Here is a 49,785-nt window from a genome sequence, read left to right as displayed (position 1 = left end):
GGGCGTGAATATCAAAGCGTGTTTGCATGAGGCGCTGGGGCACCCCATGCAACACGTAATTGGGACATAGCCTTTTTTATTGCCCAATAGGACGTGGGCCTTGCCCGGTCATCTGGCTTGCTGCCAGCACCGCGCGTTTCATGCGCAGCTTTGCTGCTCTCTCTTTCTTCTCCCTCTCGATATCCCGGATAGATCTGGCGACCGGTGCCGGGTGCCATACCTTGGTGTCACAGCCGCCGCGAAATTCGCTTTGGTACTCCAGTGCAATCACCGCAAGGCGGAGCACTTCGCGCTGTGCATGTGGCAATGCCGACAGCGTGGCGCTCATCAGTTCGCCCCGTGGCTGGCGGGCGATGGCACAGATGGCCGCTTTCTTGGCCTGGCCCAGTGCCAGCCAGTCGGTGTCGAGGCTCGAGCGCTTCTTGCCGAACATCTCGCGCAGCAACATGCAGCCGGCGGTGTTCATGGCCACCTGTTCCTCTGGCGTCAGGCCAGCCAAATTGCGTTGTTGATGGTCAATGCGTTGGGTTTGCATGGGTTCCCCCTTACATGGTCATGGTTTGCATCAGGATGTCTGACGCACAGGCCAGGGTCGGGACCGCTTGAAAGCGGGCCTCAATGTCGTGGATCAGGATGGCGAGTGACCCCATGGCCGAAGTGGCCACACTCACAAGGGTGTTGCGCTCAGAGCGGGTGATCCTGCCGCGGTCGGTCAGCTCCAGTGCTCGCAGGCCAATGCTGGCGATCTTGGCGTTCAGATCGATGGCCTGGTGGGGCAAGGAAGGGGCTCGATCAGCCTTGGGAATAGCCACTGCAGTGAGGCCGCACTCCAACAACAGACCATCGAACAGGGTCTCGTCCCCCTCGGTGGCGTGATAAATAGCTACCAGTTCCCGAGCGGTGAGTTGATGCGGTTGTGCCGGGTTCAGCTTGTTGCGCAATACCTGCTCACCGATACCTGCAGCGCGGGCCACTTCGGCCAAAGAATGGCTGGCGGCAAAGCGCGAGCATGCAGAGTCAAAGTGATGATGTTTGCTGCAAGTTTGCTCAAACATGGCTTTCATCCCTCTGCTTGCGCGACACTCTAGGGCGACGGACAGGTGCCGGTGCAGGTTCCAGACCCGGCTGATTCATGGCCTGTTGGGTGTAGAGCACCAGGTTGATCAGCACTTTTTCAGATCGGCCTTGCTTGGGCATGATGGGAATGCGGCCAGCTCGTACGTAGTTCTCGATCGTGCGCTGGGTCAGGCCGCTACGCTCGGAGAAGTTCTCGACGGTGCAAACCGGGGTATCAATATGGATGGGGGCGATAATCATGGATGCTTGCCTCCTGCGAGTTCAGTTACGCGCGACCTTGCGCGGTGTGATGCTGATCGGCTTTCAACTTGCCGCCGGTAAGCACTTCGATTTGGTAGGAGCGCAGCTCTGGGACTTTCTCTTTCCATTGAGAGATCGCCTGCGTCTTTACGCCCAATGCCTTTGCTAATGGGGCGATTCCCCCAAAGTGAGCTACTGCGTCTGCTGTTTTCATGGTCGATAGCACCTTGGTTAACTAACTTACGAAACTTACTTTACGATCATGAAAAGCTCGAGAGCAAGTTAATTTACCTAAAAAGTAAATCTAGTTACGTAACTTGGGGTGTAATCTCTCTTACATGAACGTAAGCGAACGCATTAAGACCCGGCGATCAGCCTGTGGGTTTACACAAGATCAGTTAGCTGCCCGAGTTGGCGTAACTCGGGTGGCTGTCAGTCATTGGGAGAGGGGAGGCGCAGAGCCAAAAGGGCGTTATCTCAATGATTTAGCCGAAGCCCTTGGCGTGACAGTGGATTGGTTGTTGACGGGAAATGGCACTGGTTCCGAAGTGTCACCCACTCAACCAATACCAGGGTTCCACAACGTCGAATCGGCGGTGATACCCCAAGGTAAGCGGATCCCTGTGATCAGCTATGTCCACGCGGGGAACTGGCGTGAGATGTGCGAGCAGGCCACTACCTTCGATGGCAATGTTGAGTATGTGACGGCCAGTGTCGACATTGGGACCTGTGGCTTTGGCCTCTGGCTACGTGGTGATTCCATGTTGCCGCAGTTCAAAGAAGGGGACTTGATCATCGTTGACCCCGACGAAGCGCCGCAACCTGGGGATTACGTCGTGGCCAAGAACGGCAGCAATGAGACCACTTTCAAAAAGTACCGGCCCCGTGGCATTGATGAGAACGGGCAAGAAGTGTTTGAACTGGTCCCCCTCAACGACGATTACCCCACCATGCACTCTGACCGGCAGCACATCCAGATCATCGGTGTGATGGTAGAACACAGAACATTTAGAAAAAGACAAACAGGGCGATAAACAGTTGGTGCAGAAATTTTTAACAATAAAAAATTTGTTATATTAAGTCAATTAAGATGACTTTAATTGTATTAATACAAAGTTGCAATCGACATGCTTGAAATTTGGGCGATAGAAAATACCAAGTGGTCTAATAATTAGAATGTTAGGTGTTTATATGGAAAATAAAAGGATTGTCCATTAAATGAAAAACCTCAATAATAAACAATCAAGAGAAGATAGTAGAATATATTTTCTTGATTATTTAAGGGTGTTTGCATTTCTTTCTGTTTTAATTGCGCACAGATATTATGAACAATTGGCTTTGTTTGCGAACAATATGGATGTTCATATAACATTGAGACTTATGGTGTCAATGTTATCTCCATTTATAGAATTTGGTGGTGCTGGTGTAATTGTTTTTTTCTTTATTTCTGGTTATATAATAACATGCGTGGCGATGAGAGAAGACTTTAATGTTTTCATTGTTAGGCGATTTTTTAGAATATATCCGCTTTACATAGTTGCAGTAATAATTGAGATGATGTTGAACCATATCTTCAAAGGGGAACCAATCCCATCATTATCAATAATATTGCCACGAATTGCTCTGCTCGGTGACTTTTGGGGGACACCTTACTCTTTAAATAATGTTGAATGGACATTAAGAATTGAGATATATTTTTATATCGTTATTGCTCTAATGCTGAAGCTAGGGCTTTTTGGATACACAAAAGTGTTGCCAATAGTATATGCAATAATCATATTATTAATCCAATACTTAGAGCCTTTCCCCCTAGCCTATGGTTGGAGTAATGGTTATGCGTCTATGTTTTTACCATTTTTATTCGTCGGTTCTTGTGTCTATTTGTGGGAAAAGGGGCTTTCAAATAAATATATTATTTTTGCGTTGAGTGTCTATGTATGGCTTTCATATCTCATAACAATGCCATCAATAAACAATAGACTGCAAAACACTCACTTTCTAACAGTCGCAATTATTCTTTTTCTAATTTGTTGGGCATTTAGAAAGAATTTCAAAAATATAACCTGGCTCGTATTTCTATCAGAGTTAACGTACTCCATTTATATATTCCATAATTGGATGATGCAATACTTTATGGATTTTGGTGGTTTTATGGGGCTTTCTATTCTTCAGTCCAATATTTTTTCTTTGTGCTCCTTGTTGGCGTTTTGCTCAATTTTCCATTTTTGTGTCGAAAAGAAATTTATAAACATCGGTGCTAGAATTACGATGAAAATCAAGGGTGATATTGAAAGATAGCAACATAAATAATGTGTTCTCTGATTTATTTACAGAGATAGTACGAGTCTTTAAATTAAAGAAATAGGTCTGTGATTGAAGCCTCATAGCCTTTGTTAAGGAGCTTATGGCTATAAGAAAACAAGTGTCTGGAAAGTGGTTGGTTGAAATATATCCAAATGGTCGTCCTGGTAAAACCAACCCCGACGCCCTTCGGATCCGCAAGCAGTTTGCTACCAAGGGGGAGGCGCTGGCATTTGAGCGCTTTGTGCTGGACCCGGACAAGGGCAAGCCTTGGCTGGAAGGACAGGGGGAACCAACCGATGGCCGGCGACTCTCCGATCTGGTCGAACTCTGGTTTGGCCGCCATGGCCAGAGTCTGCGTGATGGTGAGGCTCGTAAATCCAAGCTGCTGACAGTCTGCCACTCCCTCGGAGACCCGCTGGCGGTGAACTTCACCGCTCGCGCTTTTGCTGCCTACCGTGAAGCTCGCCTCTCGGGTGATATCACCGACCGACGCGCCATCAACCAGGAGAAGCAGGGCGTCACTCCCAATACCGTTAACCGTGAACATGCCTACCTGCGTGCTGTATTTAACGAGCTGAAAAGGCTAGGGGAGTGGCAGGGGGAAAACCCCCTCGATGGGCTACGGGCCTACAAGGTGGCTGAGGCCGAACTCGCCTTTCTCTATCCTGACGAACTCAAACGTTTGCTGGCCGCCTGCGCTGAGAGTCCAAACCCCGATCTGCTGTTGGTGGTGAAACTCTGCCTGGCCACCGGGGCACGTTGGTCTGAGGTGGAAGAGTTAACCCAGTCTCAGGTATCCCCCAACCGCATCACTTTCACCCGCACCAAGAGCAAGAAAAGCCGCAGCGTCCCCATCAGCCCCGAGCTCTATGCCCAGTTACCCAGAAAGCGCGGTCGCCTGTTCGGTGACTGTTATCGAGCCTTCGAAATGGTGGTCGAAAGGGCAGGGCTGGAACTGCCACCCGGGCAAAATACCCACGTTCTGCGCCACACCTTCGCCAGCCACTTTATGATGAATGGCGGTAACATCCTGGTGCTGCAGAAAATCCTGGGCCATTCCACCATCGCCATGACCATGCGCTATGCACACTTTGCTCCTGATCACTTGGAGGATGCTATTCGTCTAAATCCTCTTTCTGTTTGTGGTTTAGAATAATTCGGGTGGGGTTGAGGCTGAGGGTTCTGATGAAGGGAACTAGGTCTGATATCGAGTTGTGTGAAGCCCTCTCAGGGTTTTTCGTGGATAACGAAGTGGACTATCGCTACATCGCCAAAGTAGCAAAGGCATTTCCCATAGAGCATGTGGAAAAAGCGTTGTTCGAATGGGTTGCCCCTGTCTGTTACACCAACATGTTGACCCCTGTCCCTGAGATTTGGAGCGGCTTTGAAAGGGATCGGCTTTGGCTTGATATCCAGGCTCTGCTGAAAGAAGAATCCGAAGCGGGGCTTCTAAAGAAAACCACCATCAACTTGCGGCAGTTTTATCTGCGTCGGGAGTATGCCGAGGAGTGGGGAAAGCTGCAGAGAATGTTGTCAGGTGGGGGCTGAAAGTGGCGACAGAGTGGCGACAAAATTTTAAATGGGTGGTCATTTTTGGCCTTCATTGGTTTACTAACTCTTTGATTTTTATGTAAGTGCTTCTTTTCTCATAGGGCCAAATCAGATTTAAAATCCCTCGACGTTCGCGTCGTGCCGGTTCGATTCCGGCCTCGGCACCAGTTATTAAGTAAAGCAATCAAAGAGTTACGAAAGGCCACTAGAAATAGTGGCCTTTTTTTGTTTTTCCGAAATGCGGTGATTTCAAACCACAACTTCTTTCGCCAGCGTACTGGGCGCTTTGTCGGAAATAGATGCTGTTAAATAGATGTCAGAAAGAGAAAGCCCCGCGAGCGGGGCCTGGTCTGTGACGGGGTGATGCCCTCACTTCTTGAGGTGTTTTCTGATCGCCTTGCCAGAGGTGCCGACTGCTTTGACCGCCCGTTTCAGCTGGACTTCGGTGCACTCGAACATTTTGACCCACTGCTTCATCTCATAGGGATCGTTGACATTGATCTTCTTGGCATCGAACGGGTGAGCGACCGCATTGCTGTCAGGCATATAAACCTCAACTTGTTGAAATAGCTGGCGAGAAAGATGTTTCTGCCTGAGCGCCATCATCCTCTCAATTGGCAAGGGGCAAGGTGACGGGGTTCACACAACCCGGGGACTGAGGGAGGAGTGCAGGTTTGCTTTGCTGATCTGTGAGCGATCACCACTTATTCGTTCGCGCCTGATGCACAGTGAACCGGGTGGCGCGAACGACGGGGGCATGATGATGGGAGGCAGATCGCTTGGTGGGTCAACCAAACTGGCGGGCTATCAAGCCTCTGCCAGCGCCCGCATTTCCAGCCGCTGCTCGCCGGGGCGGCAGACCAGCACCGAGCCTTGCTCGAACCAGTCTCCCAGTACGATGCGGCGGGCGGGGTGGCCATCAAGGGTGAAGTCGTGGATGGCAGGTCTGTGGGTGTGGCCGTGGATCATCATCCGGCAGTCGTGGGCGCGCAGGGTGTCGTCCACCGCCGCTGGCGTCACATCCATGATGATCTGGCTCTTGTGGGCGTTCTCCATCTGGCTCTGGCCGCGCATCTTGCAGGCGATGGCCTGACGGCGGGCCAGCGGCAGCCGCAAAAAGAGCCAACGCAGCCACTTGAGCTGGGTGATGCGACGAAACTTCTGATACCCCTCATCCAGGGTGCAAAGCAGATCGCCGTGGCTGAGCAGCACCCGCTCGCCATAGAGTTCGATCACGCAGGGGTCGCCCAGCAGGGTCATCCCCGCGCGCTTGGCAAACTGCTGGCCCAGCAGAAAGTCGCGGTTGCCGTGAATAAAGTAGATGGGCACGTTCTGCTGGCTCAGGGCCAAGAAGGCGTCGGCCATCTGTTGATGGAGCGGATTGGGGTCATCGTCGCCAATCCAGAATTCGAAGAGATCCCCCAGCACATAGAGGGCATCGGCGCCGGGGGCGTCATGCTCGAGAAAGCGCACCAGTGCCGCGGTCATATCGGGCCGCTGGGCAGAGAGGTGAATGTCACTGATAAAGAGGGTGCTCATGATATGGGGGTCGGGCTCTCGGTCGAAACAGGGCAAACAGGAGTGGCAGAGATAGTGGAAAACACAGGGGACGAAGGTTGCACGACAGGCACCATCGCCGCCGCGCCAGTTGAGGTATGCATAGCGTCACGGGATGGGGGTTGCCATGACAGCTCGGCCAGATTGCGTCCCTCCAGCGTCAGCAGTGCAGCGTAAGGATCGCCCGCCAGCCCCAGCAAACGGCACATCGCCGCTTCCCCTTTCAAGCCTTGCTCAAGGCGCAGGCGTAAAACTTCGCGGTAGAAAGCATCACCAAAGCGTTCGAGCAGGGCGGCCATCAGGGTGAGGTGGCGCCAGCCGTTCAGCGTCTCGATGGGGGCGGGGGTGACGTAGAGCTCCAGCGGCCAGCTGACGATGCGGTTATTGCAACCGCTATCGGCGGCACAGGGAAAAACGCGCTCCAGCAGCCAGATATTGTCGCCCTTGGCGCTCGCCTGCCAACCTTGGTCTGCAAAAGTAGCGGCAAACGCAGCCGGATCTGGATGCTGGCAGAGAATATCGAGATCGCTGCCTGGCCGATCGAGGCCGATGGCGAGCGTGCTCACCAGCGCCAGATCGGCGCACTGCGCTGCCAGCGCATCCCACACACCGGCGGTGAGCAGGGCATGGGCCGAGCGCTGGCGTTCGTTGCCGTGGGCCAGATAGTCGAGGCGGCGCCAGTTCGCTCTGACGCTGGCGGACGCAGATGGAAAAACTGCGGCCGGGGCCGCAGTTTCATCCGTGCCGAGTTGGCAAAGATCAGTCAGCAAGGGTCACCTTGGTGATAACCACATCTTCGGTCGGCACGTCTTGATGCATGCGGCCGTAGTTACCGGTTTTGACGCCCTTGATCTTGTTGACCACGTCCATCCCGGCAGTCACTTCACCGAATACGCAGTAGCCGAAGCCCTGGGTGGTGGCGGATTTGAAGTCGAGGAAGTCGTTGTTGTTCACGTTGATGAAGAACTGGGCGCTGGCAGAGTGCGGCTCGCTGGTGCGGGCCATGGCGATGGTGCCGACCTTGTTGGACAGACCGTTGGCCGCTTCGTTCTTGATGGGAGCGCGGGTATCTTTCTCTTCAAAGCCGGGAGCATAGCCGCCGCCCTGGATCATGAAGCCGTCGATGACACGGTGGAAAATGGTGTTGTCGTAGTGACCGTCACGGCAGTATTGCAGGAAGTTGGCCACGGTTTCCGGGGCTTTTTCAGCGTTCAGGGTGAGGGTGATGTCGCCGTGATTGGTGTGCAGAGTGACCATGATATGTCCTTTCATACTTTTGAACGAAAAGTGAGCAAGCGACAGGGCGCTTGCGGGGTGTGGCATAAAGTGGTGGCAATTCTAGCCCATCAAGGGGCTGCGGCATAGTGTTGCAGAAAGTGCTGCAAAGGGCGCATCCAGTGCCAGAACATAGGCGGCAGGCGGGATTGGCCACATTTTCCGCCTCGTTTTCTGCCCTTGAACGGGGTATTATGACCAACCATTTTACTCACAGGCAGTGGTTATAAGATGCTGAAGATATACAACACACTCACTCGTCAAAAAGAAGAATTCAAACCTATCCACCCGGGCAAGGTGGGCATGTATGTGTGTGGTGTCACCATCTACGATCACTGTCATATCGGCCACGGCCGCACCTTCGTCGCCTTTGATGTGGTGGCTCGTTACCTGCGTTACGCCGGTTACGACCTCACCTACGTGCGCAACATCACCGACGTGGATGACAAGATCATCAAGCGCGCCGCTGAAACCCGCGTCACCTGTGACGACCTGACCGAGCGTCTGATTGGCGACATGCACGCCGACTTCGACGCCCTCGGCATGGTGCGCCCGGATATCGAACCGCGCGCCACCCAGCACATCAGCGAAATCATCGAACTGGTGGAAAGCCTGCTCGCCAAGGATCACGCCTACGTGGCCGATAACGGCGACGTGATGTTTATCGTCGAATCCTATGCCGACTACGGCAAGCTCTCCGGGCAGGATCTGGAGCAGCTGCAAGCCGGTGCCCGCGTTGACGTGGTCGATGCCAAGCGCAACCCGCTGGACTTCGTGCTGTGGAAGATGTCCAAGCCGGGCGAGCCGACCTGGGAAAGCCCCTGGGGCCCGGGCCGTCCTGGCTGGCACATCGAGTGCTCCGCCATGAACTCCAAGCACCTTGGCAACCACTTCGACATCCACGGCGGCGGCTCCGATCTGCAGTTCCCGCACCACGAGAACGAGATCGCCCAGTCCTGCTGCGCACACGGTGGCGACTACGTCAACACCTGGATGCACAGCGGCATGGTGATGGTGGATAAAGAGAAGATGTCCAAATCCCTTGGCAACTTCTTCACCATTCGTGACGTGCTGGCCCACTATGACGCCGAAACCGTCCGTTACTTCCTGATGTCTGGCCACTACCGCAGCCAGCTCAACTACTCGGAAGATAACCTCAAGCAAGCCCGCGCCGCGCTGGAGCGGATGTACACCGCCCTGCGCGATCTGCCGCTGGCCGCTGCTGCCGGTGGCGACGAGCAGGTGGCTCGCTTCAAAGAGGCGATGGACGACGACTTCAACACCCCGGAAGCCTACTCCGCCCTGTTCGATCTGGTGCGCGAGATCAACCGCCAGAAAGCGGAAGATATCACCGTAGCTGCCGCGCTGGGTGCCCGTCTGCGCGAGCTGGGCGCCGTGCTCGGCATCCTGCAGCAGGATCCGGACGCCTTCTTGAAGGGTGACGAAGCGGACGACGAAGTGGCCGAGATCGAGCGCCTGATCGCCGAGCGCAATCAGGCCCGTGCCGACAAGAACTGGGCTGCGGCGGATGCCGCCCGCAACCGTCTCACCGAGATGGGTATCGTACTGGAAGACAGCGCCGGCAAGACCAGCTGGCGCCGTGCGTAAGGCCGGTGGCCTGTTGTTGGCAACAGGTTGAGAAAATAAAAAAACCGCAGCCCTTGGGCTGCGGTTTTTGTTTGGGCGAGGGGGTACGAGGCTTTTTTTGATGCTTTCAGAGGTAGATCTGCATTATTACAAAGGGAATGCTGAAGTATTATCTTTATATATATATCTTGACGATTATTACCACTATCAGTTATTACTTAATAAAGTCCAGATAGGCATTATAGAGAAAGCGATAGTTAGTGCTGGGTGAATAAAAAGATGATTGTTCCATTTATACTTTAGTCATCAGCAAAAATATATCAAGTAGCTGCTGGTACGATTAATTGTTAATAGAGGTGAATGGCTTTACATAAAAAATTCCTATTTTTTCTCGGTATAATTTATTAGAGAAAATAAAGCTATCGATTTCCACAGACTACTATATGTTCAAAAATGGGGCATCCATTCATACAGTTATTTTTGTGGCTACATTCTCCACAGCGATTCGAACTAAAGTAATTACGAAAAGATTGCATGTTTTTAGATTTTGTCCATATGTCTATTAGTGATGTCTTGTCGTTAAATAGGTCACCTGATACAAGACCACTTTGAAATGAGCATGGGTACACTTTCATATCTTCAGCTATATACATTGAAAATCTTGCAGCATCACATGCATCAACCATGACCGGGCTAGATCCTGTTCTGGCAAATACTCCACTGACACAACAAGCATCAAAACCGACCTTTATTTTTCTCTCTTCTGAAGTAGCTAACTGAAAAAACTCATCGAGCTTTTTGCTATTTCTTAGCATTTTGTTTTCAAAGACTTTTCTTCCAGAAGGCTTATAATTAAGAAATATAATTGCATTGATGGTTTTCAAAAACACAGGCGGTTCTTTTAGCCAGTTTATGGCAGTGTCAATGCTGTGGGAATCTAAGATAAAGTGTAAGTTAACTTTGATACCGATATGAATCAGTTTTTTCAAACATTGTTCAGTTTCATCATATGGTGGGTATGCAGAAACAGCTACTGCTCCACAGTACTTTCTAGTTGCATTAAGAACTTCATTACTCAATCCACGGCCATTTGTTGTATAGTTTGGGACAATACCCTTTAGTCTCGTATATTCTAATATTTCTATGAAGTCCGGATGTTGATTTGGATTACCTCCACCAAGAGCGACTTGAAAAGTGCCCATATTGGCCGCTTGGTCTACAATGGTTTTATAATCACTAAGACGCATGTGAGTGCCACGATTTGTAGATGATTTGTAGCAAAATGCACATCCCTTGTCACACCAATTTGTTATAGATATATCCATTAGTTCTGGTCCATGCGGAGACCAGAATGGTTCTCTCTTGCCCTTATCTGGAATGCGAGCAAAGAAACCGGTAAGACTATTAAAAATCGTTGTATAGCCAAGATCTTTAAATCGATTCACCTTAATCATAAATCACCAGTAGTTATTATAGGCATTAATATAAAAATGTTCGGAATCGATTTCAAATATAGTCATGCAAAGCAATGATTCAGCAAAACTCCCATCGCTACTCAAGGATGACGTAACAACATTTCTCCCATTTATAATACCATCTTTAATTTTATCTATAACTTCTGGAGTAAATTCATAAGAGCCCAACAAAGCATTTGCCTCTTCTATCGTTTTTATTGAACTTCCATGATTTGTAATCGCGGAATTTAATTCGGCATACATATCACAAAAAAGTTCTCCAACAGGGCCATGTTTATCAACACCAACCGACTTAAGGAATTTATCAAGAGTAAACTCATTTTTTGATATATATACAAATGAGGTGGATGAACTGTTTGATATAAAGTCAAGCTTGATTTTCATGATGCCCCTTATTTAGTCTTGCAAGACTATCCATTACTAAATCTAATTTGTTTTCTTCATATACATCGTCAACTACTTGTGGTACCCAAGTGATGGCAAAAATGCTCTCTGCTTCTAAATCCTCATTGCTGAGAATTTTTCCATATCTAATTTCTACATAATCAGATAAACATCTATATTCAACAGAATAAAATCGCTCATATTCTTCCTTTATATTAATTGATGTTTCAAAAAATGCTTCATAAACCGAATGAAAAATTTGTTCGCCGAGTCCTCCTGTTGATACACCTAAAGATGACAAGAATTCTTCTATATTTGGCTTCCATGAAGAGGAAATAATAAACTTAACTTTATTTTTCACTGATACCCCATCCCTTATTTCATTTCACTTAAGAGTGCTTGAACTCTATCTGAATGAGATCTACGGCAAGAGTCTATAGCTGCAGTGACATTGTGACATTCTTTGTTTTTAATAAAGAAGTTGAGAGTATTCTCTCTTTGAATCCAAAATGCATGAGGCAGTAAATAAAAAACAAACGTCAATGCCAATGAGCTAATCGATAATTTGTCTTTATCACTAATTTTTTTCAAACTATCTACGAATTCACTGATATTTTCATCCCAGCTATTACGTTCATATCCTCTACTATCGCAAAACATAAATTTTAAAAAATGTTCTGACTCGGAATCACTCAGTCTACCTAAGTGCTCATTAAGAACTCCTAAGTTAAGTAACTCAGAGGTATCTCTTTTTCCAAAAAGAAACCAAGCGACAGATTGGATTGTTTTACTATTTGAACTGCTTTGTAATATTTTATTTACACGCTGAATATCATCATTAGACTGTATATCAGATGATAAGAGCGATAGATTATTTACATAATGACAAGTAAAATCATCAGATTTCTCACACATCAACAAAGCAGGTTGATTATTGTGTTTACGAGCTAGTATATAGGTATAACGGAATAGACCTTCATAGATTGGCCATTCTTTCATTCTATTAAGTATGCTAATATTTAGGCCACCTTGGGTTGTATCGACAACCACAAAATAAGCTAAAAGAAAATCTCTCATTTCATCATAGGTAAATGATATGCTTTCAATACCTATGGACATCAGTCCAGATGGTGGAACTTCTCTTCTTAATATAATATCCTCACCCACTAGTTTCTCAATTAATTCTCGCTCAACAGTTTCAAAATCAGCATTAGATACTAGAGTGAAATTTTCACTCTCATACATTTTTTGACATATTTTTCTTAGAGAACATATGGCGATTGATTTTTGCTCAATGGGGAAATTGTCAATTTTCATCTTTAGGTAATTTTCGAATAGCTCTCCCTTATATATATCTGAGACATAACCTATGTTCTTGTTTTCATATATTTCACAAAACAACCGTAGTAAAATCAAATCATTCTCTAAAAATGCCTTTGATGATTTTGATAGGTTGGCATTTATATTAAAATGTGAAAAATAATCCGTAAGCAGCTTGGACTTATTGTAATCTGACATCTCATTCCTAAGATCTTGTACTCGATAAGTGTAATCAGAGAATTGAGGAGAAAATACCCGAGTAAACTTATGATCGAAAAACTCATTCCTACAAGTAATAATAATTTTTACAAATTCATATTGGCATAATGCTTCAAGAAATACCTTTAACTCATCAACCAATCCATGAAGATCGCTGACTTCATTTATTCCATCTAAAACGATAATAAATGGTTTTTTTGATTCATTTGCAACGTTATTTAAAAGCGTAAAAAGTTCATGTAAATTATTCAAGTTTGGACAGAATCTATTGTTTGTTATATAAGAGAGCATCCTATTAGGGCTCGGGTAATGGTTTAGCAGTCTGGCGGGTATAAATATTGTGGGGATCTCAAAGTAATGAAATTGATTTTCTACTAAATCACAAACAAAATTAGTCTTTCCTTGCCCCGCCATACCTGTAATCAGAAAGATCTTAGCTTTAGCGATCCTGATTTTTTCAAGAACATCTTCTAAGTTATGGAAAATATCGCTGCCTATTGATTCCACTGCAAATTTAAAGACTGTCCAATAGTCTTTTGAATCAGTCTTTGGTGTGTATTTGTTGTGTTCATTTCTTCGCCAAGAGAACGGGGTAATTATTTCATTAAAGCCTTCAATAAGTTCTTTCTGCTGTGAAAGTCGATTATTTAGCTCTGTGAGATTCTTTGGTTCTGGTAAGTGAACAGCATCAAGGATATTTATTTCTAAGGGCTCGACCTTAGCCATTACAAGGGTGTTTTTAAATTTCTCAAGAGCAATATGTTGCAAGTCATAATCAATCTTTCTGTAAAAAAATAATGGGTTTGCAAAGTATCTAACACAATCTTTGACCTCGGAAGTTTCTACAAATACAGACGGAATATATTTTTTTGATTTCTTTTCATCGTCGATTTTTTTCTGACTCACATTTATAAATTCGCTCAGGTTCTTTCGGAAGAAAAGGTGAGAGTCAATCTTATTAAATGAAGATTCGAGATGCTGAACAATTGCTGTTAATTCTTCATTTTTTAACTCCCCTATTTTCTCTGCTAAGTCCTTATAGTCTAAAATATTTTCTTTTACATCAAAATTGATAGGTAAAGAATTTATTTCGGCATCAAGATATTTTGATTGATATGACTTTTGTTTCTCGGTGATTATATAGACGTAAAGATGATCAAAATGCTTTTCTAAATTATGCTCCTGAAACTTATTGAGTGTCTTGCAAATTTTTTGGCTAGATGGGTCTGATGTGATTTGAATAGAAGTTCGACTAGCGTCACAACCCAAGTCTACAGCTGGAAAGTGCATCTGAACTCTGTTTTGATTTTTCAGGTTTGGGCATTTTAAAACAACTGATAATATAGGGATGAGAAATTCTTCTGCTATTATATTAATGTCAAACATTCCTGTTGCATTAGAAACCTTGACTTCATATGCAAACCGCCCTAGCAGTGCGTTAATTCTTGTTAAAAGTTCTTGTTGATTCATATATATCTCAATTAAATGTAAGTGCGAATTTTTAATAAACGATAGCGATTGAAATTATTTACTTTTCCTGACTATCAAAAAAATTAGGCTGTAGGCTCGATTAGCGAAGCGTAATCGGACGTTCGAGAATAAGGTTTTATTACACGGTGAAATACTCACTATCGGATCTTCTATATACAACCGCTCCCGATAGGAATGTGTACCGCTTTCTGTTGTACCCACCATGATTTTTCATCTATGCAACCATGTCGATATCACTTCTTGCATAGGTTCAACAATCTGAGCTCGCCATGGGGTGGGCGAGGGGGTGGCTATGAGATAACAACCCGCCCGATATGTGTCCCGAATAGGCTGGTGAGTGTTACGGCGGTGCAATGCGCTGCGCTTATTGGACCCTACGCCTGTTAACTGGCCTCGGGGCGGCGGGTTGGGGGTTGCCCCCTGTTGTTCGTCGAGGTGAGCCCGTTTGTCCAGGCCGCGAGGCAGGACGCCGAGCGAGCGGCGCTGGGCCAGGGATGGCCCATCGGCGCGTGCCGTTGGACAAACGGGTGAACCGAGGGAACCCGACGCAGGAGGGCGAACAAGTGGGGGTGGCCTTTCTTTTGGTGACTTTTCTTTGGCCACGCAAAGAAAAGTCACTCGCCAAGCCGCGCAGCGGCGGCGAAACCCCGTCGAGGACGGAGTCCTCGTGTCCTGCATGGCGAAGCCATGCCAATTAGGGGGGCGATATTCCGCTATGCAATGACGTTACCGTCCCCCTCACCCTAGCCCTCTCCCGCAAGGGGAGAGGGGACGGTTACCTTGGTGCAATGCGCTCCGCTTATTGCACCCTACCGCTCACCCGCAAGGGAGAGGGGATGGTTACCGCGGACGATTACGCTTCGCTAATCGACCCTACTCGATCCAATTCGACCCGATTCGACCCGAATCGACCTTACCCATTGCCCCAGCGTCCACCGTACATGGGGGCATGGGCACACAGCTCAGGGGGCTGACAGGGACGCCCGTCGAGGGTGCAACCCTCGCACCTTGGCGCAGGGGCGGGAGGCCGGCTGGTCTCCGCTAAAGTTGCTACCGCCCCTGACTGTCGCTACCAGATTGCGCCGTTGACCATTGATCACGAGAGGGGGCCAACAGGCGCCGCTGGATATCTTACGGATTCATTGAGCGCTTAACTATGGCGACCATCACGCAACTATCAGAAACCAGAGGTTTTTTTGCGCTGGCGCACACTTTTCGAAATGGGTGATCAATCAATGGCTGTCGGGGCTCGGTACTGGCAGGGCGGCGGGGTGACGCCGCAAGGGGAGGGGCTATCACCTTGATTTAAAACGAGGATCACAGATTTTTTGCCGCTGCCGGGTAGACTGGGGCCACTGCGGTGCTGCGCCGCCTCTGGATCAGCAGACAGGGTATAACTGAGCTGGCTCACCCCTATGTATGACTGATGGAGGCGCCGGCCATGTCCGCTACCCGTATCTGGATCAAAAATCCCCTTGCCACCTTTACCCCCGAGGCCGTCGATGGTCGCGGCGGGCTGGTGATTGAAAATAATCTCATCAGCGAGGTGCTGGCGGCGGGCCAGCAGCCCGCCCGGCCGTGCGATCAGCTGTTCGATGCCCGCGACCATGTGGTGCTGCCGGGCCTTATCAATACCCATCACCACTTCTACCAGACCCTGACCCGCGCCTGGGGGCCGGTGGTCAATCAGCCGCTCTTCCCCTGGCTCAAGACCCTCTATCCGGTGTGGGCCAGATTGACGCCGGATGGGCTGGCGCTGGCGAGCAAAGTGGCGATGGCGGAGCTGCTGCTCTCCGGTTGCACCACGGCGGCGGATCACCACTACCTCTTCCCGCGCGGGATGGAGGAGTCCATCGATATTCAGGTCGAGACGGTGCGTGAGTTAGGGATGCGCGCCATGCTGACCCGCGGCTCCATGAGTCTGGGCGAAGATGAGGGTGGCTTGCCGCCGCGCCACACGGTGCAGGGGCAGCAGCAGATCCTCGATGACAGCCTGCGGCTGGTGCGCCAGTACCACCAGCGCGGCGCCGGGGCGCAGATCCAGATTGCGCTGGCCCCTTGCTCCCCCTTCTCGGTGACCGAGGAGATCATGGTGGAGAGCGCCAAGCTCGCGGCCGAGCTCGATGTTCGGCTGCACACCCATCTGGCGGAGACGCTGGATGAGGAGGCGTTCTGCCTCGAACGCTTTGGCCTACGCACCGTCGATTATCTGGAGAAGGTAGGCTGGCTTGGGGATCGCACCTGGCTGGCCCACGGCATTCACTTCAATCCGGACGAGATTGCGCGGCTGGGAGCGGCGGGCACCGGGGTGTGCCACTGTCCGGTCTCCAATATGCGGCTCGCCTCCGGCATCTGCCCGACGCTGGATCTCGAGGCGGCCGGTGCGCCGGTGGGGCTCGGGGTGGATGGGTCGGCCTCCAACGATGCCTCGAACCTGATGCAAGAAGCCCGTCAGGCGCTCTATCTGCAGCGGCTGCGCTACGGCGCCGAGCGCATCACCCCGCGCAAGGTGCTGGAGTGGGCGACCCGTGGCTCGGCCAAGTTGCTGGGGCGCGGCGATCTTGGCGAGCTGCTGCCCGGCAAGCAGGCGGATCTGGCGCTGTTCAAGCTCGATGATCTGCGCTTTAGCGGCAGTCACGATCCCGTTGCTGCGCTGATCTTGTGCGGCGCCGAGCGCGCCGATCGGGTGATGGTGGGCGGCAAGTGGCGGGTGGTGGATGGCGTTATCGAGGGGTTGGATATCGAGCAGCTTATCGCCCGCCACAAGGTAGCCGCCGCGGCGCTGGTGCGTGGTTGAATGTAAGGGACTGTGTGAGTCACCAGAAGTGGTCAACCCAAGGTGAATAGCCAAAGGAGAGTGCTCGACAACAACGCACAGGCCGTGCGCGATTGAGTGTGGCGAGCCACAAAACCGGAGGGGCCCATATCGGGCCCCTCTGTATTGGCGGTGTGCGAGCTAGTTGGTTGTCCCGGTTTTGGCCTGTTCAGTGTTGGCGGGTGCCGGTGCCGGGAAATATTTGCTGTGCAGCAGCGGGTATTCACTGCTCGCCAGCACCTGGGTCAAGCCGGTCTGGAACTCTCTGACCAGCGCATCGCTCACCGGATGGCTGAAGGCGAAGCAGAACTGCTCCGAGCTCAGCACCCACTGCTCCTTGAAACGGGCGGGGTCTAGTTTTTGCTCGACGATCAGCTGCTCCATGGTGGTCTTGTTGGTGGAGACCAGATCGACCCGGCCGGAGGTGAGCATCTTCAGCGCCTGTGCCAGCCGGTTGGCGGCCATCAGTTTGGTCTCGTCAAAGCCGTTGTTGAGCAGCAGTTGCTCCCCCACATCGGCCCGCACCGCCCCGATATTGAACGCCTTGGCATCGTCGAGCTTGGTGATGGTGATATTGCGCTCGGCCAGCCCCACCAGCACGATCTCGGCATACCCGATGGGACAGGCCCACTTGAACAGGGGATCCCGCGCCTGGGTGCGAGCGGTGGAGAAGAGCACCGCATTGGGCTTTTGGGTCAGCAGGTAGTAACCGCGCGCCCAGGGCATGATGGTGATGGGCTGCGGCGGGGTGTTGGTCTTCTGCCACACCAGTTGCAGCAGCTCGACCGCGAGGCCGGCAGGGGCGCCGCTGGCATCGGCGTAGTTGTAGGGTTTGTACTCTTCGGTGAGGTAGTGCAGTTTGCCGAGCTCAGGACTCGCCTGTGCGAGGGTGGCCAGCAGCGCCCCGGCCAATCCAATCCATGCTTTCATTTTTGCCATCCTGATCAAGGGAATATCATGCTCAAGTGTGACCAAACTGGCCGATTTCGCCAAGGCGACGGGGCATGTTTGGTAATAAAAGTGCCGGCGCTCGCTGCCATTCCGCGCCCTCTGTCGGCGGCGATCAGGGCGTTAGCGCAGCGACAGGTATTTGGTTTGCAAGGCCGAGAAATCCGCTGACGCGACGACCCGGGTCAGTGCCTGCTGGAAGAGGGCGACCTCGCTGTCAGGCACCTGACGGCTGAAGGCGTAGCAGAGCGGGGTGGTATCCAGCACGAAGGCAACATGAACGTCATCCGGCTTGAAGCCGAGCTGCTGCAGGGGTTGATAGCCCACCAGTTTGTTGGTCGCAAACAGATCGGCGCGGCCGGAGGTGAGCATTTTGGCTGCCTGGGTGAGCCGGTTGGCTTGTATCAGCGTGCGCTCATCGATACCGCGATCGAGCAGCAGTTGCTTGGAGACGGTGGCGCGCACCACCCCGATCTTGTAGTGGCCAAGCTGCGCTGCCGAGTCGAGGGTGATGTTGTCACCCTTGCGCCCCAGCAGCACAAACTCCGAATGGTCGATGGGGCAGGCCCACTTGAAGAGCGGCTCCCGCTGCGGTGTACGGGCGGCGGCAAACAGCACCACATTGGGTTTTTGTTGCAGCAGGTTGTAGCCACGGGCCCAGGGCAGAATGCGGATCGGCTGGGGCGCCACGCCGCGTGCCTGCCAGATCAGTTGCAGCAGATCGACCGACAGCCCGGTGGGCTGGCCCCGTTCGTCACTGAAGTTATAAGGGGGGGAGATTTCGCTGAGGTATTCGAGTTTGGCCGGATCCGCCTGAGCGAAGGTCGTCCACAGGAGCAGCAGGTGAATGAAGTGCCATGTTCGCACGGGAAAATCCTTGCCAATCAAAGATTTTGGTCAGTTTGACTGCTCACGGCGGGAATAGCTAGCCACCTCTATTGCATCTTTCATCCATAAAATGGGCAGCGCCTTGCTGCCCATCGGGTGAGTGAGTGCTCAGCGTACCGGCAGGTATTTGGCCTGCAATTTGCGAAACTCTTCCGAGGCGAGGGCGCGGGTCAGGGCCTGCTGAAAGAGGGTGATCTCGCTGTCGGGCACCTGACGGCTGAAGGCGTAGCAGAGCTGCTCGGCGCTCAGCACCATGGCCACGTTGAAGTCGTCGCTATTGAGCTTCAGTTCGCGGATGGCGTCATATCCCGCCAGCTTGCTGGTGGCGAGCAGATCGGCGCGACCGGAGAGCAGCATCTTCAACCCTTGCGACAGGCGGTTGGCCGAGATGATGTTGTTGTCATCCATGCCGTTGTTGAGCAGCAGTTGCTCGGCGGCGTCCGAGCGCACCGCGCTGATCTTGTACTGACTCATCTGATCCACCGAGTCGAGAGTGATGTTTTGCGCTTTGCGGCCCAGCAGGATGTACTCCGAGTAGCCGATGGGGCACACCCACTTGAAGAGATCCTCCCGCGCCTGGGTGCGGGCGGTGGAGAAGAGCACCACGTTGGGCTTCTGGGTTAGCAAGTAATAACCGCGCGCCCAGGGCAGGATGCGTACCGGCTGGGGCGCCACGCCGCTGTGTTGCCAGATCATCTGCAGCAGATCGACCGCAAGGCCGGTGGGCTGGCCTTGTGGATCGCTGAAGTTGTAGGGGGGGTACTCTTCGGTGAGGTACTCGAGCTTGCCCAGATCAGCCCGGGCCGTCGAGGCCCAGCAGAGCAGTAACAGATGACAGATCAGCCATATCCTCATTGGGAACATCCTTAGCGATCAACCTTGTATTGAGTGTGACCATGAACAGCGTAAATAGCCACTCACTGCCATTACCAGCGGGCGCGGGTCTGCCCGATGGGCTGGTAAGCCTCGTCCCGCAGCCCCACCAGCAGGGTCTTGCCATCCGCTTGCAGCCGGAATTCACCGTAGCGGGCCGCTTGATACAGATCCCCCGTGCCCTCTTCAAAGAAGTAGGCATCGGGGCCAATTTGCCACTGCCGTTCGCTCTGGTGCACCTGCAATAGCCGCTCATCGCTGGCGAGCCGATCCGGCTTGCCAGCGGCCACCAGACTGGCCACCTGATGGGCATCGAGGCGGATCACCAGGGTATCGCGGCCCTTTTCACGGGCATCGCTGCTGGCCAGCTCGCGGGCAATCTCATAGTTCAGCCGCATGTAATCCCCCTGCATCAGGGAGCGGGGATCGACCGGGGCGAGTCGCAGCAGCACCACTTCGCCGCTGCTCATGGCGCGCTCATAGCGCCAGACGGTGGCATTGATGCCCGCCAGGATGGCCAGGCCGCTCAGCAACAGGGCGAGTTGTCGGGTGACGGGTTTCATGAATCGCTCCTTGCCGCGAAGGTGGTGAGCAGCTGGCGGGCACCCAGCAGCAGGAGACCTGAGCCCAGCAGCAGCCAGGATTTGGTCATCAGGGTGAGCCCCAGATCGTAGTAATAGAGCGAGCCATAGCCGAGCAGCAGCAGGGCTGAGAGGGTCATCAGCCCCAGACTGCCGGCATAGAAGCCGAGGATCAGCACCAGTGCGCCCGCCCCCATGCCGGGGATGATGGCGCTGATCAGCACCAGTGGCAGGCCAAACAGCAGGGGGAGCTTGAGTTTCACCATCACCGCCAGCAACAGGGCGGCGCAGAGCAACGGATTGAGCCAAAGTGGCAGGCGCGACAGCCCCAGCTCGTCCAGCATGCTGCTGCCGCTATCCCACAGCGGTTGGTGCAGACGCCCCAGCACCAGCAGCGAGAGGGCCAGCCCCAGGGTGATGGAGTGGTAGAGCTGGTGGCGCTCTGGATCCCTATCTGCCCGCAGCCAGCAGAAGGTGATGGCCGCCATCACCAGTGGCAGCGCCAGCAGTTGCAGCCCGAGGCAGGCGAGGCCAAGGGTGAGCAGCAGGGCCGCCGCCACGCTGTGAAACAGCCGCACCAGCCAGTGATCGAACAGCACGGCGATGGCGAGCGACAGCAGGCACAGACCGAACCAGAGCAGGGCGTGATGGAGATCCAGTTGATCGAGCAGGCCATAGAGCAGCCAGGCATCGGCCGCCAGGGTGAGTGCCAGCACGAACTGATCCCAGAGATCGCCGCGCTGGCTGCGGTTGAGGGCATACGCCCCCGCCAGCAGCACGGCCCCCAGCAGCAGGGCGCTGTTGGCCTCGTGGGTCAGCTGTTCGAAGGTGAGAAACAGGAAAAAGAGCAGGAACAGGGCGGCAATCCAGCCCACCAGCCCCAGCATAAAACGGCTCGACCAGTGGGGCTGGGTGTCACGGGGCATTTCCCCTTCCACCAGATTGGCCTGTTGTAGCGCTTGCCAAAGGGTCAGATCACTCATGAGACCTCCGTTGTTGTTGCAGCCAGCGGGCGGCGGTGACAGAAAGGCCGATGGCGATCAGGCTCAGCAGCAAAAAGCCGTTGATGTCGGGTTCCATCCATTTACCGAGGGTGGCGAGGATGACGGCAATCAGACTGAGGCACCCCATGGCGAGTCCGGCGATAAATCTGTGGTGCCACAGGGCATAGGCCGCGGCGAGCCAGCCAAACCAGAGCGGCCACACCAGCGGGGAGGCGGCATCAAACAGCGCCAGCAGGGTGAGCAGGGTGGCCCCCAGACCCGCAGCCAGACCCGCCAGCCAGCTTGGCATCAGGCGCCAGCGGGCCGGTGCCAGCAGAAGCAGACCCCAGAGGGCGGCGTTGAGCAGGGTAAGGCACCAGCCCAGACCCTCTTCATCGAAGGTAAAGAAGAGTGCGAACAGGCCGAGCCGCCAGTAGAGCACCAGCGCCAGCTGGCCGAGCAACCAGCTTAAGGTCCAGAGCAGCGGGCTTTGGCCAAATACCGCCAGTGGCACCAGCATCAGCGCCCAGGTAGCGAACAGCTGCCAGGGATCGGCACCGGTCTGGTAGGTCTGGCCCACCAGCGCCAGCAGGGCGCCGATATTGAGGGCGACAGCAAGCAGCAGCGCCTGACGGGGAGTATCCCCCAGCGGTTTGCGCCACAGCAGAAGCAGCATGGCGAGCAGTGGCGCCTCCAGCAGGGCGAGGCGGGAGACCCGGCCCAGCTCTTGCCAGTTGAAGGCGACGAAGAAGACCAGTCCGGCCCCGATGCAGAGGGCGCCGAGCCAGAGCAGCAGCCGGTCAAACAGCCACTGCCAGCGCGCCGGAGGGGGGGGCAGATCGGTGAGGGTCAGGGCGTCCGCCAGCTTCTCTGGTGCCAGCCGTCCTTGTTTGACCCATTCGAGTAGCGTCTCTCTTGATACGTTGTGCATGGGGGGACTCCACGAGGTTTGCCCCATTATGGCATGAGGCACCCGCAACCGTGCACTGCCCCTTGGCTCTAAGGCTGGTGGTTGCGACAGCGGGTTACGCAACAGACAAAGCAGCAAACAAAAAAGCCCTCCGAGGTGGAGGGCTTGGTCAGCGGAAAAGGCGATCAGGCAAAGATCAGGGTGCTCACCCCGAGGCCGACGAAGAGGATGGCGCAGGCGATGCGGATCCCCTTGAGCGGCAGCTTGTCTGCCCCCAGCTTGCCGATCAGCACCACAGGCACGTTGGCCAGCATCATGCCGAGGGTGGTGCCGGTAATGACTTGCACCAGCGAGTCATACTTGGCGGCCAGCAGCACGGTGGCGATCTGGGTCTTGTCACCGATCTCGGCGATGAAGAAGAGCACGAAGGTGGCCATAAAGGGGCCGTATTTATCCAGCGAGCTCTCCTCGTCATCCATCTTGTCCGGCACCAAAATCCAGATAGCCATGGCGATAAAGGCGATGGCGACCAGATAGGTCATTATCTTGGGATCGAGCCAGCGGCTGATGAACTCGCCAATCCAGGCGGCGCCCGCATGGTTGAGCAGGGTTGCCGCCAGCATGCCGGCGATGATGGGCCAGGGCTTGCGAAAACGGCAGATGAGCAGCAACGCCAACAGCTGGGTTTTATCGCCGATTTCGGCAATGGCAACGCTGAGGGTTGAGGTTAACAAGGCTTCCATAAAGATGACCGGGGGACGGAATTGTTATAAACCAAAGACAAGCCTGCGCCATCCGTCCCCGGTATTGGCACTGGCCCGTCAAAGGTCTTGTCAAATCCACGACTGGCATGGATCACCCTGACCATGGTGAGTTGGCACCAAGTATGTTGATCAGGGTCGCAAACCGGTATTCATGCAAAGGATGGAACCGGCGTGCGAGACTACTCCCCCTCGATGGGAGCGGGCATTCTAGGGAAAAACCGCATGGGTGACAAGGGGATCAGCCCCCCACCAGCTTGACGCTGAAACCGGCTTTCTCCAGCTCGGCCTTGATCAGGTCCCGTTTATCCCCCTGGATCTCGATCACCCCCTCTTTGATACCGCCACCGGTGCCGCATTTTTTCTTGAGCAGAGTCGCCATGGCTTTCTGCTGATCGGCGGGTACGCCATGAATGGTGATCACCCCGGCGCCCTTGCGCCCCTTGGTCTCGCGGCGAATGCGCACGGTGCCGTCGGTGGGGAAGGGGGAGGCGGATTGGGGAGCACTCTGCTCCTTGAGCATGCCGCCATCCGTGCTGTAAACGAGGCGGCTGTTGTTGTCGTGACTCATGGCAATACTTTATCGGTTAGCTAAGCGGAGTTTGATTTTACTCAAATAAAAGTTGAAGACACAGCTTATAATGCCCCAAGTAAAAGCGAATTATTATTGTTTAACTTCAGGAGTCAGTCATGGTACTCACGCAGTTGTCGCCGGGACAGAGTGCTCGCATCAAGAATATGAACCAGTTGGCACGGCCGCTGCGTCGCAAGCTGATGGTGATGGGCCTGCTGCCCCAGACTGAAGTCATCTATCTGCGCTCCGCCCCCTTGGGGGACCCGCTCCAGATCCAGTGCCAGGGGATCTGCCTCTCCATGCAAAAGAGTCTGGCACAGCAAATCGAGGTCGAGCTGGTATGAAACACACCTCACAAAACAATCGTCTTGGTCAAAGCACTATCGAGGTCGAACAGGTATGAATTACTCCCTGGTAACGGTAGGTAACCCCAATAGCGGCAAGACCTCCCTGTTCAACGCCCTGACCGGTGCCCGCCAGCAAGTGGGCAACTGGAGTGGTGTCACCGTCGACAAGAAGATGGGTGAGTTCAGCGCAGGTGAGCATCACTTCAAGCTGATGGATTTGCCCGGCATCTATAGCCTGGCCAGTCAGGATGGCAGTCTGGACGAGCAGATCGCCAGCCGCTTTGCTCAGGGCCAACAGCCCGACCTGCTGCTCAACGTCATCGACGCCGCCAATCTGGAGCGCTCCCTCTACCTTACGTTGCAACTGCGCGAACTGGGTCTGCCCATGGTGGTGGTGCTCAACAAGCTGGATATCCTGCAAAAGCGCCGCATCGTCATTGACGAGAGCAAGCTCGGCAAATCTCTCGGTTGCCCGGTGGTGGCCCTCTCGGCCCACAACAGCAAACAGGTTGCCGCCTTCAAGCAGCAGATCCGGCAGTTTATCGGTCAGCCGCAAGCAGCCTTGCAGCTCGATTACGGTCACACGCTTGAAAACGATCTGGCGGAGCTGGAGACCCTGCTCGCCCCGCACCACCTCACTGCCCGTGGTCGCGCCCTGCGCCTGCTGGAAGAGGATGCTGTGATGCAGGAGACCCTGCTGCCCGGTCAGCAGGCCGCCGCCCACAATGTGGTCGCCCGCGCCCATCAGGGGCAGGATATCGATCTGCAACTGGCGGATATCCGCTACGGCCATATCCACCAGTGGGTACAACAGGCTCGTCAGCAGAAGGGCAAGCTCACCGAGGCCCAGAGCGAGTGGCTGGATCGGGTACTGCTCAATCGCTGGATTGGCATCCCCTTCTTCCTGTTTGTCATGTACCTGATGTTCCTGTTTGCCATCAACGTCGGCAGCGCCTTTATCGACTTCTTCGACATCATGGGCGGCGCCCTGTTTGTCGATGGGGTGCACCACCTGCTGGGGCTGGTCAATGCGCCCGAGTGGCTCGGTGCCATTCTGGCTGATGGTTTCGGCGTCGGCTTGCAGACCGTGGCCACCTTTATTCCGGTGATTGGTTGCCTCTATCTGTTCCTCGCGGTGCTGGAGAGCTCCGGCTATCTGGCCCGCGCCGCCTTCGTGGTGGATGCCCTGATGCGCCGCCTCGGCCTGCCGGGCAAGGCGTTCGTGCCGATGCTGATGGGTTTTGGCTGTACCGTCCCCTCGGTGATGGCGACTCGTACTCTCAACTCGGAGCGGGAGCGGCTGATGACCTCCGCCATGGCCCCCTTCATGTCGTGCGGTGCCCGTCTGCCGGTTTACGCCCTGTTTGCGGTGGCCTTCTTCCCCGAATCCGGCCAGAACCTGGTGTTCGGTCTCTACCTCATCGGTATTGTGGTGGCGGTGCTCACCGGCCTGTTGCTGCGCAACACCCTGCTGCCGGGCAAGAGCGACTCCATGCTGATGGAGATGCCGGATTACGAGTGGCCGCGCCCGGTCAACGTTGCCATCAAAACCTGGCAGAAGCTCAAATCCTTCGTCTTTGGCGCCGGTAAAACCATCGTGCTGGTGGTTGCCGTGCTGAGCGTGCTCAACTCGCTGGGTACCGATGGCAGCTTCGGCCATCAGGATCAAGAGGGCTCGGTACTGAGCAAGATTAGTCAGGCGGTGACCCCGGTGCTGCACCCCATCGGTGTTCGCGATGATAACTGGCAGGCCACGGTCGGTATCGTCACCGGTATCTTCGCCAAAGAGGCTGTCGTCGGTACCCTCAACAGCCTCTACGCCGGTGCTGGTGGTGAAGAGGAGGAGAGCGAGTTCTCGCTGGTGGCCAGCTTCCACGAGGCGATCGACGCCGTGACGGCCAATCTGGCGGAGATCAACCCGAGCGACCCCATGGGATTGTCTGTCGGTGAGCTGGATGACAGACAAGCCGCTGCCGAAGCGCAGGAGGTCGATGTTTCCACCTACGGCAACATGCAGACCCACTTCGACGGGGCGGCCGGTGCCTTCTCCTACCTGCTGTTCGTGCTGCTCTACATGCCTTGCGCCGCCGCCATGGGCGCGCTGGTGCGCGAAACCGGTCGCCAGTGGGCGCTGATGACGGCGGTATGGTGCAACTACATGGCCTTTATGTGCGCGACCGTCTTCTATCAGGTGGCCACTTTTGCCGCTCACCCGGAGCAGAGCCTGTTCTGGATCGTCAGCTACGGCCTCTCTCTGGTGCTGCTCTGGTGGGCCGGTCGCCGTCACGGTGACATCGTCGCCCGCAAGGTGGTGACCTTATGATCCTGCGCGAGCTGGGGGATTACCTCGCCACGCAGCAGAAGGTGAGCCGGCGCGATCTGGCTCGTCACTTCCATACCTCGGAAGATGCAGTGGAGGCCATGCTCGGCGTCTGGATGCGCAAGGGGCGGGTCATCAAGCGTGAAAGCCGGGTCTGTGGTGGCAGTTGCTGCGGCAAGAGCGAGGAGGTGATGTTCGAGTGGTGTGACGCGGGTCAGATTGGCATCAAGATCCGCTAAACGACTACCAGACCTCATCACCGAAGATCGAACAATAAAAAACGGCAGACCCTGCACAAGGGCCTGCCGTTTTTTTATTGCTGCAAACTGGCGGGATCAGGCGCTCTGGCGAGCTTCGCTCAGCAGTGCCAGCGCCGGTTGGGCGTTGTCCGGCATCAGCCGGTAGGCCTTGTGGTGCTTGACCAGGGTGGTTTTCTTGTTGCCCTGGCTCAGCAGCAGACCGTGCTTGAAGGCCGCCTCTGCCAGCACCTTCTCGTCACCGCGCACATAGAGGGTGAGGGGTTTGACAAGCTCACCCGCTTCGATGTGACCCTGATACTCGCTATGGCTGATCACCAGACTCGCCTGACAGCCCGATTGCAGGCGCAGCTTGGCGTTCACTTCGCTCTCGGTCAGCACCAGCCAGCCTGCCGCTGCCAGCTCCTCCAGCAGGGCAGCCAGCTTGGCTCCCAATTGCTGCGGATTGGTCATGGCGCACTGGTACTGGAAGGCGATGCGCTCCAGCAGTCCCTTGAGATCGGCGCCCGCTCCCAGCGTGCGGCCAAGCTGTACCCAATCTTTCAAATCTTCCATCACCAGACGGGAGAAGCGTTTCTCCTTGAGGGAGTCGGCCATCCAGGTACAGAGAAAGTGGCTCTCTTGCGCCGGGGTGCGCTTGCCCGCCTTTTGCTCGGCGGTGCGAGCCAGTTCGGCCAGACTCTGGGTGGCCATCTCGAACAGGGCCTGATTGTAGGTAGGAGAGGTCATAAGCAATCCTTGAGTTGACCACCACGGGTCAACACCGATGACAGAGATAGCAAAGGCGCCAGTGGCGCCTTTGCGGTTCAATAGCGTAGCCTGCGCGCCTTATTTCGGCTGACGGGGCTTCTTGGCCGCGGCCAGACGCTTGAGGCGCTGACCCTGCAGCTTGGCTTCGGCCATCACCTGGGCCACGGCGTTATCTTCACGCTGCGGACGCTTGCCGAAGCGACGGCGCTCCTGCAGCTGTTTGATCAGCTCGTCACGGCTGCTCACCTCGTAGCCCGGCACCATGATGCGGCGGATCTTCTGGCCGATCAGGGCCTCGATCTCCAGCAGGGTGCGCTCCTCTTCACGGCTGACGAAGGAGATGGCCATGCCGCGCTTGCCGGCACGACCGGTACGGCCGATGCGGTGCACGTAATCTTCCGCCAGGAACGGCAGATCGTAGTTGACCACGTATTCCAGATCCGGGATATCCAGACCACGGGCGGCCACTTCGGTGGCGACCAGTACCCGCACCTTACCTTCCATGAATTCGCGCAGGGCACGGCGACGGTTGCCCTGGGCCTTCTCGCCATGGACCACGGCGGACTTGATGCCGTCGAGGTTCAGCTCCTCGACCAGCACATCACAGCTCTCGCGGGTACTGGCGAACACCAGCACCTGCTGCCAGTTCTGCTTGCCAATCAGCTCGGAGAGCAGCTCGCGCTTGCGCTTCTGCTCGACCGGATAGACGGTGTGGCTGACGGTGTCGGCGGTGGAGTTCTGCTTGTTGACGCTGACGATCTGCGGGCGGTCGAGCATCAGGTTGGCCAGCTTCTTCACCGCGTCGGAGAAGGTCGCGGAGAACAGCAGGTTCTGACGGGTCTTGTTGACCGCTTGCAGGATCTTCTGCACATCGGCACTGAAGCCCATGTCGAGGATACGATCCGCTTCATCCAGCACCAGACACTCGACGCCGGAGAGGCTGAGGTTGCAGGCGGTAAGGTGTTCCAGCAGACGGCCCGGGGTGGCCACAATGATGTGAGCGCCCGCTTTCAGTTTTCTGGCCTGCACGTCCTGCTTGCCACCGCCGACTATGGTTATGGTGGTGATATCGAGATACTTGGCGAAGTCATTGATGTTGCTCGCCACCTGAGCCGCCAGCTCGCGGGTCGGGGTCAGGATCAGCACACGGGCGTTGGAAGGCTGGGCCGAAGCCGGATTGTCTACCAGACGCTGCACAATGGGCAGGGCGAAGGCGGCGGTCTTGCCGGTACCGGTCTGGGCGCTGGCCAGCACATCGCGGCCACGGCGAATGGCCGGGATCGCCTGTTGCTGCACAGGGGTCATCTCCTGATAACCGCAATCTGAGACAGCACGCAAAATCTCGGGGGCAAAATCGAACGATTCAAATCTCATAATGGGTTCCTGTGTTCCAGCTGGGCTGTATTTGGCTTGGTTAGCTCGGCATGAGCGAGACGGAGGTTGTAACCACCGACGGCTGCGCCTGACATCAAGTCAGAGAGTGAGCCGGAAAATGGCGGGCGCGAAGTGTAACAGATAGACGTCACAAATTCTGCCTCAAATGGTTGTCATTTTCTCATCCTTTGCGCTCGGAATGGCGTTTAAAAGCAATCATTTGACTCCCAAAGGCCAAACCAAGAGGATAGAGCGAGCTGCTACCGACCTTGCCGCAAGCCGGGTATCAGCTCATCTTCCTCAATTCGGATCGTCAGTACTACCGGGCATGGAGGCCACAGATCCACCGTTTGTTGGCGCCTCGCGGCCTGCTGGTGATCGCCAACGCCATCTCCCATCGCAGCGATATGGTGGAGTGGATGAACGAGGTCGCGCAGGACTCAGCCTTTGCCACCTCGCTGGTGCCGGTCGGCAAGGGGGAGTGGCTGGTGGTGTGTTTGTGATCAGGTGATGGCTCGAATTTGCTATCGGGCTGGCAGTGTGTTTTTTCATCATGAATAAACAGTGTGTCCCGCAATCAGTAGCGAATGCGGGACTGCTTTTCCGTTATTCATTATTTCACTAAACATCCTCATATTTCATGGTTTGGCAATGGGAATCACCACGTTATGTTTTGCTGGTGCCGCCAAGTGCAATCGTTAATTGGCAGTCATCGTATATGTGGCGTGACCCGATTAAATGGTGCTGGCAGCAGCAGGATTCAAAATAATAATTGCATGGTAATCCGGATTATCGTTGGCAAGCGTGCTGGATGTTTACAAATATAACGAGGTGAATAATGAAAAAACTGCACTCCCTGTTTTTACTGGCAGCCCTTCCACTGGCTTTGATGACATCGGCGCAAGCCCAGTCCAGCCTCGCCGCTATCCAGAGTGCCGGTGCGATCAAAATCGGCACTGAAGGCGCCTATCCTCCGTTCACCTATCACGACAAGAGCGGCAAGCTGGTCGGCTTTGATGTTGAGATTGGTGAGCTGATTGCAAAAGGCCTTGGGGTGAAGCCGGAGTTTGTCGAAGGCAAGTGGGATGGTCTCATCGCCGGGGTGGATGCCAAGCGCTACGATCTGGTGCTCAACGAAGTGGCCATCACGCCGGAGCGGCTGAAAAAGTATGATTTTTCAGATCCCTACATCACCTCCAAAGCGGTGATCGTGGTGCACAGCGATAATCACAGCATCAACAGCTTTGCGGATCTGAAGGGTAAAAAATCATCCCAGTCGCTGACCAGCAACTTTGCTCAGCTGGCGAAATCCTCGGGCGCCGAGGTGGTCGCCACCGAGGGCTTCAACCAGTCACTGCAGCTGGTGCTGACCGGGCGAGTGGATGCCACCATCAACGACAGCCTCTCTTTCCTCGACTTCAAGAAACAGAAACCGGATGCCAAATTGAGGGTGGCGGCGACCGAGGCGAAGGGGGATCAATCGGCAGTGTTGCTCGCCAAGGGACAGCCGGAATTGCTGGCCGCCATCAATCAGGCACTGCGCACTGCCAAACAGGATGGCAACTACCAGAAAATATCTCTTAAATATTTTGGTACTGATGTCTCGCAATAATATTGCCGGAAAATAATAACTAGCGAGGTAATTAACGTGCCAGCTTGGTTGCAGTTAATGATCGACTCTTTTTGGCCCCTGCTTAGCGCGGGGCTTATTTTTACCGTGCCACTGACCCTGATCACCTTTGTCTTGGGAATATTGCTCGGCTTGCTGGTGGCGCTGGCCAGATTATATGGCCCGACACCGCTGGTAGTGCTGGTCCGTTTTTATGTCTGGCTTATTCGTGGCACGCCGCTGCTGGTGCAGCTCTTTCTGATTTTTTATGGCTTGCCGAGTGCCGGCATTGTGCTGGATGCCTTCACCGCCGCGGTGATCGGGTTCACCCTCAACATCGGCGCCTACAGCTCGGAGATCATCCGCGCCACTCTGGCTGCGATCCCGAAAGGGCAGTGGGAAGCGGCCTATTCGATTGGCATGAACTGGCCCCTGGTGATGTGGCGGGTGATCCTGCCGCAGGCGGCGCGTATCGCGGTGCCGCCGCTCTCCAACACCTTTATTTCGCTGGTGAAGGACACCTCGTTGGCGGCGGCAGTGACCGTGCCCGAGCTGTTTCAGGCGGCCCAGCGGCTCGCCTCCGTCACCTATGAGCCGCTGATCCTTTACATAGAGACGGCCATCATCTACCTGCTGTTCAGTTCGGTGCTCTCCACCTTGCAAGACCGGCTGGAGCGCAAGTTGACCCACAAAGAGACCCGGGAGGTCGCCCTATGATCCTGTTGCGTGGTATCCAGAAGCAGTTTGGCGGGCAGCGGGTGCTCAAGGGGATTGATCTTGCCATGGTGGCGGGCAGTGTGACCGCCCTGATTGGCCCCTCCGGCAGTGGCAAGAGCACCCTGTTGCGCTGCGTCAATGTGCTGGAGCGGCCGGATGCAGGGCAATTGGTGCTGGGGGGGAGTGAACTCGATTTTTCTCACCATCTGCCTCGCCAGAGCTTGCTGGCATTACGCCAGCAGACCGGCATGGTGTTCCAGAATTTCCAGCTGTTTCCGCACATGACGGTACTGGAAAACGTCATAGAGGGGCTGGTAACCGTGTTGAAGTGGCCAAGGGCTAAAGCGCAGGCGCGCGGCTTGCAACTGCTCGACAAGGTGGGGCTCAGGCACAAGGCCGAGGCGGTGCCTGCCACCTTGTCCGGTGGTCAGCAGCAGCGGGTTGCCATTGCGAGGGCGCTGGCGCCAGCGCCCAAGGTGCTGCTCTGTGACGAACCCACCTCGGCGCTGGATCCCGAGCTTGCTCAGGAGGTGGTGACCGTACTGCGCCAGTTGGCCCGGGAAGGAACAACCATGCTGATTGCCACCCATGATTTGCGGCTGGCCGCCCAGATAGCGCAACAGGTGATCTTTCTGGAGGCGGGTGAGGTGGTGGAGGCGGGCAGCGCACGCCAGATGTTCACCACCCCCAAGCGGGCGCGTACCTTCGAGTACATCTCTACCCTCACCGAGCGGTTGCCGGAGAGCTGGAGTATCTAGTTGCTCCCCGGACGAGGTTGATGGGCGATAAGTGACACGCTGCCAGCGAGTATTCCGAGCCTTAAATTCCGAGTTTGAAAAGAAGAGCCCCGCACTGGCGGGGCTCTGTTTTGCGTTGACTGAGGAATAGCAGGTTAGACAGCGAGGTAATCCATGATCCCTTCGGCTGCCTTGCGCCCCTCATAGATGGCGGTCACCACCAGATCGGAGCCGCGTACCGCATCGCCACCGGCGAACACCTTGGGATTGCTGGTCTGGAAGGCATATTCCGCCTGCTCACGCGCCTTGATGCGATCCCGGTTGTCGAGCTCGATGCCGAACTCCGCCATCCAGGGCTGGGGGTTGGGCTGGAAGCCAAACGCCATCACCACCGCATCGGCGGCCAGCACCTGTTCTGAGCCCTCGATAACCACCGGATTGCGGCGGCCATTGGCATCGGGTTCACCCAGCTCGGTGCTCACCACCCTGATGCCGACGGTGCGACCACTGGCATCCAGCTCGACCGCCACCGGTTGCAGGTTGAACATGAATTCAACCCCCTCTTCGCGGGCATTTTTCACCTCCCGCTTGGAGCCCGGCATGTTCTCCTCGTCGCGGCGATAGGCGCAGATCACCTTGGCGGCTCCCTGGCGGATGGCGGTACGCACGCAGTCCATGGCGGTATCGCCACCGCCGAGAACCACCACCTGCTTGCCAGCGAAGTCGATATAGTCGGCTTGCGCCTTCTCGAAACCCAGCAAGCGGTTGGCGTTGGCGATGAGGTAGGGCAGGGCGTCATAGACGCCCGGCGCCTCTTCGTTGGCAAAGCCGCCCTTCATGTACTTGTAGGTGCCGACCCCGAGGAAGACAGCATCGAACTCGCCGAGCAGATCGGCGAAGGTGATGTCCTTGCCCACTTCGGTCTCGAGACGAAACTCCACGCCCATCCCCTGGAAGATCTCGCGGCGACGCTGCATCACCTCTTTTTCCAGCTTGAAGGAGGGGATACCGAAGGTGAGCAGGCCACCAATCTCCGGATACTTGTCAAACACCACCGGGGTGACGCCGTTGCGCGCCAGCACATCGGCACAGGCGAGACCCGCAGGGCCCGCGCCAATGACGGCGACCCGCTTGCCGGTCTTGACCACGTTCGAGAGATCGGGCTTCCAGCCCATCTCGAACGCCTTGTCGGTGATGTATTTTTCGATGTTGCCGATGGTCACCGCGCCGAAGCGATCGTTGAGGGTGCAGGAGCCCTCGCACAGGCGATCCTGCGGGCAGACCCGACCACACACTTCCGGCAGGCTGTTGGTCTGGTGGGAGAGCTCCACCGCCTCCAGAATGCGCCCCTCTTTGGCCAGTTTCAGCCAGTTGGGGATGTAGTTGTGGACCGGACACTTCCACTCGCAGTAGGGGTTGCCGCACTCGAGGCAGCGATCCGCCTGCATCTGTACCTGCGGCTGATTAAAGGACTCGTAGATCTCCACAAACTGGATTTTGCGGATCTTGAGTGGCTTCTTGGGCGGGTCGACCCGCTGGACATCGATAAACTGAAATACGTTCTGGCTCATAGGGTTCCCTCCTTATTGCGCCTGGATTCTGAGTTCTGCACTGGAACGGCTGGTGTGACCCAGCAGCGATTTCACGTCGCTGGACTTGGGTTTGATCAGCCTGAACTTGGGCACATAGGAGTCGAAGTTGGCCAGGATCTCCTCGGCGCGCGAGCTGCCGGTCTCATTGAGGTGCGCCGTGATGATGCCGCGCAGGTGCTCCTGATGGATGGCGAGATCCGCCACGTCCAGCAGTTCGACCAGCTCGGGGTTGGTGCGCTTGGCAAAGTTGCCGCACTCATCGAGCACGTAGGCAAAGCCGCCGGTCATGCCCGCCGCGAAGTTGACGCCGGTCTGACCGAGCACGGTGACGATGCCGCCGGTCATGTATTCACAACCGTTGTCGCCAATGCCCTCGACTACCGCCAGCGCGCCAGAGTTACGCACCGCGAAACGCTCGCCAGCGGTACCTGCGGCGTAGAGTTTGCCGCCGGTGGCGCCGTAGAGACAGGTGTTGCCGATGATGGCCGCTTCGTGGGATTTGAACGCCACGCCGACATGGGGCTTGATCACCAGCTTGCCGCCGGTCATCCCTTTGCCCACGTAGTCGTTGGCATCACCGGTGAGAATCATCTCGAGGCCACCCGCGTTCCAGACGCCGAAGCTCTGGCCTGCTGTGCCGTTGAAGTGCACCTTGACCGGATCCGCAGCCATCCCTTGGTTGCCGTGACGTTTGACGATCTCGCCGGAGAGGCGCGCACCCACCGAGCGGTCGGTGTTGCGAATGTCGTAGCGGAACTCGCCGCCGCTTGAGGTCTCTACCGCTTCCAGCAGATCCGCGACCATTTGCAGGTTGAGCGGCCCCTTGTCGAAGGTGGGGTTGTGCTGCTGGCTGAACAGGCTGGAGCCTGCCGGAGCGATGGGTCTTGCCAGAATGCCGGAGAGATCCAGCTTGGCCTGACGGGCGGTGAGGCCGGGCAGGGCTTCCAGCAGATCGGTGCGGCCGATGAGGTCGGTCAGCTGGGTGACGCCGAGTTGGGCCATCAGCTCGCGGGTTTCTTCGGCGATGAACTTGAAGTAGTTCATCACCATCTCCGGCAAGCCGGTGAAGTGCTCGCGACGCAGCTTCTCATCCTGAGTGGCAACGCCGGTGGCGCAGTTGTTCAGGTGGCAAATACGCAGGTATTTGCAGCCGAGCGCCACCATGGGGCCGGTGCCAAAACCGAAGCTCTCGGCGCCGAGGATGGCCGCCTTGATGATGTCCAGACCCGTCTTGAGGCCGCCATCCACCTGCAGCCGCACCTTGTGGCGCAGGCCGTTGGCGACCAGCGCTTGTTGGGTTTCAGCCAGACCCAGCTCCCACGGGGAACCGGCATATTTGACCGAGGTGAGCGGGCTTGCGCCGGTGCCGCCGTCATAACCGGAGATGGTGATGAAGTCGGCATAGGCCTTGGCCACGCCGCAGGCGATGGTGCCCACGCCGGGTTCTGAGACCAGTTTCACCGACACCAGACAGCTCGGGTTGATCTGCTTGATGTCAAAGATGAGCTGGGCCAGATCCTCGATGGAGTAGATGTCATGGTGCGGCGGCGGGGAGATCAGGGTCACGCCGGGCACGGAATAGCGCAGCTTGGCGATCTGGGCGGTGACCTTGTCACCGGGCAGCTGGCCACCTTCGCCGGGCTTGGCACCCTGAGCCACCTTGATCTGCACCACATCGGCGTTCATCAGGTAGTGGGGGGTGACGCCAAAGCGACCGGAAGCCACCTGCTTGATGCGGGAGTTCTTCTCGGTGCCGAAACGCTTGGGATCTTCGCCCCCTTCACCTGAGTTGCTCTGACCGCCGAGGCGGTTCATGGCGACAGCCAGTGCCTCGTGGGCCTCAGGGCCGAGGGCACCGATAGACATGGCGGCGGAGTCGAAGCGGGGGAACAGCTTGTCGGCCGGCTCCACCTGATCCAGCGCCACCGGATTGTCGACCTTCTTCAGTGCCAGCAGATCGCGCAGGGTGGCGACCGGGCGCTCGTTGACCAGACGGGCGTACTCCTTGTAATCGGCATAGTTGCCGGAGCGCACCGCGGTTTGCAGGGTCTGGACCACATCCGGGTTGTAGGTGTGGTACTCGCCACCGTGAACGAATTTGAGCAGGCCGCCGTGGGCGAGGGGTTTGCGGGCCAGCCAGGCCTGACGGGCCAGATTGTGCTGATCCTGTTGGATGTCGGCAAACTCGGCACCCTGAATACGGCTCGACACGCCACGGAAGCAGGTATCGACCACCGATTTGGCCAGGCCCACCGCTTCAAACAGCTGGGAGCAGCGATAGCTGGCGACCGTGCTGATGCCCATCTTGGACATCACCTTGTAGAGCCCTTTATTGATGCCGTTGCGGTAGTTGACCATGGCCTGGCGCAGGGACATGGTGAGCACGCCCTCTTCAACCTGTTTGGCCAGGGTTTCGTAGGCGAGATAGGGGTAGATGGCGGTCGCGCCAAAGCCCAGCAGCACCGAGAAGTGGTGCGGATCGCGGCAGCTTGCGGTCTCCACCAGAATGTTGGCGTCGCAGCGCAGGTTGTTGTCAACCAGGGTGCGCTGTACCGCGCCCACCGCCATGGCGGCCGGGATCGGCAGGGTGTCGGCGCTGATATCGCGATCCGACAGCACCAGCAGTACGGTGCCGCTCTTGGCGGCGGTTTTGGCCTCGTCGCAGATGCGCACGAGGGCCGCTTCCAGCCCCTCTTCGGGCTTGAAGTTGAGGCTGATCACCTGATGACGGTAATACTCTCCCTCCAGTGCCAGCAGCTGGTGGAAGTCGGAGTAGAGCAGGATCGGCGACTGGAACAACACCCGGTGGGCGTGGCCGAAGGTCTCGTTGAAGACGTTCTGCTCGCGACCGATACAGGTGGCCAGCGACATCACGTGGTTTTCCCGCAGCGGGTCGATGGGCGGGTTGGTCACCTGGGCAAACATCTGGCGGAAGTAATCATAGAGGGTGCGCGGGCCGGAGGAGAGCACCGCCATCGGGGTATCATCCCCCATGGAGCCTACTGCTTCCTGACCGTTCTCACCCAATACCCGGATGATCTGATCCAGCTCCTCGAAGGAGTAGCCAAACAGCTTCTGATAAGTCTTCAGCTGGTCGTCGGCAAATTCGCGGCGGCCGGTCTGGCTGTCGTCCATCTGCTCGAACGGCACCAATCGGGTGCAGTGCTTGTCCATCCACTGCTTGTAGGTGTGGCGGTTCTTGAGATCGTCATCGATCTCGAAGCTGGTCCACACCTTGCCGTTGCTGGTATCGACCACGAACAGCTCGCCCGGGCCGACCCGGCCCTTCTCCAGCACTTCGTCCGGGGTGTAGTCCCAGGTGCCCACTTCGGAGGCGAGCGTGATGAACTTGTCCTTGGTGATGACGTAGCGGGCCGGACGCAGGCCGTTTCTGTCAAGCGCGCAGGTGGCGTAGCGACCGTCGGTCATGACGATACCGGCGGGGCCGTCCCACGGCTCCATGTGCATGGAGTTGAAGTCGTAGAAGGCGCGCAGGTCGTCATCCATGTTCGGGTGCTTTTGCCATGCAGGCGGGATCAACAGACGCATGGCGCGGAACAGGTCCATACCACCGGCGAGGAAGAGATCCAGCATGTTGTCGAGGCTGGAGGAATCCGACCCCGTGGTGTTGACGAAGGGGGCCGCTTCCTGCAAATCGGGAATGAGCGGCGTCGCAAACTTGTAGCTGCGCGCCTTGGCCCACTGACGGTTGCCGGCGATGGTGTTGATCTCGCCGTTATGGGCCAGATAGCGGAACGGCTGGGCCAGCGGCCAGCGCGGGCTGGTGTTGGTGGAGAAGCGCTGGTGGAATACGCAGATGGCCGCCTGCATACGGATGTCGGCGAGATCCAGATAGAAGCGCGGTAAGTCCACCGGCATGCACAGCCCTTTATAGACGGTGACCAGGTTGGAGAGGCTGACGATATAGAAGTAGTCGTCGTTGATGCGCTTCTCTATACGGCGGCGCACGATATAGAGGCGACGCTCCAGATCCTGTTCAACCCAGCCCGGGGGCGCGTTGACAAAGACCTGTTCAATACTGGGCAGGGAGGCTTTGGCGATGGGGCCGAGCACATTGGTATCGACCGGCACTTTGCGCCAGCCGACCAGACTCAGGGTCTCTTTTTCCAGCTCCTCGTCGATGATGTCGCGAGTGGCTTGCGCCAATACGGGGTCGGGGTTGAGAAACAGCATGCCGACCGCGTACTTGCGGCCAAGGTGCCATCCCTTCTCTTCGGCGACCGCGCGATAGAAACTGTCGGGTTTTTGCAGCAGCAGACCGCAGCCATCGCCGGTCTTGCCATCAGCGGAGATCCCGCCGCGGTGCTGCATGCGAGCCAATGCTGACATCGCGAGACGAACAAGCTTGTGGCTGGCTTCCCCTTCCATGTGGGCCAACAGGCCGAAGCCACAGTTATCCCTCTCCAGCTTTGGATCATATAGTGACATTGCATTTCTCCCTTGCTCGGCCTTGCATCGCACAGTCATCACCTGACTGCATAAATTGCGATTGGCTCTTGTGGTTCCGTCTGCCTGACGTGGCGAATCTCCAAACTAATGGGATTTTCTGGCGAGGTCAATCGCAGGTCAGGTTTGTCTTTATGGTTACATTCGCATAACAAAATGTCGGATTGGAGGGATTAATTGGCTGAGGCGCTGTGGTTGTTCTGCATAAGTTTATTTTGTTGGTTAAATATATCGCCATTGAAAGGTTCAATGGTGCGCTCAGCGACGGTGGTTGAATGTAGTAATTTTACCAACCCGACGTTGCTGACAGCGGAAGGGATCACATTTTCAATATCCCATGCTTGCAATTGTGTGCTGTCGGGTCTCTTTGGATTTTTCATTGTTCAACAGTGAGTTATCGGGTCTCATTTTCATATGAACGTTTACTGTTGGAATGGTCAACGATCTGCCAGACTCCATTTTTTGCGCTTTTTCTCTATATTTATTCAAAATTGACCGGATATTTATATGTTTTGCCCCCTCCGCTAGCTTGATCCAGCTCAGCCCCTGTTTTGCGCAAGCTCGTACAATGGCGCTCCTTTAGCGGAGGTGTCATGCAGTTACACGAACTCGTCAATACATTCGGTCAGGATCTCAAGCAGCGTCACGGTCAGAAGATCCACAAACTCTCCATCCACGGTGCCTTCACCTGCCCGAACCGGGACGGCACCCTGGGCCGCGGTGGCTGCACCTTCTGCAATGTCTCCTCTTTTGCCGACGAGTCGGCCCAGCAACTCTCCGTGGTGCAACAACTGCTGGCACGTCGCGACGAAGTGACCCGTGCCAAGCGTTATCTCGCCTACTTTCAGGCCTATACCAGCACCTATGCCGAGGTCGAGTATCTGCAGCGCATGTATGAAGAGGCGCTGTCGGTGAGCGATATGGTGGGGCTCTGTGTGGGCACTCGCCCCGATTGTGTGCCGGATGCGGTGCTGGATCTGCTGGCGGGCTATCAGGCCCGGGGTTACGAGGTGTGGCTGGAGCTCGGGCTGCAAAGTGCCAATGACAAGACCCTGCAACGGATCAATCGCGGCCACGGCTATGCCGCCTATGAGGATGCGGTAAGACGTGCCCATCAGCGTGGCATCAAGGTATGCGCTCATTTGATCGTTGGCCTGCCGGGCGAAGTGCCGATGGACAGCCTCGATACCCTGCATCGCATCGTGGAGACCGGCGTTGAAGGGATCAAGCTGCATCCGCTTCATGTGGTTGAGGGCAGCACCCTCGGCAAGGCGTGGCAAGCGGGGCGGCTTGAGGTATTGACGCTGGATCAGTATGTGGAAGCGGCTGTCGCCATGATCCAGCACACGCCGCCCGAGGTGGTGTATCACCGGATCTCGGCATCGGCGCGCCGTCCGACCCTGCTGGCACCGGTCTGGTGTGAAAATCGCTGGACGGCCATGGCGGACATCGCCAAAGCACTCTCATTGAGCGGCCCGCAAGGTCACGCGCTGGGAAGACCCTTCATACTTCCTGACCTATAATTGAGTGCATAGTTATTATTTTTACAAAAAACATAGGGTTATATAAAAAAGTTCATACCGTAAACTATAGTTTTGGTACGTTTCGGTTGATATAGTGATGCGCCATAAAAAATGTCGTTATCAATTAACATCGGCGTTCACTCTGGTTAGCGTGTTAGCATGACATCAATGAAATCATGCTTTACCAATAATGAATCATGCTGCAATTGTTTCCTCGCGGGTAAATATGGGGAAGGTTGCGCTTTATCCAGACCGGTTTATCTACTGAACAGGCACCTCAGTGGGAGTGTGACTCGGTGTTGAGAGTCGCTATTGCAGGATAATATGAGTGGTTATTCCTCGCGTCGGCCTCATTTATGCAGTGACAGGATGCTATGCAAGCAGAAACAAGTCGTATTGATGAGTTATTGGAGTGTCTGGTCTTCTTGACCCGTTTTTATGGTGTGCCCAACAGCCAGGATGCCCTGACGACCGGGTTGCCGCTGGTCTCCGGACGCCTGACTACCGCACTCTTTTGCCGTGCTGCCGAGCGGGGCGGATTATCCGCCCGTGAAGTGATCCAGCCACTGGCCGATATCTCTCCCTTGCTGCTGCCTTGCGTATTGCAGATGCGCAGTGGTGGCGCCTGTATTTTGCTGGAGTGGAACGAAGATCGCAGCCAGGGCAAGGTGATCTTCCCGCAGGCCGGTGATGCCGCGCAATGGCTGACGGCTGCCCAGTTGGGTGATGAGTATCTGGGTCGCCTCTTCTATGTGAAGAAGCAGTTCAAGTTTGACGAACGCTCGCCCAAGGTGCTGGAAACCCGTGATGGCCACTGGTTCTGGAGCACCTTGTTTGAATCACGCGGCATCTATCGTGATGTATTGATCGCTTCCATTCTGATCAACCTGTTTGCCATCGCCAGCCCGCTCTTCACCATGAACGTCTATGACAAGATTGTGCCCAATCTGGCGTTTGATTCGCTCTGGGTACTGGCGGTCGGGGCCATGGTGGTCTTTACCTTCGATTTTGTGATGCGACAGCTGCGCAGTTACTTTATCGATATCGCCGGTAAAAAGTCCGATGTGCTGCTGTCGGCCAAGATTTTCGCCAAGGTAATGGGTATGCGGATGGAGTCTCGTCCCGCCTCTACCGGTGCCTTCGCCAAACATCTGCAGGAGTTTGAATCGGTGCGGGAGTTTTTCACCTCCGCGACCGTCTCGACGCTTATCGATCTTCCCTTTGCCGTCTTCTTCCTCTTTATCATCTGGATGTTTGCCGGCGTGATGGTGGTGGTGCCCATCGTGGCCATGCTGATCCTGGTCGCCTACAGCTTCTATATACAAGAGCCGCTCAAGCAGTCCATCGAAGAGGGCTCGCGCCTGGCCTCCCAGAAACACGCCAACCTGATTGAAAGTATTTCCGGGCTGGAAACCGTCAAGATCTTCGGCGCCGAGAGTATGTTCCAGCATCGCTGGGAACAGGCCGTCTCCCATATTTCCACCTGGGGCGTGCAGACCCGCCGCATTACCAACTCCATGTCATCGCTGGCCAGTTATATCCAGCAGGTGGTGACCGTCGGACTGGTGATCGTCGGTGTTTACCAGATATCCGAGGGCTTGGTCACCATGGGGGGGATGATTGCAGCAGTGATGCTCTCCAGCCGTGCCATTGCGCCAATGGTGCAGCTCTCCGTGCTGTCGACCCGCTATAACCAGGCCAAGTCTGCGTTGGATATTCTGGAAAAAATCATGCAAACCCCGGGGGAGCAGGAGGAGGGAAAGCAATATATTCATCATCCGGTGATTGCCGGGCGAATTGAATTTGAAAATGTCTCCTTCAAATATCCGGGCATGGAAACCAGCACTCTGCACAATATCAATTTGCGTATTCAGCCGGGTGAAAAGGTGGCGATTATCGGCCGGATTGGTGCAGGCAAAACGACTCTTGAGAAATTGCTGATGGGGCTGTATCGGCCGACCGATGGCTCTGTGCGCATCGATGGATTTGAACTGGATCAGCTGCCCTCGGCGGTGATCCGTCGCAATATCGGCTGTGTCCCGCAAGATGTCATCCTCTTTTTCGGATCGGTGCGAGACAACATCATGCTGGGCAATCCACTGGTGGATGATGTGCGGGTTTTGCGTGCCGCCAAGCGTGCGGGCGTCACCAACTTTACCAACCGGGATCCCAACGGGCTTGACCGCCAGATCGGCGAGGGGGGCCGCCAGCTCTCCGGTGGCCAGCGTCAGGCAATCTTGCTGGCGCGCGCCCTGCTCAATGATCCCCCCATTCTGGTGATGGATGAGCCGACCTCCAACATGGATAACCAGTCCGAGATGCAGGTGAAACAGGAGCTGGCTCGACTCGGCCCGGAAACCACCTTGATCCTCATCACTCACAAGACCTCGATGCTGGATGTGGCGTCACGGGTGATCGTCATCGAACAGGGACAGATAGTGGCAGATGGCCCCAAAGAGGCGGTGTTGCAGCAGTTGAAGGAAGGCAAGGTGCGTGTGCAGGAGGTGTCTCATGGTTAAGGGGATCATGAGCTGGTTCAAGCGTAGCAAAAAGGCGCCTTCCAGCGATGTATTGCCGGCACCCGAGCATCTGGAGTTTGTCGATGATGGTGCTGCGGCTGTACTGCTGACCACACCGACCGGTGCTCGCATCCTGCTATGGTGCTGTTTCCTCTTTTTCATGAGCGCCATCGTCTGGGCGGCCTGGGCCGAGCTTGATGAAGTCACCGTGGGTCAGGGTAAGGTGATCCCGTCCCGCCAACTGCAGGTGATCCAGAACCTGGAAGGGGGGATCGTCAAAGAGATCTTCGTCAAGGAGGGCGACATCGTCGAAAAGGGGCAGCCACTGCTGCGCATCGATGACACCCGTTTCCGCTCCGATTTTCGCGAGCGTGAGCAGGAGGTGGTCACCCTGAAAGGGGATGTGGCCCGTCTGCGCGCCGAGATGGCCAGTGTCGAGGTGAAAAATGAGCCTGCGCTGGGATGGCGTGAACAGGTGGTCGTGGGAGAGGCACCTATCCAGTTTCCCGATGGTTATGAAACCGTCTTTGCCGAATATGCCAACCGTGAGCGCTCGGTACAGCGGGATCGTCTGAATAACCTGAAGAACCAGCTTTATATTCTTGGTCAGCAAATCGAGCAGAAAGAGCAGGAACTGATCGAACTGAATGCCAAAATCCGCACCGTGAACCGCAGTGTGGATCTGGCCAAACAAGAGCTCAATATCAGCCGTCCGCTGGCAAAAGAAGGTATAGTGCCTCAAGTGGAGCTAATCAAGCTGGAGCGTCAGGTCAACGAGATGCAGGGGGAGCTGGAGAGCAACCGCCTGCTTATTCCAAAACTCAATTCGGTGTTGCGTGAGACCATCTCCAAGCGCAACGATATTGCGCTGAAGTTCAGGGCAGACTCCCAGACCGAACTGAATGAGAAGCAGGGGCGGCTTGGCCAGTTGTCAGAGGGGCAGGTCGGCTTGCGAGACCGGGTGGATCGCACCAGCGTGATCGCACCGCTTAAAGGCACCATCAAAAAGCTCAAGATCAACACCCTGGGCGGCGTGGTTCAGCCCGGCATGGATTTGATGGAGATCGTGCCGCTGGAGGATACCTTGCTGGTGGAGGCCAAAGTATCACCGAAAGATATTGCCTTCCTGCGTCCAGGGCTGGAGGCCATCGTCAAAATTACTGCCTATGACTTTACAATCTATGGAGGATTGCATGGCAAGGTTGAACAGATAAGTGCGGACTCGATCCAGGATGAGGAGGGGAACTCCTTTTATCTGGTTCGGGTGCGTACCGAGAAGAGTTACTTGGGCGATGAGCTTAACGCACTTCCCATCATCCCCGGTATGTTAGCCAGTGCTGATATCATTACTGGTAAAAAAAGTGTCCTAGACTATTTGCTGAAACCCATATTAAGGGCAAGGCAGTCGGCACTGAGAGAACGATAAGCCAACAATCTAAAAAACAAAACATGACTGGAGATAACATGAAAAAAACGATTGTTGCCATGCTGGTCAGTGGCATCACCCTGATCCCCGGCCTGGGTCAGGCTCAGACTCTGGAAGAGTCGGTGGCACAGACACTCGCAACGCATCCCAAGATCAAGGAAGCGTTTGATCTTTATCAGGCACGCCTCTATCAGCATGATGGAGCAAAGGGTGGCTATTATCCTACGATCGATCTGCGTGGTGGCGTAGGCTATGAAAAAACTGACAGCCCTTCTACCCGGGCTGCCAGCGCCAACAGCAATATTGATGACTCCATGACTCGTAAAGAGGCAGGACTGAGTTTACGGCAAATGTTGTTTGATGGCTTTGATGTCAGCAACAACGTGTCCAGAACAGAAGCTGAAGCCAATGCCCAGCGTCTGGCGATGATCTCCGAGGCAGAGAACACCGCGCTGAGGGTGGCGGAGGTGTATCTCAATATGCTGCGCCAGCAGGAGATCCTGGAGCTATCCAAACAGAACCTGGAAACCCACGAACAGATCCGTAGCGACATCAGCAAGAGGACTGATTCGGGGCTGGGTTCTACCGCAGACCAGACCCAGATCGATGGTCGTGTTGCCCGAGCCTATTCAAATCAGGCTGCTGCCGAGAACAACTATCGCGACGCAGAGAGTGAATTTATTCGTGTCGTCAACGAGGTTCCCAAAGATCTGGTACAGCCGGTTCCCAATACCGAGCTTATCCCGACCAGCCTCGATACTGCCCTGAAAACGGCGACCGAAGTCCATCCGACCCTGCTCTCCTCCCTGCAGGATATCGAAGCGGCCAAGTATCAGCATGAAGGCGCCAAGTCCGGTTTCTACCCCAATGTGACATTTGAGGTAGATCAGAACTGGAATGAGGATATCGATGCGGTCAAAGGGCGTAACGATGACCTGACCGCCATGGTACGGATGCGTTACAACCTGTTCCGTGGCGGTTCTGATGTGGCAGAGAGCAATGCAACATCGGCGCTCTACTCTCAGGCGAAAGACATTCATCTGAATGCGTTCCGCCAGGTGGAGGAAGGTACTCGTCTGGCCTGGAACGCGAAAGAGTCGCTGGCCAAGCAAAAAACCTTCCTGAAAGAGCATGTTGACGCCAGCTACGATACCGTACAGGCATACAAGAAGCAGTTTGGCTTGGGTCAACGGACGTTGCTGGACGTATTGAACACCGAGAACGAATTGTTCGAGGCGCGTCGCAGCTACATCACTGCCGAGTATGATGCACTGCTGGCGGACTATCGCATTCTTAACGCGACAGGCAGCCTGCTCAATGCATTTAGCGTCAAACAACCCGCTGAATGGCAGGCCAAGCAATAACCGTTTGCCCATGATCCCGCCGGGATGATGGACGCCATCATGGTGACTGCTGCTGGCAGTTACCATGATGGCTAAAGCAGGTGGTTGCACGGGTTTGAGGAGTGCAGCAGCAATAATGCAGCAGGAATATGATGTGACACTCCAGCGCGGGATCGGTGGCAGATGGTGTTATCTCCTCAATGAATGGAGATACCTAGCCCTACGTACTCTGCGTCACTCTCTATGGATCCTGCTGTTACCCTTCTCACTGTTGCTCTGTGCCAGTCAGCCTTTGCCACAAGAAGATCTCAACTTGATCAAGCGGGCGGAGCAGACTTACGGCGCCAGAGCCGGCAAGCGTGTCACCAGTTGGCGTATGCTGGTCATGGAGACGAAGGGCAGAGCCCTGAGCGAAGAAAAAAAGCTCGAACGGGTAAATAATTTTTTCAATCGGATGCGTTTTATTGACGATATCAAGTTGTGGCGCAAGAAAGATTATTGGGCAACCCCGTTGGAGTTTTTGGGGGCAGCCGGGGGAGACTGTGAAGACTTCAGTATTGCCAAATATTCAACTTTGCTTGAATTGGGTATCCCGGATGAAAAAATGAGGATGGTGTACGTCAAGGCGCTCGATTATAACCAGTTTCATATGGTTGTTGCCTATTACGAGACGCCTTCATCAGTCCCGGTGATCCTGGACAATCTTATCGGTTCTATCCGTCCGGCAAGCCAACGTCGGGATCTGGTACCTATTTATAGCTTTAACGGTAGTCACTTGTGGTTGATGAAGGCGCGTGGCCAAGGGGAACTGGCTGGTCAATCATCTCGCTTGGGATTATGGAATGATTTACGCAATCGCATGACATCGGGGCGATTGGCTCGGCCTGTGGTGAATTTGGATGATTAACCTATGACGCTCTATCGACAGTTATTAGCCACCATGCTGCTGCTGTTTGGATTGTTATTTGCGGCCACATACTGGGTGCAATTCAATTCAACCCGCACTTATCTGGCGCAGCAACAGGAAACAACGGTCATCAATACGGCAACCTCACTGGGGCTTGCGCTCACCCCCTATCTGGAGAATGGTGACAAGGTAGGTGCCGAGTCGGTGATCCAGGCCATCTTTGATGGCGGCTATTATCGACTGGTTCGCCTCGATCTGCTGGCATCAAAGGATGTTATCGAGCAGGAAAATACCAACACCATTCAGGGTGTGCCGCAGTGGTTTATCAATTTGGGGCTGTTTCCCGAGGTATCCAACGAGTCAATTTTGACTTCTGGCTGGCTGCAGCTTGGAAAATTAAAAGTGGTTGGCCATCCGGGCCAGGCTTATTACGAGTTGTGGCGCGGAATGAGCGAACTGGCGAGCTGGTTTCTGGTCGGTTTTTTGATCACCACGATTTTGTTGATGAGAGCACTTAATTACTTGCTCAAGCCACTCAAACAGATCTGTGAACAGGCAGTCGAGATTGAGCTGCACCATTTTGGTCATACGATACCGGAGCCTAACACTCATGAATTGAAGCAGGTCGTTCAGGCGATCAATACCCTCTCAGGCAAGTTGGCGTTGCAGTTCAAAGAGCAAGCCGATGAGGCCGAAAAATTGCGTGAACGGGTTTATGTCGACGCTGTGTCTGGCCTTGGCAACCGCGCCTATTTTGTAGGGCAGGTTAACGCATGGATAGCGGAAGCTGGCCAAGGTGGTGTCATGCTGGTTGCGGTTGATATGCTGGACGATATCTATCGTGATGAAGGCTTTGCGGCCAGAGACAACATGGTCAAATCGATCGCACAGGCCTTGAAAGAGCAATTAAAAGGGTGGGACGGCGCAGCCTTGGCACGGATCTCCGCGACGGAATATGCGCTGCTTTGTCCAACTGATGATCTCAATCAACTAAAAGAATTGGCTGAAGTGATTAATAGCCGCATCGCCGATTTGGTGGTGAATCCAATGGGCGAAGGCGATGCGCTTTCCGTCATCGGCATTGCCGGTCGTGATGGTAATGATGATCTCTCAGCCTTGTTGACCAAGGCCGATAATGCGCTTGGCAAGGCGCGCAATGAACGCCGCGGTGCTGTTGTGATGGAAGGGGGCACCGAACAAGGTTTGATGGGGCGTTTGGCCTGGCGAGATCTGGTACAAGATGCCATCTCACGGCAACTCTGGCGTTTCAAAGCCCAGCCAGCTTGCCGATTCGATAATGGCGCCAGGTTGCATGCCGAGCTGTTTGCCTCTATCTCCCGTGATGGCACAGACTATTTTGCCGGCCAGTTCTTGCCCGCAATTGAACAGTTCAAACTGGGTGGCGAGTTTGACCAGGCGGTTCTCGATGCCTGCGTTCCTTTATTGCAAAAGCAGTCTGATCTGGTGCTTGCGATCAACATCACTGCTGGCTCGCTCTGTTCGGATGAATTTTTAACCTGGCTGACTCGCTATCTGACCGATCATGCCGAGTTGAAAGAGCGGTTGCTATTTGAAATACCTGAAGTCGCCATCATGAAGCATAAAGATAACGTCGCTGCGTTGGTGGGCACTTTGCAGACACATGGCTTCCAGTGGGGGGTTGACCACTATGGTCGTCACTTCCAGTCGCTGGGTTATCTGGAGGAGTTGTCGCCAGCTTATGTCAAGGTCGACCATGGTTATACCAGCCAGGTTATGGAGCCGGGAGCTGACACCTCATTCCTGGCCGCAGTGTGCCGAGCTGCGCACAATGCGGGTGTGACCACCATTGCGACCCGTGTCGAAGATCAACATCAAGTCGAGTTGCTCTCCAAGTTGCATATCGATGGTTATCAGGGATTTGTTCACCCCGCCTTTCCGTTGTCTTGAATAAGACGCCATAAAATGGCCCCGAATGGGGTCATTTTTATATCTATCTATTCTCTTTTCTCCATCTTTATATAATCAAAGTACACGTAGTGCTGAATGGGGCTGCCTATAGAGCTCTGATTTATATTGAAAAAACTGAACTCTTCGATTTTTTTCCGTGTACCTGTTCGATGCAGATCGAAATGCATACATTTTTGCAACGGAACAGAACGCTATCTCCTTCTACCGTATAGACATCAAGATCTGTCACGTTGGAGCAATGGATATGCGTACCCAAATTATCGACAAGTCCGTGGTTGTCTCAGCCATCGAAGGGAATGTGGAGATTGTGTTGGCTGATGGAAGCAGCCGCCCTCTACAGAAAGGGGAAATCCTCCAACCCGGAGCCAAGTTGACCATAGCGGATGATGCCAAGCTGGCACTTTCCCCTTATGACGATACACCTGCACAGAATTCACCTTCGGGTTCCGAGTCGGTTGAACCTGGTCAACCGCAAGGAGCTTCGCCCACCGAAGGCGCCCCTGCCGATATTGCAGCATTGCAGCAATCGATTTTGCAAGGTGTGGATCCTACTCAGAATTTTGAGGCTTCTGCAGCTGGTGGTGCTCCTGCTGCCGGTGGTGGTGGCGGTATTGGAGGCGTAGCCGGAGCGAGTGGTAATGGTGGCTTTGTCACTATCGATCGAACTGGTGATGCCACGATAGCGGCTGCAGGGTTTGATACCACCTACGATACGGCGGCTGTCATCAATGAAAATCAGGCCGAAGATTTAATTCTTGAGAATCAGCTTGATGATTTGGGTGAAACCGTCGTGACTCTCGAAGACTCTCAGGTCAGCGGGAATCTGCTCGAAAATAGCACCAATCCTGACGGACCAGCTGATGCCTCTATCGTTTCATATGACTGGGGTATCAACATCGGTGTGCCTGCTGGAGTTGCTGCCACTATTACTGGTGTGGGCACGCTGATCATCAATCCGGATGGGAGTTATACCTTTACGCCAGCGCCTAACTATGATGGTGCCGTTCCCCCAGTGAATTATCAAGTGACTGATGGCCAGGACACAGTGACATCGACACTCGTTATCTCCATCACTCCAGTCGATGAAGAGGTGGGTCTTGGAGGGCTTGCTCTGGAGGGGGGCGAGGTGCTGGTCAGTGATGCTAATCTGGCTGATGGATCCACTCCTGATACTACAGCGTTGACCCAAGGTGGCGCGTTTACCTTCAATGCACCGGACGGCGTTCAGACACTGGTAGTCGGTGCGATCCAGTTGATCAGCAACGGCACCGTTGTTGCGCTGCCTTTATCTATAGAAACGCCGCTGGGCAATGCATTGCAAATTACCGCAATCACCTACGATCCCGCCACAGGTAACGGCAGTGTCTCCTACAGCTATACCCTTCTTGATAACGAGACCCATCAACAGCCCGCGTTTGACCTGCAATTAGGTGAGAGCCTCACGGTGACCTTGACCGATGATGACGGTGATACAACCAGCGCAACGCTGGATATCGTTATTCAGGATGATGTGCCCACCCAAAGTGTGAGCGTGGCCGAAGAGGCCAATGTTGGCGGACTGTCAGTCAGTCTGGACGAGACGGTTGGCGAAGGGGATATCTACAATGGAAGCGATGTGGATGATGGCTACGTCAGTGACGATGTGACTGATGCATTGGCCCAAGCCACAACGGCGATTGAAGGCGGACTGCAGTCACTTTTTACCAGCAGCGGCAGTTACGGGGCTGACGGCGAAGGCAGCACCACCGGTAGCTTCAGCTTTGTCGGGATTGGTGAGGCGGGGGTAGCAACCAACCTGTCGGCCACCGATGGTGGTGCGATTACCCTAAACGCAGTGAGCGCGACCGAGTTGCAAGGGATAGATAGCGACGGCAATGTAGTGTTCAGCATCAAGATTGTGGTGGTGGATGGGGTATCCCAACTGCAGACCACCCAGTTTGAGGCATTGTCTCACGGTAACACCGATCTGTTTGATGAATCACTACCACTGCTGCTCAGTGGGCAGAACAGTCTTGGCCTGCAATACAGTGTCACCCGGGTGGATGGAGATGGCGACAGCATCACCCGTTCAGCGACCGTGGATCTGATCAGTCGTAGCACAGATGAAGAAGAAGTGGTCAGCCAGAGCAGTGTG

44 protein-coding genes and 1 pseudogene are annotated in these 49,785 nt (G+C 55.0%); 20 read left to right on the top strand and 25 right to left on the bottom strand.

The features are described from left to right. Window positions 1-76 precede the first annotated feature (76 nt). Genes BSP75_RS00305 through BSP75_RS00290 form a run of 4 tightly spaced genes read right to left on the bottom strand, consistent with a single transcriptional unit; the run spans window position 77 to window position 1,531 of the window. Window positions 77-535 carry a hypothetical protein gene (locus tag BSP75_RS00305; protein WP_075111821.1) on the bottom strand — a complete coding sequence of 153 codons (459 nt, stop codon included), beginning with the start codon at window positions 533-535 and terminating at the stop codon, window positions 77-79. A gap of 10 nt (window positions 536-545) precedes the next feature. Then, complete coding sequence (locus BSP75_RS00300) at window positions 546-1,055, bottom strand: phage regulatory CII family protein (RefSeq protein WP_075111820.1); 510 nt, start codon at window positions 1,053-1,055, stop codon at window positions 546-548. Beyond that, complete coding sequence (locus tag BSP75_RS00295) at window positions 1,048-1,317, bottom strand: regulator (protein ID WP_075111819.1); 270 nt, start codon at window positions 1,315-1,317, stop codon at window positions 1,048-1,050. Before BSP75_RS00295 ends, BSP75_RS00300 begins: the two co-directional genes overlap by 8 nt. Window positions 1,318-1,342: 25 nt before the next feature. Further along, entirely contained in the window at window positions 1,343-1,531 is a 189-nt protein-coding gene (locus tag BSP75_RS00290) for a Cro/CI family transcriptional regulator (RefSeq protein ID WP_075111818.1), read from the bottom strand. 124 nt (window positions 1,532-1,655) lie between these two features. Between BSP75_RS00290 and BSP75_RS00285 the strand changes: the two genes are divergently transcribed. The 4 genes from BSP75_RS00285 (at window position 1,656) to BSP75_RS00270 (ending at window position 5,169) form a co-directional block, all read left to right on the top strand. Beyond that, the gene (locus BSP75_RS00285; protein WP_075111817.1) at window positions 1,656-2,351 is read left to right on the top strand and encodes a S24 family peptidase; all 696 of its coding nucleotides are present in this window, start codon (window positions 1,656-1,658) and stop codon (window positions 2,349-2,351) included. A 184-nt stretch (window positions 2,352-2,535) separates the two neighbouring features. Beyond that, complete coding sequence (locus BSP75_RS00280; RefSeq protein WP_075111816.1) at window positions 2,536-3,615, top strand: acyltransferase; 1,080 nt, start codon at window positions 2,536-2,538, stop codon at window positions 3,613-3,615. 106 nt (window positions 3,616-3,721) lie between these two features. Then, window positions 3,722-4,777 carry a site-specific integrase gene (locus tag BSP75_RS00275; protein WP_075111815.1) on the top strand — a complete coding sequence of 352 codons (1,056 nt, stop codon included), beginning with the start codon at window positions 3,722-3,724 and terminating at the stop codon, window positions 4,775-4,777. Between the two features lie 83 nt (window positions 4,778-4,860). Beyond that, window positions 4,861-5,169: a hypothetical protein gene (locus BSP75_RS00270; RefSeq protein WP_362858332.1), complete on the top strand. Its 309-nt coding sequence runs from the start codon at window positions 4,861-4,863 to the stop codon at window positions 5,167-5,169. A 372-nt stretch (window positions 5,170-5,541) separates the two neighbouring features. Here the strand turns inward: BSP75_RS00270 and BSP75_RS00265 are convergent, their stop codons facing one another. The 4 genes from BSP75_RS00265 to BSP75_RS00250 all read right to left on the bottom strand — a co-directional run bounded on the left by BSP75_RS00265 (window position 5,542) and on the right by BSP75_RS00250 (window position 7,986). Next, the gene (locus tag BSP75_RS00265) at window positions 5,542-5,718 is read right to left on the bottom strand and encodes a DUF3606 domain-containing protein (RefSeq protein WP_021229425.1); all 177 of its coding nucleotides are present in this window, start codon (window positions 5,716-5,718) and stop codon (window positions 5,542-5,544) included. A 261-nt stretch (window positions 5,719-5,979) separates the two neighbouring features. Beyond that, the gene (gene lpxH, locus BSP75_RS00260; protein ID WP_075111813.1) at window positions 5,980-6,711 is read right to left on the bottom strand and encodes a UDP-2,3-diacylglucosamine diphosphatase; all 732 of its coding nucleotides are present in this window, start codon (window positions 6,709-6,711) and stop codon (window positions 5,980-5,982) included. Further along, window positions 6,708-7,499 carry a DUF4269 domain-containing protein gene (locus BSP75_RS00255; RefSeq protein ID WP_075111812.1) on the bottom strand — a complete coding sequence of 264 codons (792 nt, stop codon included), beginning with the start codon at window positions 7,497-7,499 and terminating at the stop codon, window positions 6,708-6,710. Before BSP75_RS00255 ends, lpxH begins: the two co-directional genes overlap by 4 nt. Then, window positions 7,489-7,986 carry a peptidylprolyl isomerase gene (locus BSP75_RS00250; protein WP_042655573.1) on the bottom strand — a complete coding sequence of 166 codons (498 nt, stop codon included), beginning with the start codon at window positions 7,984-7,986 and terminating at the stop codon, window positions 7,489-7,491. Before BSP75_RS00250 ends, BSP75_RS00255 begins: the two co-directional genes overlap by 11 nt. A 249-nt stretch (window positions 7,987-8,235) precedes the next feature. On the opposite strand from BSP75_RS00250, the gene cysS reads away from it, so the two are divergent. Continuing rightward, complete coding sequence (cysS, locus tag BSP75_RS00245; RefSeq protein ID WP_075111811.1) at window positions 8,236-9,612, top strand: cysteine--tRNA ligase; 1,377 nt, start codon at window positions 8,236-8,238, stop codon at window positions 9,610-9,612. A 398-nt stretch (window positions 9,613-10,010) separates the two neighbouring features. Here cysS and BSP75_RS00240 read toward each other — a convergent pair whose 3' ends face one another. From BSP75_RS00240 to BSP75_RS00235, 4 genes are read right to left on the bottom strand one after another with little or no spacing between them, the layout of a single operon-like run. Then, complete coding sequence (locus tag BSP75_RS00240; RefSeq protein ID WP_075111810.1) at window positions 10,011-11,045, bottom strand: radical SAM protein; 1,035 nt, start codon at window positions 11,043-11,045, stop codon at window positions 10,011-10,013. Between the two features lie 3 nt (window positions 11,046-11,048). Beyond that, on the bottom strand, window positions 11,049-11,450 hold the full coding sequence (locus BSP75_RS21375) for a hypothetical protein (RefSeq protein WP_148140565.1): 402 nt from the start codon (window positions 11,448-11,450) through the stop codon (window positions 11,049-11,051). Further along, window positions 11,434-11,811 carry a hypothetical protein gene (locus BSP75_RS21370; protein WP_148140564.1) on the bottom strand — a complete coding sequence of 126 codons (378 nt, stop codon included), beginning with the start codon at window positions 11,809-11,811 and terminating at the stop codon, window positions 11,434-11,436. The genes BSP75_RS21375 and BSP75_RS21370 overlap by 17 nt, the downstream gene beginning before the upstream one ends. Before the next feature lie 14 nt (window positions 11,812-11,825). Further along, window positions 11,826-14,459: an SMEK domain-containing protein gene (locus BSP75_RS00235; RefSeq protein ID WP_075111809.1), complete on the bottom strand. Its 2,634-nt coding sequence runs from the start codon at window positions 14,457-14,459 to the stop codon at window positions 11,826-11,828. A gap of 1,462 nt (window positions 14,460-15,921) precedes the next feature. Here BSP75_RS00235 and BSP75_RS00230 point away from each other — a divergent pair. After that, the gene (locus tag BSP75_RS00230) at window positions 15,922-17,277 is read left to right on the top strand and encodes an 8-oxoguanine deaminase (protein ID WP_075111808.1); all 1,356 of its coding nucleotides are present in this window, start codon (window positions 15,922-15,924) and stop codon (window positions 17,275-17,277) included. A 159-nt stretch (window positions 17,278-17,436) separates the two neighbouring features. Here the strand turns inward: BSP75_RS00230 and BSP75_RS00225 are convergent, their stop codons facing one another. The 8 genes from BSP75_RS00225 to BSP75_RS00190 all read right to left on the bottom strand — a co-directional run bounded on the left by BSP75_RS00225 (window position 17,437) and on the right by BSP75_RS00190 (window position 23,810). After that, entirely contained in the window at window positions 17,437-18,225 is a 789-nt protein-coding gene (locus tag BSP75_RS00225) for a transporter substrate-binding domain-containing protein (RefSeq protein ID WP_042655569.1), read from the bottom strand. Window positions 18,226-18,366: 141 nt separating this feature from the next. After that, window positions 18,367-19,110: a transporter substrate-binding domain-containing protein gene (locus tag BSP75_RS00220; RefSeq protein WP_075111807.1), complete on the bottom strand. Its 744-nt coding sequence runs from the start codon at window positions 19,108-19,110 to the stop codon at window positions 18,367-18,369. A gap of 129 nt (window positions 19,111-19,239) precedes the next feature. Beyond that, a complete protein-coding gene (locus BSP75_RS00215; RefSeq protein ID WP_075111806.1) occupies window positions 19,240-19,986 on the bottom strand; it encodes a transporter substrate-binding domain-containing protein in 747 nt (248 codons plus the stop codon). A gap of 71 nt (window positions 19,987-20,057) precedes the next feature. Further along, window positions 20,058-20,567, bottom strand: coding sequence for a GDYXXLXY domain-containing protein (locus BSP75_RS00210; RefSeq protein WP_075111805.1), 510 nt, complete (start codon window positions 20,565-20,567; stop codon window positions 20,058-20,060). Then, complete coding sequence (locus tag BSP75_RS00205; RefSeq protein WP_075111804.1) at window positions 20,564-21,568, bottom strand: DUF4401 domain-containing protein; 1,005 nt, start codon at window positions 21,566-21,568, stop codon at window positions 20,564-20,566. The genes BSP75_RS00210 and BSP75_RS00205 overlap by 4 nt, the downstream gene beginning before the upstream one ends. Continuing rightward, entirely contained in the window at window positions 21,561-22,499 is a 939-nt protein-coding gene (locus tag BSP75_RS00200) for a DUF2157 domain-containing protein (RefSeq protein ID WP_058053786.1), read from the bottom strand. The genes BSP75_RS00205 and BSP75_RS00200 overlap by 8 nt, the downstream gene beginning before the upstream one ends. Before the next feature lie 164 nt (window positions 22,500-22,663). Next, window positions 22,664-23,221: a TMEM165/GDT1 family protein gene (locus BSP75_RS00195; RefSeq protein WP_058053785.1), complete on the bottom strand. Its 558-nt coding sequence runs from the start codon at window positions 23,219-23,221 to the stop codon at window positions 22,664-22,666. A gap of 259 nt (window positions 23,222-23,480) precedes the next feature. Continuing rightward, window positions 23,481-23,810 (bottom strand): translation initiation factor, encoded by a 330-nt coding sequence (locus tag BSP75_RS00190; RefSeq protein WP_075111803.1) that lies wholly within the window; start codon window positions 23,808-23,810, stop codon window positions 23,481-23,483. 119 nt (window positions 23,811-23,929) lie between these two features. On the opposite strand from BSP75_RS00190, the gene BSP75_RS00185 reads away from it, so the two are divergent. The 3 genes from BSP75_RS00185 to BSP75_RS00175 are packed head-to-tail and all read left to right on the top strand — an operon-like array spanning window position 23,930 to window position 26,719. Next, the gene (locus BSP75_RS00185; protein ID WP_058053783.1) at window positions 23,930-24,157 is read left to right on the top strand and encodes a FeoA family protein; all 228 of its coding nucleotides are present in this window, start codon (window positions 23,930-23,932) and stop codon (window positions 24,155-24,157) included. 55 nt (window positions 24,158-24,212) lie between these two features. Next, window positions 24,213-26,483, top strand: coding sequence for a Fe(2+) transporter permease subunit FeoB (gene feoB / locus BSP75_RS00180; protein ID WP_075111802.1), 2,271 nt, complete (start codon window positions 24,213-24,215; stop codon window positions 26,481-26,483). Then, window positions 26,480-26,719, top strand: a complete 240-nt coding sequence (locus BSP75_RS00175) for a FeoC-like transcriptional regulator (RefSeq protein ID WP_075111801.1) — start codon at window positions 26,480-26,482, stop codon at window positions 26,717-26,719. The genes feoB and BSP75_RS00175 overlap by 4 nt, the downstream gene beginning before the upstream one ends. A gap of 96 nt (window positions 26,720-26,815) precedes the next feature. Here BSP75_RS00175 and BSP75_RS00170 read toward each other — a convergent pair whose 3' ends face one another. Beyond that, window positions 26,816-27,466: a DUF2913 family protein gene (locus BSP75_RS00170; RefSeq protein WP_075111800.1), complete on the bottom strand. Its 651-nt coding sequence runs from the start codon at window positions 27,464-27,466 to the stop codon at window positions 26,816-26,818. Between the two features lie 99 nt (window positions 27,467-27,565). Further along, window positions 27,566-28,861, bottom strand: a complete 1,296-nt coding sequence (locus tag BSP75_RS00165) for a DEAD/DEAH box helicase (RefSeq protein ID WP_075111799.1) — start codon at window positions 28,859-28,861, stop codon at window positions 27,566-27,568. A gap of 257 nt (window positions 28,862-29,118) precedes the next feature. On the opposite strand from BSP75_RS00165, the pseudogene BSP75_RS00160 reads away from it, so the two are divergent. The 4 genes and pseudogenes from BSP75_RS00160 to BSP75_RS00145 all read left to right on the top strand — a co-directional run. Beyond that, a pseudogene (locus tag BSP75_RS00160) lies at window positions 29,119-29,364 on the top strand (methyltransferase); the annotation flags it as partial. A gap of 335 nt (window positions 29,365-29,699) precedes the next feature. Continuing rightward, window positions 29,700-30,473, top strand: a complete 774-nt coding sequence (locus tag BSP75_RS00155) for an amino acid ABC transporter substrate-binding protein (RefSeq protein WP_075111798.1) — start codon at window positions 29,700-29,702, stop codon at window positions 30,471-30,473. Between the two features lie 57 nt (window positions 30,474-30,530). After that, window positions 30,531-31,187, top strand: a complete 657-nt coding sequence (locus BSP75_RS00150) for an amino acid ABC transporter permease (protein ID WP_171971569.1) — start codon at window positions 30,531-30,533, stop codon at window positions 31,185-31,187. Further along, window positions 31,184-31,945, top strand: a complete 762-nt coding sequence (locus tag BSP75_RS00145) for an amino acid ABC transporter ATP-binding protein (RefSeq protein ID WP_075111796.1) — start codon at window positions 31,184-31,186, stop codon at window positions 31,943-31,945. Before BSP75_RS00150 ends, BSP75_RS00145 begins: the two co-directional genes overlap by 4 nt. A 134-nt stretch (window positions 31,946-32,079) precedes the next feature. On the opposite strand, the gene BSP75_RS00140 is transcribed toward BSP75_RS00145, so the two are convergent. From BSP75_RS00140 to BSP75_RS21365, 3 genes are all read right to left on the bottom strand, one after another. Then, window positions 32,080-33,495, bottom strand: coding sequence for an FAD-dependent oxidoreductase (locus tag BSP75_RS00140; RefSeq protein WP_075111795.1), 1,416 nt, complete (start codon window positions 33,493-33,495; stop codon window positions 32,080-32,082). A gap of 12 nt (window positions 33,496-33,507) precedes the next feature. Then, window positions 33,508-37,965: a glutamate synthase large subunit gene (gene gltB, locus BSP75_RS00135; RefSeq protein ID WP_075111794.1), complete on the bottom strand. Its 4,458-nt coding sequence runs from the start codon at window positions 37,963-37,965 to the stop codon at window positions 33,508-33,510. Between the two features lie 191 nt (window positions 37,966-38,156). After that, window positions 38,157-38,363 (bottom strand): hypothetical protein, encoded by a 207-nt coding sequence (locus BSP75_RS21365; RefSeq protein WP_148140563.1) that lies wholly within the window; start codon window positions 38,361-38,363, stop codon window positions 38,157-38,159. A 213-nt stretch (window positions 38,364-38,576) separates the two neighbouring features. Here BSP75_RS21365 and BSP75_RS00130 point away from each other — a divergent pair, with 213 nt between their 5' ends. The 7 genes from BSP75_RS00130 to BSP75_RS21360 all read left to right on the top strand — a co-directional run. After that, a complete protein-coding gene (locus BSP75_RS00130; RefSeq protein WP_075111793.1) occupies window positions 38,577-39,506 on the top strand; it encodes a TIGR01212 family radical SAM protein in 930 nt (309 codons plus the stop codon). A gap of 374 nt (window positions 39,507-39,880) precedes the next feature. Further along, on the top strand, window positions 39,881-42,025 hold the full coding sequence (locus tag BSP75_RS00125) for a type I secretion system permease/ATPase (protein WP_075111792.1): 2,145 nt from the start codon (window positions 39,881-39,883) through the stop codon (window positions 42,023-42,025). Beyond that, complete coding sequence (locus tag BSP75_RS00120; protein WP_171971568.1) at window positions 42,018-43,451, top strand: HlyD family type I secretion periplasmic adaptor subunit; 1,434 nt, start codon at window positions 42,018-42,020, stop codon at window positions 43,449-43,451. Before BSP75_RS00125 ends, BSP75_RS00120 begins: the two co-directional genes overlap by 8 nt. A gap of 38 nt (window positions 43,452-43,489) precedes the next feature. After that, complete coding sequence (locus tag BSP75_RS00115; RefSeq protein ID WP_042057685.1) at window positions 43,490-44,815, top strand: TolC family outer membrane protein; 1,326 nt, start codon at window positions 43,490-43,492, stop codon at window positions 44,813-44,815. A gap of 133 nt (window positions 44,816-44,948) precedes the next feature. Continuing rightward, the gene (locus BSP75_RS00110) at window positions 44,949-45,701 is read left to right on the top strand and encodes a transglutaminase-like cysteine peptidase (RefSeq protein WP_253186594.1); all 753 of its coding nucleotides are present in this window, start codon (window positions 44,949-44,951) and stop codon (window positions 45,699-45,701) included. A 3-nt stretch (window positions 45,702-45,704) separates the two neighbouring features. Next, complete coding sequence (locus BSP75_RS00105; RefSeq protein WP_075111791.1) at window positions 45,705-47,630, top strand: LapD/MoxY N-terminal periplasmic domain-containing protein; 1,926 nt, start codon at window positions 45,705-45,707, stop codon at window positions 47,628-47,630. Window positions 47,631-47,787: 157 nt separating this feature from the next. Beyond that, window positions 47,788-49,785: retention module-containing protein (locus tag BSP75_RS21360; protein WP_075111790.1), on the top strand; the 1,998-nt coding region annotated here is incomplete at its 3' end.

The organism is Aeromonas sp. YN13HZO-058, from assembly GCF_001921245.1.
Lineage (GTDB): Bacteria > Pseudomonadota > Gammaproteobacteria > Enterobacterales > Aeromonadaceae > Aeromonas > Aeromonas allosaccharophila.
The sequence above is the reverse complement of the archived record's forward strand: the minus strand, read 5'-3'. Positions and strand labels throughout refer to the sequence as shown.

What these genes read in the sequence shown, in the direction of transcription:
- BSP75_RS00215 (WP_075111806.1), bottom strand. Translation starts at nt 19,986, where the DNA reads ATGAGGATATGGCTGATCTGTCATCTGTTACTGCTCTGCTGGGCCTCG.
- BSP75_RS00165 (WP_075111799.1), bottom strand. Translation starts at nt 28,861, where the DNA reads ATGAGATTTGAATCGTTCGATTTTGCCCCCGAGATTTTGCGTGCTGTC.
- feoB (WP_075111802.1), top strand. Translation starts at nt 24,213, where the DNA reads ATGAATTACTCCCTGGTAACGGTAGGTAACCCCAATAGCGGCAAGACC.
- BSP75_RS00280 (WP_075111816.1), top strand. Translation starts at nt 2,536, where the DNA reads ATGAAAAACCTCAATAATAAACAATCAAGAGAAGATAGTAGAATATAT.
- BSP75_RS00225 (WP_042655569.1), bottom strand. Translation starts at nt 18,225, where the DNA reads ATGAAAGCATGGATTGGATTGGCCGGGGCGCTGCTGGCCACCCTCGCA.
- lpxH (WP_075111813.1), bottom strand. Translation starts at nt 6,711, where the DNA reads ATGAGCACCCTCTTTATCAGTGACATTCACCTCTCTGCCCAGCGGCCC.
- BSP75_RS00205 (WP_075111804.1), bottom strand. Translation starts at nt 21,568, where the DNA reads ATGAGTGATCTGACCCTTTGGCAAGCGCTACAACAGGCCAATCTGGTG.
- BSP75_RS00125 (WP_075111792.1), top strand. Translation starts at nt 39,881, where the DNA reads ATGCAAGCAGAAACAAGTCGTATTGATGAGTTATTGGAGTGTCTGGTC.
- gltB (WP_075111794.1), bottom strand. Translation starts at nt 37,965, where the DNA reads ATGTCACTATATGATCCAAAGCTGGAGAGGGATAACTGTGGCTTCGGC.
- BSP75_RS00130 (WP_075111793.1), top strand. Translation starts at nt 38,577, where the DNA reads ATGCAGTTACACGAACTCGTCAATACATTCGGTCAGGATCTCAAGCAG.
- BSP75_RS00190 (WP_075111803.1), bottom strand. Translation starts at nt 23,810, where the DNA reads ATGAGTCACGACAACAACAGCCGCCTCGTTTACAGCACGGATGGCGGC.
- BSP75_RS00200 (WP_058053786.1), bottom strand. Translation starts at nt 22,499, where the DNA reads ATGCACAACGTATCAAGAGAGACGCTACTCGAATGGGTCAAACAAGGA.
- BSP75_RS00285 (WP_075111817.1), top strand. Translation starts at nt 1,656, where the DNA reads ATGAACGTAAGCGAACGCATTAAGACCCGGCGATCAGCCTGTGGGTTT.
- BSP75_RS00265 (WP_021229425.1), bottom strand. Translation starts at nt 5,718, where the DNA reads ATGCCTGACAGCAATGCGGTCGCTCACCCGTTCGATGCCAAGAAGATC.
- BSP75_RS00290 (WP_075111818.1), bottom strand. Translation starts at nt 1,531, where the DNA reads ATGAAAACAGCAGACGCAGTAGCTCACTTTGGGGGAATCGCCCCATTA.
- BSP75_RS00305 (WP_075111821.1), bottom strand. Translation starts at nt 535, where the DNA reads ATGCAAACCCAACGCATTGACCATCAACAACGCAATTTGGCTGGCCTG.
- BSP75_RS00295 (WP_075111819.1), bottom strand. Translation starts at nt 1,317, where the DNA reads ATGATTATCGCCCCCATCCATATTGATACCCCGGTTTGCACCGTCGAG.
- BSP75_RS00155 (WP_075111798.1), top strand. Translation starts at nt 29,700, where the DNA reads ATGAAAAAACTGCACTCCCTGTTTTTACTGGCAGCCCTTCCACTGGCT.
- BSP75_RS00210 (WP_075111805.1), bottom strand. Translation starts at nt 20,567, where the DNA reads ATGAAACCCGTCACCCGACAACTCGCCCTGTTGCTGAGCGGCCTGGCC.
- BSP75_RS00300 (WP_075111820.1), bottom strand. Translation starts at nt 1,055, where the DNA reads ATGTTTGAGCAAACTTGCAGCAAACATCATCACTTTGACTCTGCATGC.
- BSP75_RS00170 (WP_075111800.1), bottom strand. Translation starts at nt 27,466, where the DNA reads ATGACCTCTCCTACCTACAATCAGGCCCTGTTCGAGATGGCCACCCAG.
- BSP75_RS00175 (WP_075111801.1), top strand. Translation starts at nt 26,480, where the DNA reads ATGATCCTGCGCGAGCTGGGGGATTACCTCGCCACGCAGCAGAAGGTG.
- BSP75_RS00240 (WP_075111810.1), bottom strand. Translation starts at nt 11,045, where the DNA reads ATGATTAAGGTGAATCGATTTAAAGATCTTGGCTATACAACGATTTTT.
- BSP75_RS00235 (WP_075111809.1), bottom strand. Translation starts at nt 14,459, where the DNA reads ATGAATCAACAAGAACTTTTAACAAGAATTAACGCACTGCTAGGGCGG.
- BSP75_RS00115 (WP_042057685.1), top strand. Translation starts at nt 43,490, where the DNA reads ATGAAAAAAACGATTGTTGCCATGCTGGTCAGTGGCATCACCCTGATC.
- BSP75_RS21375 (WP_148140565.1), bottom strand. Translation starts at nt 11,450, where the DNA reads ATGAAAATCAAGCTTGACTTTATATCAAACAGTTCATCCACCTCATTT.
- cysS (WP_075111811.1), top strand. Translation starts at nt 8,236, where the DNA reads ATGCTGAAGATATACAACACACTCACTCGTCAAAAAGAAGAATTCAAA.
- BSP75_RS21365 (WP_148140563.1), bottom strand. Translation starts at nt 38,363, where the DNA reads ATGAAAAATCCAAAGAGACCCGACAGCACACAATTGCAAGCATGGGAT.
- BSP75_RS00185 (WP_058053783.1), top strand. Translation starts at nt 23,930, where the DNA reads ATGGTACTCACGCAGTTGTCGCCGGGACAGAGTGCTCGCATCAAGAAT.
- BSP75_RS00145 (WP_075111796.1), top strand. Translation starts at nt 31,184, where the DNA reads ATGATCCTGTTGCGTGGTATCCAGAAGCAGTTTGGCGGGCAGCGGGTG.
- BSP75_RS00250 (WP_042655573.1), bottom strand. Translation starts at nt 7,986, where the DNA reads ATGGTCACTCTGCACACCAATCACGGCGACATCACCCTCACCCTGAAC.
- BSP75_RS00230 (WP_075111808.1), top strand. Translation starts at nt 15,922, where the DNA reads ATGTCCGCTACCCGTATCTGGATCAAAAATCCCCTTGCCACCTTTACC.
- BSP75_RS00105 (WP_075111791.1), top strand. Translation starts at nt 45,705, where the DNA reads ATGACGCTCTATCGACAGTTATTAGCCACCATGCTGCTGCTGTTTGGA.
- BSP75_RS00195 (WP_058053785.1), bottom strand. Translation starts at nt 23,221, where the DNA reads ATGGAAGCCTTGTTAACCTCAACCCTCAGCGTTGCCATTGCCGAAATC.
- BSP75_RS00120 (WP_171971568.1), top strand. Translation starts at nt 42,018, where the DNA reads ATGGTTAAGGGGATCATGAGCTGGTTCAAGCGTAGCAAAAAGGCGCCT.
- BSP75_RS00150 (WP_171971569.1), top strand. Translation starts at nt 30,531, where the DNA reads ATGATCGACTCTTTTTGGCCCCTGCTTAGCGCGGGGCTTATTTTTACC.
- BSP75_RS00275 (WP_075111815.1), top strand. Translation starts at nt 3,722, where the DNA reads ATGGCTATAAGAAAACAAGTGTCTGGAAAGTGGTTGGTTGAAATATAT.
- BSP75_RS00140 (WP_075111795.1), bottom strand. Translation starts at nt 33,495, where the DNA reads ATGAGCCAGAACGTATTTCAGTTTATCGATGTCCAGCGGGTCGACCCG.